Raw genomic sequence first — 57,671 nt, 5'->3', positions numbered from 1 at the left:
CATATTCCCGTACATCTATGTATTAAACGTAGACGTACTTTCCGACTATGTACATAGCGTTAATACCCGCTGGCGACTAATGGATCCAAAACCAGGCAGCGGCAAAACCCACCAGCAGAAACGGCGCAAATGGCAGTTTTTTTGACGGCTCCGCCACCAGATAACCCATGCCCTTCTTAAGCCCATGACTCATAAGCGGGATTAGTTTTGGCGTGCATAAAATCCACAGCCCATTGGCCACCGTAGCCCCTACAAACGACCACAGCAGGTACTCGGCATCCGACGCCAGCGCCAATGCCGCGAGCAGCTTCACATCGCCCGCGCCCAGGCGGCCGAGGGCGTAACCCGGCAAGGTCAGCAGCAGCGCCAGAAGAAACGCCAGAAAACCTTGCCCGGCTGGCGCACCCAGCCAGGTGCTGCCCGTCCACAGCGCATAGATCAACGCCAACAGCGCAGCGCCCAGCGTCAGGCGATTGGCGAGCAATCGCTGCCGAATATCCTGCACCGCACACAGCACCAACCACACCACCACCACTGCGCCATGGATCACGTAAAAAACATCCCTTTTTGCCGATTGATTCTATGCTGATATCAAGTAGTAGCCGTCAGGGTAGACGCGGTGATGAGAACAAGCCTCCCGAAGAAGCAAAAAGGCGCGGCAGCAATCGAGTTCATTGCTGTGTTCGTGATTTTTTTCGCCGTGTTCTACGGCATGGTCAGCTATAGCCTGCCGCTGCTGCTGTTGCAGTCGTTCAACCAGGCCACCGCCGAAGCCGTGCGCCTGAGCGTGGCGCTGGACCCCACCATGACCGGCTATCAGGCCGCCGTGCAAAGCACCGCCAAAGCCGCCGTCATCAACCGCTTGGTGTGGATTCCCTCCACGTACAAATTTAACGCCAACCAAGTCACCACCACCTTCGTCGGCGGCTTGCTGTCTGTGCAAATCAACTACCCCACGGCCAACCTGCAGGCGGTGATGCCCTTTATTGTCCTGCCCGGCATCGGCACCGTGCCGCAGTTGCCGGCGACGCTGCAGGCCACCTCGAGCCTGCAGTTTTGACCTCGGGCGACAAACTCTTCGGGCGCCTGCTCGGCCGCAGCAGCGCGCTGGCCGTCGACACACCGGCACCGGCCTCTGCCGGGTTGCAGGTGCATTTGGACGCGCAAGGCCGTGTGCTCGACATCAGCGGCACGCTGCGCCAACAGTTGGCGCCGTACGCCGACTCGCCGTACCTGCAAGACCTGCTGTGCCCCCATAGCGCGCTGACGGTTGAAGGCGTGCCCGCCGATTGGCAGCGCCACAGCCTCGACCTGGATTTCCAGGGCGTCGCCGGGCAAATCCTGCAGACCCGCGGCACGATTGAAGCCCACGACAGCGGCTGGTTGCTGCATGCCATGGATATCGGCGACTTGCTCAATGGCCGCCACCTGGCCGAGCAGCGTGAACAGAATCAGCAACTGGCCAGCCTGGTCAGTGAGCACCTGCGCGTGTGCAGCCTCAGCCGATTGCCTGAGGTGTTCAACGAACAACTGGCCAGCGTGGCACAGCGCTGGCGCATCCCGTGTGTGGCCCTCGCGCTGCTCGATCAGGAAGACCAGGGCTGGATCATCTACAGCCAGTACGCCAACCATGACGCGCCGATGTTCTGGCACAACGGGCAGCGCCTCGGTACGTGCCTGGACAGCCTCAACGGCACCACGCCGCTGAGCTTGCAGGCGCCTTATGGGCGCGGCGAGCACCCGCGCTTGCACAGCGTGTTCGGCAATGCCGATGGCTTTCTGGTGCCGTATCGCGATGGCCAAGGCGTGGCCGCGTGGCTGCTGTGCGGGGCCTACAGCGGCCAGCCGCAGATGCGCGACCGCGACTGGCTGAACCTCGCCGCCGCCCTCGCCGCGCCACTGCTCAGCCGCCTGCGCGAACAACGCCATCATCAACAACTGGAGCGCCTGGAAGCCTTGCAAGGTCTGCTGGGCACCGGCTGGTTCGAGTTGTTGCCGGCCAGCGGCGAGATCCAACTCGCGCCCCAATTGATGCGCAACCTCGGCCCGGAACAAGCCCCGACCCGCCAGCCCCTGGACGCCTGGCTGGAACTCATCCACCCCGCCGACCGCCAGGAACTGCACAGCCGCCTGCGTGACCTGCAAACCCTTGGCAAGCCCTTGCTCGCCAGCGTGCGCCTCAACCGTGGCAACAGCGCCCAGCCGCCGACCTGGTATCGCGTGCAGGGCCAAGTGCTGGGCCAGGGTGATCAGCGGCGCTGGGTCGGGTTCATGCTCGACATCAGCGACATCAAAAACCAGCAGGTGCAAGCTGACGCCGCCCACGCGCGCCTGGACAACCTGATTGCCAGCTCGCCGGCGGTGATCTACGTGCAACGCTACGTAAACGGTGCGCTGCTGCCGGTGTTTTTCAGTGACAGCCTGCTGCCGTTGTTGGGCCGCACCCTCGCCGAGTGCAGCCTCGACAACCTGGTGCAATGGGTGCACCCCGACGACCGCGACCTGTACTTCCAGCGCACCCGCCAACTGCTGCGCGAAGGCAGTGTGCGCAGTCGTTATCGGGTGCAGGATAAACACGGCGATTACCACTGGCTGCTCGACGAAGCCAAGCTGTTGCGCGATGACTTGGGGGTGCCGGTGGAAGCGATTGGCCTGTGGCTGGACGTCACCGACGCGACCTTGGCCGCGCAACAGGTCAAGGACAGCGAAGAGCGTTACCGCATCCTGGTGGAAGATTCCCCGGCGATGATCTGCCGCTACCGCCCGGACCTGACCCTGACCTTCGGCAACACGCCGCTGGCCAACTACCTGGAATGCCGGCCCGCTCAGTTGCGCGGGCTGAACCTGGGCGACTGGCTGTCGGCCGAACAGCGCGAAGCATTTGTGCAGCGCATTCAGCAACTGACGCCGGAGTTTCCGGTGAGCACCGCGGAGATCAGCCTGCAACTGCCGGGGCGCGAACATGCCTGGTGGGTATGGTCGGACCGTGGTGTGTTTGACGAGCACGGCGCCTTGGTCGAGGTGCAGGCGGTGGGCCGCGACAACACCGAGGTGCGCCGCTCCCAACAGCAACTCACGCAAAGCGCAAAAATGGCCACCCTTGGCGAAATGGCCACGGGCCTGGCCCATGAGATCAACCAGCCGCTGAACGTGATGCGCATGGCCATCGTCAATGTGCTCAAGCGCCTGAGCAATGGCGATGCGCAGATCGATTACCTGACCGAAAAACTCCAGCGCATCGATGCCCAGGTGCAGCGGGCGGCGCGGGTGGTCGACCATATGCGTGTGTTTGGGCGCCGCTCGGAAGTCGAACAGCAACCCTTCGACCCGGCGCAGGCGGTCGAGGGCACCTTGTCGCTGCTCAGCGAAGGCCTGCGCGGCAAAGGCGTGGACGTGCGCCTGACCCAGGCGGACATTCCCGTGCAGGTCAAAGGCTACGTCGACCAGCTTGAACAGGTGCTGATCAACCTGATGGTCAACGCCCGCGACGCCCTGCTGGGCCAACGCGAGAAAAACCCGGAGTTGCGCCCGTGGATCGCCGTGCACACCGAACACGACAGCCGCCATGTGCGCATCTGGGTCGAGGACAACGGCGGCGGCATCGACCCGCGCTTGCTTGAGCGGATTTTCGAACCGTTCTTCACCACCAAGCCGATTGGCGTGGGCACCGGGCTGGGCCTGTCGGTGAGCTACGGCATTGTGGAAAACATGGGCGGGCGCCTGAGCGTCAGCAACGGCGAATACGGCGCGCGCTTTTGTGTGGAACTGCCCAGGGCAACCGAGGCTTAAATCACCAGGTAGGCTTCGCCGGTCTGGCCGCAGGTCAGGTTGGCGCCGACGTTTACGTTCGCCAGGCTGACGCCCAGCATGTTCAGCAGGTTGTTGAGGATCGGGTTGAGCAGCGGGCCGAGCAGGTTATCCACCACCGGCGTGACAATGGCGCTGACGCCGCCGAGCAGCGACACAACGCTCGCCGCCAGCGCTCCCAGCGGATTACTCCCCACCGGCTGGTAAGCGGTAATGCCGACGCCATTGAGCGTGGTCGAAAGGCTGCTCACCACATTGGTCGCCGGGGTAGCGGCCTGATAGGTCGGTGTGAGCCCCACGTTAGGCGGTGTGGCAAACGGCGAGGTGCTGGAGAACACCAGGGTTTGATTGCTCGCTGCAATCGGGCTTTGCACCTTGATCGCCACACCCCCGCCGGCAAACGGCACACGGGTGCCGCAGCTGCCGATACCGAGGATTTCATGGCAGGTCTTGGTGCCGATATCGATCAGCGCCAACGGGGCCACGGTCATGGGTAACGTGCTGGAAAACGCATTGGTGATAGCGCCCACATTCAGCGAGGCCAACGAGGTGGTGGTGTACGCCGTCAGGCTCTTGGTGCCCGCGTTGCCGGTCGGGCAACTGTAGGCGGTGACATAGCTGCTGGCGCCGCCGGCATCCAGCACGATATTGAGCGGCAGGTTGCCCGGCAACGCCAGCAGATCCAATTGCTGGCAGCCGGCCCCCAGCAAGCACAATGCCGAGTTGATGGTGCTCACCAGGTTCAGGCTCAACAGGCTGTTGATCACCGGCGTCAGCGGCCCCACCAGGTTATTCACCGCCGTGGTGAGCCCCGACAAACTGCTCAGCACCGGCAAGCTGACCGTCACCTGGGTGCGCACCTGGGCGGTACGCACGTAAATCGCATTCGGGCCTGTGGGGTTGGCGACGGCAAGCGCCGGATCGCCGATGGCCGACAACTGCGGCGGTTGAATCACTTTCACTTGGGTGGTGATATTCGCCAGCCCCAGCAAGCTGACCGGCAAGGTTGCGGCGGCCGCGCTCTGGCTGTTGGACAGTTGCACCACTCCCTGAATCAGTTGGAACACCTGCAAGTTGGCATTCAGCGCCGCAGACGTGGTGCCCGTCTGCAATTGCAGAATCTTCCCGAGCGTCAGTGGCGCCTGATTGATCGCGGCGATTTTCAGGCTGCCCAGGGCCGTCAAGACATCCGCCGTCGCACCGTTGGCGGTCAGCACCGTGATCGCCGCCTGGATCAACTGCGAGGCAGTGACATTGGTGTTGAGCAGTTGGGTGTAGTTGCCGGCGGACACGCCCAGGTTGATCGCCAACTGGTCGAGGTAACTGAGCAGGCTGATATTGGTGTTGAGCAGGCCATTCCAGCCGGCGAGTGTCAGGTTGACGTTGCCGCCGAGCAAGCCGCTGAACAGCGGGTTCAGCAGGTTGGAGCTGGTGGTGTCGACACTGGCCAACGTGCTGTTGATGGTCAACTGGGCCAAGGTTGGCGTGGGCTTGGCCGCCACCGCCGTAGCGCTCAATACCGTATTGAGGCTGACCGAGTTGCCAGAAAACAGTGACCAGATTCCGCCGGCCACACTGGTCGTTACGGTTTTGCTGGCCACCACCTGGATAGCCGACGACAACGCCGGGTTGGCGCTGAACGTGCGCTGGCCCGAGGCGCCGGTGGTGACGGAGCCACATTGGGTGACAAGCGTATTGCCGTTACCCACCACGAAATGATTGCGCGCCACACTTTGCCCGGCATAAGACGCCGCACTGAGGCCCGCCAGGCAGGTGCCATTGCGGCTGACGGCCTCCAGCGCCGCGGTGTCTGCCACGCCCTGCAACTTGCGTTTCTCCAGGTACAGGCGGCCGCTGTCGACCACCAGCAAGGTAAAGGCCAATACCACCGCCAATACGCCGACGGCCATTAAGCCGATGGCGCCGCGCTGCTTGCACTGAAATCGGGGAGACATCGAGCACTCCTGTGCCGGCGAGTCGCCGAGCGCTTACTCTCCTGGGGTGTAGTTGAGTGTAGACAAGGCCTGAGAGGTGCGCTGATTCAAGGCTGCTGGAGATCAAATGTGGGAGCGGGCTTGCTCGCGAAAGCGGAGTGTCAGTTGATAAATTCATCACTGATACACCGCTTTCGCGAGCAAGTCGAATCGTCGCACCGCCGCTCCCACAGGGGATTGGGGGTGGTCTTCTGATCGTTCCCACGCTCTGCGTGGGAATGCCGCCCCGGACGCTCCGCGTCCTGACGTTTAAGCCTTGCGAGATGTGACGCGGAGCGTCCTCGGATGCGTTCCCACGCGGAGCGTGGGAACGATCATTGAGGGGGTTAGTGCGGTGGGTAGTTGGAGAGGATTTTGGTGACGGTGGTGCGGATAGCGTTGCTGCGATCCTGCGGGTTCGGCGAGCTGGCCATCATCTGTTCGTCACTGCCGCGCCATACCAGTTTGCCGTCCTTGCCGTCCAGCAAGTCGATTTGGATGGTTGCCACCTTGTAGGTGATGTTGCGCGTTTCGTTGTACATCGGCGCGCCCCAGTAGCCATTCCACGGGCCGCCCCACGCGCCGCCGTAGTTGGTGGTGACTTGTTGCTGGCGGTCTTCGACGATCAGGTAGGCCTGTACGTTCAGGTCAGCCTTGGTGCCCGCCGCTGCCGGGCGCAGGCCGCGTTGGTCAAGTTGTTCGCCCACCGCCTGACGGATGCGTTGCTCGGTGAGGTCACTCTTGATCCGTGGATCATCCGGGCGGTATTGCAGGGCCGGGTCTTTCCAGGCCCAGTTGCGGTAGGCGCCGAAGTCGCGGCTGGCGTCAAAGTCGTGGTTGACCTGATTGGTCTGGCAGCCGCCCAGCACTACAACAACAGCAAGTGCAGCAATGCGACGAAGCATGGTTTTTCTCCAAAAGACAAACTGAGCCTGCGATGAGAATAGCGGCTAACTCGGTGGATAAGCGGCCATGGCCTTCTGCATGGCCTCGCGCAAGGCATCCGCCCGTTCGCTGAGGCTGCCCTGGCTGGCGGTTTCGGCGCTGGTGCTCCACACGGGCTGACGGGTGCGGGCGTCGAACAAGCTGATGCGCGCCACCGCGACTGTCACTTCATAGGTGCGAACCACCGGCACCGTGTTGTACATGCCGTAGCCGTTGCCGTAGCGGTTATAGCCGCCGTAACCGTAGCCATAGTCGTCCTGGACCTGGCGCAGGCGTTTTTCCAGACGCACGTCGGCGCTCACCAGCAGGTCGGGCGCACGGTTGTCATGCAAGGGGCGCAAGCCACGCTGGTCGAGGGCACCGCTGACCGCTTCGGCAATCTGCGCCGAATCGGCCCACGCCGTGCCCGCCGGCAGTTGGCCGTTGAGCCAGGCCCAGTTGCGGTAGGCGCCATAGTCGCGCACCGGTGCCGGGTAGGCGCTGGCATCAAAGGTGTTGGCCGCCTGCGCCGGCGCCGGTGGCATGGGCGCCGAGGTGGCCACGTAAGGATTGGGGCTGGAGCAGGCGCTCAAGCCCACCGATAACAGGATCAAACAGAGACGACGCATTTCGACCTCCGCAGACTGGGCCGCTTAAACCGGACGGCAGATCCAGTGCAAATAACGCCCAAGTCCGGCAAAGCTTGGGTGACGACGGTGAGCGAGTTCCATCTCCAACAAGTCCTGTAAATCGGCGCGGGCCTGGAATTCCACCGGCATATAGTCGTGGAACACCCGCACGCCACTTTGGCTTTCGACCTGCCAAAGCCCCTCTAGTTGCGCCGCCAACTCACGTGGGTCGAGCGGCTGTTGCGGGGTCAGGCTCTGCTTCTCGCCGGCCATGTCGTTCTTGCGCATTTTGCGGAAGTGGCCTTTGAGCAGGTTGCGATAAATCAGCGCATCGCGGTTGTAGAACGCCAGCGACAGCCAGCCACCCGGCACCGTGAGCTGTTGCAGCACCGGCAGGATCGCATGGGGTTCGGCCAGCCATTCCAGCACGGCGTGGCAGAGCACCAGGTCGTACGGTTCGGTGAGTTGGCCGAGCAGGTCTTGCCAGGGCGCATGAATAAAGGTTGCAGTCTGCCCGGCGTCGGCAAAGCGCTGGCGCGCGCCTTCGAGCATCGGCTCGGCGGGTTCGGCCAGGGTGACTTGGTGGCCGCGCTCGGCCAGCCACAGCGACATATGCCCAAGGCCCGCGCCGATATCCAGCACCCGCAGCGGGCGGTCGGGCAGCGCTTCGATCAGGTCGGCCTGGAGCACCGCCAGGCGAATCGCGCCTTTGGCGCCGCCGTATATTTTCTCGGCGAAGCGCGTGGCCAGTTGGTCGAAATGACGGTCACTCATGGGCAAACCGCCGTTCGCTGTCGGCCAATTTGGCGCGCACCACCTCGTTCATGTCCAGGCCCAACTCACTGCACAGCAACAGCAGGTACAGCACGATATCGCCGACTTCCTGCCCGGCATGGGCGAGTTTTTCGGCGGGCAGCTGGCGCGATTGGTCTTCGGTCAGCCATTGGAAAATTTCCACCAGCTCGGACATTTCCACACTGGCGGCCATGGCCAGGTTTTTCGGGCTGTGGAACTGCTTCCAGTCGTTGTTATCGCGGATGCGGTGCAGGCGTTCGGTGAGGTGTTCGAGGTTCATGCGGGGGCTCCTGAAGGTGTATAGCTTCGGGGGGATCAGGGATGAAGGCAAGTGAATCCCGGCGGTGGGCTTGAGGGCGCCATCGCAGGCAAGCCAGCTCCCACATTTTAAATGTGTTCACAATTCAATTTGTGGGAGCTGGCTTGCCTGCGATGGGGCTCTAGTCGACGACGCTGAACTCGAGGCGGGCGGTTTGGCCGGCTTCGTCGAGGACGCTGAGCTGGTAGCGGCCGAGCTGTTCGAAGCTGGCGTTGATGCTGTCCTGGTTGGCACTGTCGCCCAGCGGCGCGCCGTTGAGGAACCACCAGCGTCGGCCGCTGCCGCCCAGGGCGGAGATTTTCAGGCGCAGCGCTTGCTGGCTGGCGGCGGGCAGGCGCAACTGGTCGCCTTCGCGAACACCGACAATCGACAACGGCGACGCCGCCGCCAACGCCGGAGGCGGGCAATCGGGGTCGGCAGCCGGGATACGCGCTTCACGGCGTTCGACCCTGGGCAGCCACGGCTCCAGCGGCGCCGGCCACAAGGCGATGTCTTTGGCCACAGCACCTGGGCAATGGGCATCGACCCGCAAGCCCTTGGCATTGACCCACACCGTTTCCTTCAAGCCCACACTTAATGGCTGGTCCAGCGCCTGCAAGGTTGGCGGCGTGGTGTTGTCCAGCGTCCAGGCAAAGCGCTGGCGACGGCAATTGGGGTCGCTGCGGCTCATGGGCTGGCCCAGCGGCCAACAGATGGCCGCGACGCCGACATTGGCCGGCACCGGTCTGACAGGCGCGCTGATCCCGCGCTGGCTGTCGCGGTTGGTCAGCACGTCATGCACCTGCAACATCAACGGCGCCGCCGACGCCAGGCCGAACTGGCCCGGCACCGGCGTGCCATCCGGTCGGCCGATCCACACGCCGATCAAGTAGCGCGGCCCCACACCAATCGCCCAGGCATCGCGAAAGCCGTAGCTGGTGCCGGTCTTCCAGGCCAGCACCGGGCGCTGCACCAGCTCGGCGCGCGGGTCGCGGTCAGGTCGCGCCTGGCCGCTGAGGATACGCCGCACAATCCAGGCGGACCCTGGCGACAGTAAAGGCCGTTCTTTAAGCGTATCGTCCGGCTGTAAGCGGATAGCCGCACTCTTGCCGTCGCGGGCGAAGGCGCTGTAGCCGCTGACCAAGTCTTCCAGTCGGCTGCCTGCACCGCCCAGAATCAACGCCAGGTTTGGTTCGGCCAGCGCAGGCAGCGCCAAGGGCACGCCGCCGATGCGCATTTCGGCGGCAAACCGCTTCGGCCCGTAGGCCTCCAGCAGTTGCACCGCCGGCAGATTCAGCGAACTGGACAGCGCCGTACTCGCCGGCACCGCGCCGCTGAAGCCCATGGAGAAGTTGCCCGGGCGGTAATCGCCATAGCGCCGCGGCACGTCCTGCAGCAGTGATTCGGAGTGAATCAGCCCATCGTCCAGGGCCATGCCGTACAGAAATGGTTTTAAGGTAGAACCGGGCGAGCGCAGCGCACTGATCATGTCCACGTGGCCGAAGCGTTTGGCGTCATTGATGTCCACCGAACCGAGGTAGGCGCGCACGGCCATGCTTTCTTCTTCCACTACCAGAATGGCAGCGGAGGTGTGTTCCGGCAGCCGCGCGCGCCAGCCCAGCAGCAGGTCTTCGAGACGGCGTTGCAGCGTGGCGTCGAGAGTGGTGCGGATCAGCGGCGGGCTGTCGGGGCGGTTCAGGCGGCGGGCAAGCAAGGGCGCCAGGCTCGGCTCCAGGCGCGGGGCGAGCAGCAGCGGCTCTTCCAGGGCTTCATCGACCGCCGATTGCGGCCACACCTGGAACTCGGCGAGACGCCGCAGCACTTTGTCGCGGGCTTGCTGGGCGCGTTGCGGATGACGGTCCGGGCGCAGGCGGCTCGGCGCCTGGGGTAATACGGCGAGCAAGGCCGCTTCGGCGTGGGTCAGTTGTGCCGGGGACTTGCCCAAATACGCCCAACTGGCCGCCGCTACGCCTTGCAACGTACCGCCAAACGGCGCGCGGTTCAGGTACAGGTTGAGAATCTCGTCCTTGGACAAATGCCATTCCAACTGCGCAGTGCGCCACAGCTGGCGCAGCTTGCCGTGGAAGGTGCGTGAGTGCGGGTCGAGCAGCCGCGCCACTTGCATCGACAAGGTGCTGCCGCCCGACACCACCCGCGCGCCGGTCAAGTTCTGCCAGGTCGCCCGCGCCAGCGCCAACGGGTTCACGCCGGGGTGTTCATAAAACCAGCGGTCTTCGTAGGTGAGCAGCGCATCCAGGTAATACGGCGACACCTCACTGGTTTGCACCGGATAACGCCACACACCGTTGGCATCAGCAAACCGCCACAACGGCGTGCCATCCTCAGCCAGCACCACCCGCGCCAAGTCATCCTTGGGCAACGGCAACGGCCAAATCCGATCCGCCAGCCACAACAGGGCAATGGCTGCCAACACACATCCAAATGCCCAGCCCAGTAAATGTGGGAGCGGGCTTGCTCGCGAAAGCGATTTGTCAGTCAACTCACTCACCACTGCCCCACCACAACCACAACTAATCGCAAATTCAACCGCGCAAACCTCTATGCTTCATGGAACTAGCCGCGACCCATCGCGAACAAAGGCTCAGTGCTGGCAATTTCGTCCACTTATTCATCGAGACACACCTATGCAAGTAGACTTTTTCGGATGGTTGGGTAACACCGTTGGCTTGATCATCCACTACATCGTCGAGTTCTTCAGTGGGCTGTTCAACATGCTGTCCAATGCGGGCGGCAACTTCGTCGAAGGCATGTCCCGCTCACTGGGCATGGACACCTCGATCATCAGCATCATCACGCTGATCATCGGTCTGCTGTTCCTGTACTCGGCCGTACGCGCCTTCATGCGTGCCTCGATCATCATTGGCGTGATCTGGCTGATGCTCGGCCTGTGGCTGCTGAGTTGGGTTGTGCACTAAACCCAAACACTTCCCCGATCCCCTGTGGGAGCTGGCTTGCCAGCTCCCACATTTGAACCCAGTGCCTTCAGCCAGACCTCAGCGGCCCTTGATCACCAGATCCGCCGGCGTCTCCCCCACCGCCTGCCAGTTCGGCCGATACATCGACTCCACCTGCGGCGGTGGCACGCGGTACGTCCCCGGCGTCACTGCCCGCGCCAGGTACAACAGGTGCGTGGTGCCATAGCCGTCCAGGTTCATCGCCGCCACATAGCGGTCATCGCGGAACTCCTGATGCTTGAGCGACGCGTTCTGCATCGACTCGCGCCACTCCTTGACCTGGCTGCTGGCGTTTTCCAGGCTGGCCGCGCTTTGCGCCAGGTTCTGGTTTTCCAGCTCCAGGCCCGCCGGCAACAAGTCAACCACCAAGGCATCCGGCACCCGCTGCTTGGCACTCACCGCCAGGTGCACCAGCACCAAATCACCACTGTTTACGTTACGCAGGTTCAACGGCTGGCCGTTCATACCCAGGTACTCGCGACGGATACTCAGGTTGTCGCCACCCGGTGCCGGTGGCACTTGCGGGTAACCCGAAATCGTCAGTTGCTGGTACACCGGCGCCTCGCCCTGATTGCTCAAAGCCAGGTCACTGGACAGCAGTTTGCCGTCCAGTTCCAACGTCGACTGTTGATTGTTCAGCTCATGCACACCGCCGCTGCCGGTCAGCGACACCTGCCAGTTCGGCTCCGGCTGCGAGAACCCAAGGCGCCCGGCCAGGAACAGCGAATTACGCTCCTGGGTCGAGAGGTACGGGCTGGCGGCCAACTGGTCCGACAGCGTGAACAAACGCTCCTCGCGCTTGCCCTTGGCCAAGTCGTTCTCTTCGAGCAGCGCCAGGATCATCGCTTGATCGCGCAGCGGGCTGCCGTAGTCGGCCAGCCACTCATTGGCGTTGCGTTGCGCCGCCAAACCGGCGAGCAAGGCTTGATCGGCACGCGGCTGGTCGCCCATTTTTTGCAGGGCGATAGACAACTGCACCAACGGCAAGCCGGAGCGCGCATCGCTGCGGCGTTCGAAGATACTGCGCAACGCGCCCAATGGCGCCTGCTGACTGCGCGCCAGCACCATGCCGGCGTAGGCCTGGACGGCAAAGCGGGTGTGGTCGGCGTTGTCGCTGTAACTCACTTCAATCAGGTTGCGCTCCTGCACATAGCGCAGCAGGCGCTCGCTGGCCTTCTTCAGCGCTTCAGGCGGCACGGCAAAGCCCTGGTCGCGGGCGCGCAACAGGAAGTCGGTGACGTAGGCGGTCAGCCAATATTCTTCTTCGCCATCGGCGCCCCACAAACCGAAGCTGCCGTTGTAGCGCTGCATGCCCAGCAGCCGCTCGATGCCCAGTTCGATCTTGCGCTTGCGCTCGCTGTCCGCCTCGCCCTTGACGCCCAGGCGCTTGAGCAACGCAGCGTCGGCATACAGCGACGGATACAAACCGCTGGCAGTCTGCTCCAGGCATCCATAAGGGTAGGCCTTGAGCGCGCTGATCTGCGCACCGAGGTTCAGCGGCGGCCGGCTCGACAGGCTCAGCAGCGCTTCACGCCCCGAGGCCTCGAACTGGTCCAACGTGCCGGCCGGGAGGCTCCAAGGCTGATCCTTGAGCACTGCGCGGTAATGCTTGAGCAATGCCGGGTAGGCCGGGCGTACACCCAGGGTCCACTCGCGGCTGAACGGCGGCAGGTTTTCACCCGGCAGGTCCAGGCCATTCACCGTGACGTTGACCTTGCCCTGCCCCAAGCCGCCCCAGGCTTTCACCGGGATACGCAAAGTGGTGCGCTGGCCTTGCTTGAGTTCCACCGTCTGCGCAGCGCTGTTGACCAACTCCAACTGCCCTTCGGCCCTCAGTTGCACGTCGAGCTTCTGCGCTTTGCCCGACAGGTTGGACAGGTCCAGCGCCAACGTCGTCTGGTCACCACCGGCCAGGAAGCGCGGCGCCGACAGCTCGGCAATCAGCGGCGCGGCAATCACCGTCTTGCCTTCGGCCATGCCATAACGGTCATCGCTCCAGGCTTGGGCCATCAGGCGCAGCTCGCCGTTAAAGTCGGGGATATTGACGCTGACTTCACCCTCGCCCTGCTCGTTCAAGGTCACCGGCGCGCTTTGCAGCGCGACGATGGTCACGCTGGTGTCCGGGCGCTTGCCGCCCTTGGCCAGCGCCGCATCACCACCAAAGGCCAGGCTGGCCAAACGGCCCTGGCCGGCTTCGATCAACTGGCCGTAGATATCGAACTGGTCCACGCCATAGGCCTTGCGACCAAACAGGCTGGAGTACGGGTCCGGCGTCGGGTATTCGGTGATATTGAGGATGCCCACGTCCACAGCCGCCAGCAGCACATGCACCTGCTTCGGCACGCTGCCATCGGCGTTCTTGGCGGCGATCTTCACCGTCAGCGCTTGTTTGGGGCGCATTTTTTCCGGTGCGGTGAGGGTCAGGCCCAGTTTGCGCTGGGTGCGATCCAGCGGCAGGTGCAGCAGGCCCACGGCACGTTTGGGGGTGATATTGGCTTTGCGCTCACCTGGGCGAATCACCAGCGCGCTGACATAAAGGTCATGGCGCGACCATTTCGGGTCGAGTTTCACGGCGAAGCTTTTGCCCTCGGCCGGCACATCGATTTCCTGCCACCACAGCGGCCCTTCGCTGGACTCCACCAGCAAGTAGCCCTTGCCGGCCGCCGGTGGCGTGACGGTCACAGTGGCGGTATCGCCATCGCCGTACGCGGGTTTATCCAGTGCCAACTTGACTTGGTCCGGGCGCACGGCGCCGCCTTCAGTGTTGTCCTGGGCCTGGTAGCCGGCCCAGAAACGCAGGCTGCTGACCAACCCGGTTTGCGGGTCTTCGACTTCGACGCGGTAGGGGCCCCACTCCACCTGGAAGCTGACCTTGGCGGTGTCGCCGGCCTTGATATTCAGGGTCTGCTCGTCGAGGTTGAGGAATTTCTCGTTGAAGTGATAACTCCAGCCGTCACTTTCCGAGTAGTTCCAGTAGTAGTCGCGGCGCTCGCGCACCAGGCGCACCTTGAGGTTTTGCGCAGCGAGTTTCTGCCCATCCTGATTGGCCACCAGTACTTCGAACTCTGCCGGGCCGTCGCCATTGGTTTCCTTGCCGTCGAACAAGCCACGCAAGCCCGGTAATTGCTCGGCCGGCCAGATCGGTTGCACCAGGCGCCGCGTGATCGGCCGCCCACCCGACTCTTGCAGGCTGGCTTGCACAATCAGTTGCAGCGGCGACTTGGCCTCGGCCCATTTGCTTTCCAGGGTCAGTTCTTCCTGGCCCTTGGCGTCGAGTACGCTTTCGTCCAGCTCGAAATCCTGGCTCAGTTCTTCTTCAGTGACGGAGCCGAACTGATAACCCGGCAGCGACTTGACCGCTTCGCGCAGGGGGCGCACGTAAACCTGCCCGCTGACGCGATTGCCCGACGCCGGTGCGCCGTAAAGGTAGCGGCCATTGACGTGAATCACCGGGTTATCCGCCGGGCTCAAGGCCGTGTCGCTGCCCTTGAGTTCCAGCGCCAGGCGCTCGGGCAGGAAGTCTTCGACGAGGAATTCATACAGCTGCGGCTTGCCGTCGCCGAGGTCGAACACCAGTTGCCAGCGCCCGGTCGGCGCCTCACCGGCCAACTGCAGTTGATATTGATAGAGGCCTGACGCATCGGCATCCCACACGAACTTGCGGCTGACCTGCTCATCCGGGCGGCGCACTTCGACGCTCACCGGTTGCGGCTTGACCGCATTGCCATCCTTGTCGCGTAGCAGCGCATTGAGCAGCACGGTTTCGCCGGGGCGATACAGGTCACGCGGGCCGAATACGAAGAATTGCAGCGGGTGTGCCGGTTGGCCGCCGATGTCGAACTCGGCCAAATCCAGCGCGGCACTGTCCAGGCGCAGCATGCTGGTTTGTTCGCCCTGCTTGGCCAGTAGCACCTGGGCTTTTTTCGGCAGCGGCAATTCAGCGTGGCCGCCCTTCTCGGTTTTGCCCTGGCCGAGCACGCGGCCTTCGGCATCCAACACTTCGAGGTCAACGCCGTCCAGCGCCTTGCCGCCTTCCAGTGCCTGGGTAAACACATCCAGGCGATTGGCATAGCGGTGCACCGACAGGCCGATATCACTCAAGGTGAACAGCGTGGCCGGTTGCGAATAGTTGTAGGTGCCCGAGGCGCGCATCACCGCCAGGTACACGCCCGGCTGTTGCAGCTGCTTGAGGCCGGCAATTGGCAACAACAGGGTTTCGCGGGTATTGCGCGCCGGGTTCAGGTCGAAGCGGCCGCCGTAGACCAGGTCGGCCATCGGCAGCAGCTCGCGGGACTCATAACTTTGCAGGCTGGTATTGCGCCCCCACTGCGCCAGGAATGACGGCAGGGATTCGGGCTTGATGCGGAAGAATTCGACGTCGATCTTGTCGACATTCAGCGCGATCACCGGCAAGCCTTCAGCCAGACGAGTCGGCAGCAAGGTGCCACGGCTGGCGAAGCCGACCGTGGCTTGCAGGTCGCGGGTTTCCAGGCGCGCGCTGTACTCGACGGCGAGCGTGTTGTCGTTGACCGCTCTGACCCCGGCATCCACGGTCAGCACCAGTTTGCGCTGCGGCTCCAAGTGACGCAGGCGCAACTCCATCAAGTTATCGGACAGCTCCCACGCGCCGTCGACCTTGCCGGACTTGCTGTCGACCAGATGCAGTTTGTCGGCGAACTTTTGGTCGGGATCCAAGGGAATGGAAAAACTCACCGACAAGGTGCTGGCCCCGTCCAGCTGGACTTCGGACACATCCACCACGCTCAACTCACGCCCGGCGTAACGCTGCTTGAGCGCTGCCACGTCCACCGCTGCCTTGACGGGTTTCGGCGCGGCCGACACCGTTGGAGCAGATGGGGCAGCCGGTTTATCGGAGGAATCGCAGGCGCTCAGCAGGGCCAACGCGCAGGCCAGGAACAATCCTTTGTTAAGCATGGGGCACTCGTAGTGAGAGGGGGCCGAGGGGTGAACTATATATCAGCCTGGGTGGGGCCGATGTGGTGCTGGTCACATTGACCGACGGAGGGTGGTTTGGTTCTCGGTCCTCTTGTAACCAAGCCAAATCCCACTGCCACTGAAGATCAAAATGTGGGTGCTGTTGTGTTGTTGAGGGCCAGTTACAATGCCGCTCCCCCAAAGGAGCCTCCATGACCTCCCTGCTCACCGACTGGCGCCACCGCTCCACCCACCGCCGCGTCTGGGCGCTGGCCGCGCCGATGATTTTGTCCAACATCTCGGTGCCGCTGGTGGCCCTGGTCGACAGCATGGTCATCGGCCACCTGCCCCACGCTCACCAGTTGGGCGCCGTGGCCGTCGGCGCCAGCCTGTATACCTTCCTCGCGTGGGCCATGGGCTTTCTGCGCATGGGCTCCACCGGCTTTGCCGCCCAGGCCGCCGGGCGCAATGATGGCGCGGCACTGCGGCAAATCCTGCTGCAAGGCTTGCTGCTGGCACTGGGCTTGGCGATGTTGCTGGGCACCGTGGGCATTCCGCTGAGCCATCTGGCCCTGGAGTGGATGCAGCCCTCAGCCGAACTGAATCAACTGACCCGCGAGTTTTTCCACACGCGCCTGTTCGGCCTGCCCGCCGCGCTGGCCAGCTATGCCTTGGTCGGCTGGTTCCTCGGCACGCAAAACGCCCGCGCGCCGCTGGCGATTCTATTGACCACCAACCTGGTCAACATCGCCTTGAACCTGTGGTTCGTCCTCGGCCTGGAGTGGGGCGTGGTCGGCTCCGCGCGGGCGTCGGTCATCGCTGAATGGACCGGCGCCCTGCTCGGCCTGGCCCTGACGCAAAAAGCCCTGCGCGCTTACCCCGGCCATATCGCCTGGGCCGCCCTGAAAGTGTGGGAAAGTTGGCGCCCGTTGCTAGCGGTGAACCGCGATATCTTTATTCGCAGCCTGGCGTTGCAGTCGGTGTTTTTCATGATCACGGTACAAGGCGCGCGCCTCGGCGATGCTACGGTCGCGGCCAACGCGCTGCTGCTCAACGGCCTGCTGCTGACCGCCCACGCCCTGGACGGTTTGGCCCACGCCGTGGAAGCGCTGTGCGGGCATGCCATCGGCGCCCATGATCGCCAGGCGTTGCGCCGCTCATTGGTGGTCGCCTGCGGCTGGTCATTGATCGCCAGCGTCGGGTTCGCGTTGCTGTTCACGTTCACCGGCCACCTGTTTATCGCCATGCAAACCGACATCCCCAGCGTGCGCGAAACCGCCGACATCTACCTGCCTTATCTGGCCGTGCTGCCGTTGATTGCGGTGTGGAGTTACTTGCTGGACGGCCTGTTCATCGGCGCCACCCGCGCGCGGGAGATGCGCAACGGCATGCTGCTCACCGTGGTGATTCTGCTGCCCTTCGCCTGGGCGCTGCAGCCGTACGGCAATCACGGGCTGTGGATAACCTTTCTGCTGTTCATGGCCCTGCGCAGCCTTACTTTGTGGGCGATTGCCTGGCGCTTGAATCGGCAGGATCAGTGGCTTGGATAAACGCCGTGACGCGGTCCAGCACTGGGGCCAGCCAGCGTAAAGGCTTGGCAATCGATGCCACTAAGGTCGCGTGGCTGGTCCGGGTGAAGTAAAACGCCTCCACCGGCACGCCTGCTTCGCGCAGTTTCTTCGCCAGCCCGCCGGTATTGCGCGTTGGGTTGACCAGCGTGTCGCTCACCGAGGCGATCAACAGGCTCGGTGGTGCGTCACGGCTGACGTGATTGATCGGCTGAGAATCCGGCGGTGAATCGGGGAAGAAAAACACGGGCCGTACGTCGCGGTTATCAATCGGCAGGAAGTCATACGGCCCGGCCAGGCCGATCCAGCCTTTGAGCATCGATGGCGACATATTCACTTCGCCAAGCCAGCGCGCATCCAGCGCCAACATCGACGCGTTGTAGGCACCGGAGCTGTGGCCCATCAGGTACAGCTGCTTGGGGTCGGCGCCGTAGTCGGCGATGTGCTGATAAGTCCAGGCGACGGCCTGGGCGTTGTCCTGCAGAAACAGTGGGTAACGCACTTGTGGGTAGAGCCGGTAATCCGCAATCACCACCACGATGCCGCGTGAGGCCAGGGCTTCGCCGACAAAACCGTAATCGTCCTTGGCGCCGCTGTTCCAGCTGCCGCCGTAGAAGAACACCACAACTGGGGCATTGGGCGCTGCCTTGATTGGACGGTAGACATCGAGTGTTTGGCGCGGGTCGGCACCGTAGGCAATTGAGGATGTTTTGGTGAAGGTGCTGGAGGGCGTCAGTGCGTTGAGCACTTTGATCGGGGAGCAGGCTGCTAGAAGCGCGGCGAATGCCAGGGTCAAGGCTTGCAGGAGTTTGCTCGACATCGTTCAGGCCTCACACAGAAGGTACTACCAAACGAAGATCCAAATGTGGGAGCGGGCTTGCTCGCGAAGGCGGTGGGTCAGTTAACACATGTGTGACTGATGTACCGCTTTCGCGAGCAAGCCCGCTCCCACATTAGATTGCTATCAGCTTAGATCACGACGACAGGTACGAAGAACGCGTCAAACCAAGACGCAACGCGTCGAGGAACTGCGTGCGCTCACTGGCACTGATCTTCGCACTCGCACACTTGTCACGGTAGTGCGTCATCAACTCCTCCGGCGACAAGTGCACATAGCGCAACATGTCTTCGATGGTGTCGTGGGTCTCGATCCCGGCGCTGTACACCGAACCGTCTTCGCGCTGGTAGATGTTCACCGAGTCGGTGTCACCGAACAGGTTGTGCATATCACCGAGAATTTCCTGGTAAGCGCCGACCAGGAAGATACCCAGCAAGTAGTCTTCACCTTCGTTCAAGGCGTGCACCGGCAGGCTGGTCTCGATGCTCTGCTCGTCGACGTATTGCTTGATCTTGCCGTCGGAGTCGCAGGTCAAATCCTGCAGCACGGCGCGGCGCAGCGGCTCTTCGTCGAGACGGTGCAGCGGCAGGATTGGCAGGACCTGGCCGATCGCCCAGGTGTCCGGCAGGCTCTGGAACACCGAGAAGTTGCAGATGTACTTGTCGGCCAGCTTGTCGTTGAGCTCGTCCAGCACTTGGCGGTGCGAGCGTTGACGCGCTTTCAACGAGTCGTGCAGGCGACGGCATACGGCGAAGTAGCACTGCTCGGCGAGGGCCTTTTCGGCCAGGGTGATCTTGCCGTCGGCGTACTGGGTGGCCACGTCGCTCATGTAGTGCGTAGCGCGCCAGTAGGTTTCAGTGACCATTTCAATGTCGGTCGGGCCCAGCAGGTCCACCAGCCACTGCACGGTTTCCGGCAGGCTTTCCTTGTTTTCGATCAGCGGGATTTCGTCGTTGTGCTTCTCGACGTCGGTGACTTGCACCACCAGCATGGCGTGGTGGGCGGTCAGGGAGCGGCCGCTTTCGGAGAAGATATGCGGGTGCGGCAGGCTCTGCGCGTCGCAGAATTCCTTGAGCATGCCCACCACCACGCCAGCGTAGTCGTCCATGTCGTAGTTGATCGAGCTGGCGTTGCGCGAGTGCGTGCCGTCGTAGTCCACACCCAGGCCGCCGCCAACGTCGATGTGGTCGACTGGCAGGCCGAGGTTGCGCAGCTCGCCGTAGTAACGAATGGCTTCCTTGAACCCGTGCTGATAGTCGGCCAGGTTGGCAATCTGCGAACCCATGTGGAAGTGCAGCAGGCGGATGCCCTGGTCCAGGCCGGCCGCGCGAAAGCGCTCGACCACCGACAGCAGTTGCGCCGCCGACAAACCGAACTTGGACTTCTCACCACCGGTGTCCGCCCATTTGCTCGACGCCAGGGACGACAAACGTACACGCAGGCCGACCTGAGGCTTGACCTTGAGGTTGGCCGCCTCTTCGATCACCAGCGCCACTTCGGATTCTTTCTCGATCACGATGAACACGTTGTGGCCGAGCTTCTGGCCCATCAGCGCGAGGCGGATGAACTCACGGTCTTTGTAACCGTTGCAGACAATGGTGCCGCCTTTCGGGGCTAGGGCCAGCACGGCCAGCAGCTCAGGCTTGGAGCCGGCTTCCAGGCCGATGGACACGTCCTGGGTAGCAATAATGTTTTCGATCACCGCTTCCTGCTGGTTCACCTTGATCGGGTACAGCGCGGTGTATTTGCTCTGGTATTCCAGGCGTTCGATGTTCGCATCGAAAGCACCGGTCAGCTGGCGCACGCGGTCTTGCAGGATATCGGGGAAGCGCACCAGCAACGGCAGGGACAGGCCGCTTTTGCGCAGCTCGTCGACTTGCTCGTACAGGTCGACAGGCGTGCTGTTCGGGCCGTTCGGACGGACTTCAACGCGACCGGCTTCATTGATCGCGAAATACCCGGCCCCCCAATGGCGAATCCCGTAAACACTGCGGCTGTCCGCAACTGTCCATTGGCTGCCATCGTCTTTGCGTGTGCGTCGTACGGACATCGAAGTCCCCTATAAATGAAGGCGAAGGCGCCGCCCCGGGTTTGAGGCTGGCGCAGTCTAAAGAATGAAAATGACGATTTGCCTGTAAGGGAGGTAGACCTCACTCGCAGGACAGAGTTTAGACACAGGTTGGGAAGAGGCTTTCAGCCGCCGGACTTCTTGGCCTTGTACCCGAGCTTGATCAGCTCGGCCAACAGCAATTCGACGTGATCGCCCTGAATCTCGATGACCCCGTCTTTCAACGCGCCACCGGTGCCACAGCGCTTTTTCAGCGTGGTAGCCAGTTCCTTCAGGGCCTCTTCGGCCAGCGGTACGCCGGTGATGGTGGTCACCGTCTTTCCGCCACGGCCTTTGCTCTCGCGTCGCACGCGGGCAATGCCGTCACCTTCAGGGATCAGGGTCTGTTTGCAGGTGCACGAATCCACGGGCTGACGACAGTCCGGGCAGTGTCGACCTGCGTCGGTGGAAAATACCAGGCCACCAAGGGCGGCGAAGGATGCGGCTTTTTTGGCCACCGGCAATCCTCTTGGGAGGACAAAGACTGATCGGCGCTCGCAACGAGCATCACCGACCGCGAAGCCCCACTCAGGCAGGGGCAGCGCTACCGAACCGCAAAGGTGGTTCGGGTGAAAAGTCGCGCAGTGTAACGGCAAAAAGCCGACTTGCTAAGAGCCAAATAGCGCCAATTTATGCAACTTTAGCGACGCAAGGCCAGATAGCGCCGCAAGCCTTCTTGAGCATCCGGGCAGTAAGGCTTTTGTTCAGCTTCCTGCAGGACAGTTTCAATGGGTAAAAAGCGCGCTTCCATGACCTCTTCGGGCTGCAGGCGCAAAGGCCCATCCCAGACCGCCGAGTAGGACGTGCACCACAGCCGGCTGTCCTCCTCTTCAAAGTAGAAATGGTCATGCTCGACCAATTCTACGCCGGCAACACCAAGCTCTTCTTCCAACTCACGGGCGGCCGAAGCGGCGTAGCTCTCACCCTGCGCGACCATGCCACCCGCCGCCGTGTCCCAGAAACCGGGATACAAGGCTTTGCTCAGGGTGCGCCGATGCACACACAGCTCACCGGCCGAATTGAACAGGAAGATAAAGGTGCATCGGCCGATCAGGCCGCGCTGGCGAAGGTCGGACCTGACGAGGTGGCCGAGCAGGTTGTCCTGCTCGTCGACCCAGCAGATCAGTTCAGCATCGGAGGCCGCGCGGTGTGCGGCCTCCTTTTGAGTAGCGTCCATCAATCACCCCTGGTTGAGGAGCTGACGCAAATCTATAACTGCAGCGTTTGCCCGGGAAATATAGTTGGCCATGACCAACGAGTGGTTGGCGAGAATGCCAAAGCCACTGCCGTTAAGAATCATAGGGCTCCAAACCGGTTCCTGCGAGGCCTCCAGCTCACGAATGATCTGGCGCACGCTGACGGTGGCGTTTTTCTTGGCCAGCACGTCGGCAAAGTCGACTTCGATGGCGCGCAGCAGGTGGGACAGCGCCCACGCCTGGCCACGGGCTTCGTAGAACACGTTGTCGATCTGCATCCATGGGGTTTCCACCACTTCTTCATCGACCTGCGGCACTTCACCCGGTGCCAGGGCTTCGGTTTTCAGTGCGGTGTTCAACTTGACCCGGCCCACGCTGGCCGACAGGCGTTGCGACAACGAGCCCAAACGGGTGGCGACGTCGCCCAGCCAGTTGTTCAGGTTATCGGCACGCGCATAAAACAGCGCACCGCGCTGGTTAGGGTCCGACAAGCGCGCTTCGTAGCGGCTCAGGGAATTGATGCCTTCCTGGTATTCCGACTCGCTGGACGGCAGCACCCAGCTCTTGTTGTCGAAGTTGAAACGCGGCTCGGCCTTGGCCAAGTCAGCGTCTTCAGCCGACTGCGACTGGGAGCGGGCGAAATCTTTACGCAGGGCGCGGGTCAGGTCGCGCACCTGCACCAGCACGCCATATTCCCAGCTCGGCATGTTGTCCATCCACAGGCCTGGCGGGAAACGGTCATTGGAGATGTAGCCACCGGGCTTGTTCAGCAAGGTGCCGACCACGGTCTTGAGGGTTTCGACGGTGGTGTAGCCCACCACCATCTGCTTGCCTTCCTTCTCGGCGGCAAGCTGGGCATTTTGCTGGACCGGGAACAGCGCCGGCTCTTCGCTCCAGTACCAGCCCAGCGCGCCGGTGACCAACAGGTACAACCCCAGCACGCTGAGCACGGCTCGGCTCATCACCAGGTTGCGAAAGTAGCTACGGTTGGCCGACTTGGGCTCAGGGGCGGGGCCTTTGGCACTGCCTGCGCGGTTTTTCCAGTCCAGCATGGCGATATCCTTTCAATCACTTGAGTTCATGCACGTCATTTGTCCGGGTGCGTTCAAACACTCCGACCACAACCCTACCCCATCGTGCCCATCGGTGCGGGGCTTTTAACAGAAGTGGCGCGCCAGAGATGTTCGACTATAAATGATGCACGCTTTTTACGCAGTGCGACCACAAGGTCAAAAACTGAATACGGCAGACGTGTACTTAATTGACGTATGACACTCATGTAGAAGAAAAGAGGTGCTAGCATAGAGCCATCAGTCGACCTCAGCATGCACCCTAACTAGTAGTCAGGATATGACCGAGCCAGAAGACCCCAGCCGTGAGCGTCTCAAGCACCATTTTGCCCAGCGGGTAATTCATCAGGCACGTCAAATTCTTGAGATCTGGCAACGCCTGCAACGCAGCGAATGGTCGAACACCGATTTGTCCGAACTCAGCGAAGCCAACCTGCGCCTGCTGCGCTTTGCCGAGCGTTTCGAACAGCCGGAGCACGGCCAGCTGGCGCGGCACATTGGCGAATCGCTCAAGGCAGTCGACGAAAATCGCGGGCGCCTGAGCAGCCAGGTCATCACCGAACTCAACCGCCTGATGCAGCGCCTGTCCCGCACCGGCCTGCGCCAGGGCGATCAGCTGGAACAAACCTTCCTGCCGCCGATGCGCAAGCCGATCTACGTGATGCTGGCGGACCACGACCGCGCCGAGCGCCTGGCCAAGCAGCTGGAATTCTTTGGCATGAGCGCACAGCCGCTGGACAGCGTGGCGGCATTTCGCGCCTCGCTGGCCGAGCGCCTGCCGTCAGCGATTGTGATGGACGTGGATTTCTGCGGCCAAGGTTTAGGCCTCAAACTCGCAGCCGAGGCCCAGGAAGGCCTGGAGCAAAAGCTGCCGCTGTTATTTTTCAGCCTGCATGAAACCGACACCCCGACGCGCCTGGCCGCCGTGCGTGCCGGCGGCCAGGAATTCCTCACCGGCACCCTCGAAGCCTCGAGCCTGCTGGAAAAGATCGAAGTGCTGACCTGCGTCGCGCAGTACGAACCCTACAAAGTACTGATCATCGACGACTCGCGCGCCCAAGCCCTGCACACCGAGCGCCTGCTCAACAGCGCCGGCATTGTCACGCGCACCTTGATCGAGCCGATCCAGGCGATGGCCGAGCTGGCGGATTTCCAGCCGGACCTGATCATCCTCGACATGTACATGCCCGCCTGCACCGGCACTGAACTGGCCAAGGTGATTCGCCACAATGACCGTTACGTCAGCGTGCCGATCATTTACCTGTCGGCCGAAGACGATCTGGATAAGCAGCTCGACGCCATGAGCGAAGGCGGTGACGACTTCCTCACCAAACCGATCAAGCCGCGCCACCTGATCACCACCGTGCGCAACCGCGCCGCCCGCGCGCGCAACCTCAAGGCGCGGATGGTGCGCGACAGCCTGACCGGGTTGTACAACCACACCCATATCCTGCAATTGCTCGAAGACTGCAGCTTCCGCGCGCGCCGCGAGAACAAGCCGCTGAGCTTCGCCATGCTGGATATCGACCACTTCAAGCGGGTCAATGACAGCCACGGCCACCCGATGGGCGACCGCGTGATCAAGAGCCTGGCGCTGTTTCTCAAGCAGCGTTTGCGCAAGACCGACTACATCGGCCGCTACGGCGGTGAAGAATTCGCCATCGTGATGCCCGACACCGATCTGGAATCGGCCTGCAAAGTGCTGGACGAAATCCGCGGGCGCTTTGCCGAAATCCATTACCCGGCCCAACCGCAGGATTTGTGGTGCACTTTCAGCGCCGGGCTGGTGGAGCTGTGCGACGGCTCCGACAGCCTGATGATGGCCGCCCAGGCGGATGAGGCGCTGTACCGCGCCAAGGACGCCGGGCGTAACCGTGTGCACGCTGCGCGTACGTCAAAGCAAAGTGCCACCTTTTCACCGGAATTCACTGATTCCGTCATAACTTTGTAACGCAAACGCAATAACTTCAGGCACTTATCTTTTGCTGTCGGTTGAAACCACGCATGCGCCTGAAGCTGCTGACCAATCTGAACACCCTTCTTCTGGTGGCCGTGTGCCTGGCCCTTGGGGCCACGTTGTGGTGGTCGCAACGGGCACTGGAACGCCCGTATTTGCTGATGGAACGCTACCTCGGCCTGTCGCAGACCTTTCAGAACCAGGCCGCCCGCAACATCGACGACTACCTCGTCAGCGGCGACGCCTTGCGCTTGAGCAGTGCCAGCCAGAGCCTGGAAGCACTGTTGCAGCAGGTTGATGAACTGCCGGCGGACCTCGCGCAAAACCTGCGCCCCAGCCTCGTCGACCTGGACACCTTCAGCAAAACCGACCTGCTCGCCGCCGGCAAACTGGCGGGCGACCCACAAGCGCTGTTGCTGCAAGCCGAACGTGAACTGGGTGCGAACCTGGAGCAATTGAGCCAGTACGCCATGGGCGTCAACTCGCCGGAGGCCTCACGCTACTTGCCGCCACTGCTGGCCGCCGCCCAACACTTGGGCAAACTGTCCCTGGCCCGCGACAAGCTGGTCAGCAGCGGGCGCGCGGAATTGGCCGATGAGGTGGAGCGCGAAGTCGCCAGCATCCGTGCCCAGGCCGACCTGCTGGCACAGCTGCCGTTGCTGGGCGTAAAGGCCAGTACCGAGTCCAGCACCGACGACTTTTCCGCCATGATGGGCCTGGAAAACAGCGAAAAAGCTGAAGTGCAGGACACCGGCGTCGACCTCAAGCGTGAACTCAACAGCCTGCTGACCCGCTACCCCGCCGAACTCAAGCGCACCCGCGACCAAATCCAGACACGCACCGCGCTGGCCGACAGCACCCACGTGAAAATCGCCGCCGTGCAGCACGCCATCGCCGGCCTGGAGCCGGTGGTGCGCGCGCAGCACGGCAAGATCCAGGGCGAAGTGCGCCTGATGCAGGGCGTGATGATCGGCCTGATCCTGTTGATTGCGCTGCTCATCGACACCCTGCAACGGCGCCTGGCGCGCGTATTGACCAACTTGGCCCCGGCCTTGTCGACCTGGGCCGAAGGCGACTTCAGCCAGCCGATTGCGCTGGGCAAGACCAACCGCGAACTGCACGATATCGAAGCCTCGCTTAACCGCTTGCGCGCTTACCTGGTCGACTTGGTCGGCACCATTCGCGGCAACGCCGAAGAAGTCGCCGGCAGCAGCCGCGCCCTCGCAGAGCTAAGCAGTGGCCTGCACGACGGGGCCGAGCGCCAGGCCGGCGATACGGCGCAGATCCGTGATTCGCTGGGTGAATTGGAAGCGACCATCCAGCAAGTGGCCGGTGATGCCAGCCAGGCCGCCGGTGCCAGCCGCAGTGCAGGCCAGGCCGTGGAACAGGGCCAGCGGGTGATCGGCCTGAGCCTGACCGGGCTGCATGCCTTGGTGGGTGAAGTGCAGCAAAACGCCCAGATGATCGAAAAACTCGCCGAGGAATCCGCCACCATCGGCGGCGTGCTGACGGTGATTCGCGCGATTGCCGACCAGACCAACCTGCTCGCGCTGAACGCCGCCATCGAAGCCGCACGTGCCGGTGAAGCCGGGCGCGGGTTTGCGGTGGTCGCCGATGAGGTGCGTTCGCTGGCCCAACGCACCGCCGGCGCCACCGCCGAAATCCAGAGCCTGATCGCCGGCCTGCAAACCGCCGCCCACCAATCGGTGCAAGGCATGCGCGCGCAGGTCGAGCACGCCGAAGCTACCGCCCAGCAAGCCCAGGCGGCCGACGGTGCCCTGGACGAAATCGTCGGCGCTATTCAGACGATTTCCGACACGGCGGTGCGCATCGCCGATGTGACCGCGCAGCAGAGTGGCGCCGTCAGTGAGATTCGCGATAACAGCGAGCGGATTCACCAGTTGGGTGAGGATAATTTGCTGCGTATTGGCCAGGGGCGTCGCCAGGGAGAGCATCTGCTGGTGCTGGGTGGGCAGCTTAATACGGCGGTGCAGGCGTTCCGGGTTTAATCCGCTCTAATGCCATGCACAAATCAAAATGTGGGAGCGGCGGTGCGACGATTCGACTTGCTCGCGAATGCGGTGGCTCAGTCAATTCATTTCTCACTGATCCACCGCTTTCGCGAGCGAGCCCGCTCCCACATTGGATCTCCTGCGATTTCAGGACCGTGCTACCAATGACCGGAATCCGAGCCCCAGTCACAAATTTTGCGCAATCCTCGCTAATCGTGCTGCCTACTGCATAGAACTGGACAGTCACAAAGGCTTTGCGGCATAGTCGCCGGGTTCTGCCGTACCCACATCAATAACAAGGAACAGCCGATGGCGACCTTACTGGTTCTTCACGGACCCAACCTGAACCTGCTCGGCACCCGTGAACCGGGCGTCTACGGGGCAGTCACCCTCGATCAGATCAACCTCGATCTGGAACGACGGGCACGTGAAGCCGGCCACCATTTGCTCTACCTGCAAAGTAATGCCGAGTACGAATTGATTGATCGCATCCATGCCGCGCGCAGCGAAGGCGTGGACTTTATTCTGATCAATCCCGCCGCTTTTACGCACACGAGTGTTGCATTACGTGACGCGCTGCTGGCGGTGAGCATCCCATTTATCGAAGTGCATTTGTCGAACGTGCACAAACGCGAACCTTTCCGCCATCACTCTTACTTCTCCGACGTAGCGGTAGGAGTGATCTGCGGCCTTGGCGCCAGCGGTTACCGACTGGCCCTGGAGGCCGCCCTGGAACAGCTTGAACAACCGGCCAAGCGCCCCTGACCGACCCTTGGGAGTTGATGATTCATGGATATCCGTAAAGTTAAGAAACTGATCGAACTGCTGGAAGAATCCGGTATCGACGAGCTGGAAATCAAGGAAGGCGAAGAGTCCGTACGGATCAGCCGTCACAGCAAAACCCCAGCCCAACAGTTCTACGCACCGCAAATGCAAGCACCGGCTCCAGCCGCTGCTGCTCCGGCCGCCGCACCTGCTGCTGCCGCAGCGCCTGCAGCACCGGCTGCGCCTGCACTGAACGGCTTCGTGGTCAAGTCGCCAATGGTCGGTACGTTCTACCGCACCCCGGCACCGACCTCGCCAGCCTTCGTTGAAGTCGGCAAGACTGTGAAAGTGGGCGACACCATCTGCATCGTTGAAGCGATGAAGATGATGAACCACATCACCGCTGAAAAAGCCGGCGTCATCGAATCCATCCTGGTAGAAAACGGTCAGCCGGTTGAGTACGACCAGCCGCTGTTCACCATCGTTTGAACCGCGGAGCACCTTCGATGTTGAAACCTGCGAAGAAACTGCAAAAAGTCCTGATCGCCAACCGCGGCGAGATCGCGCTGCGGATCCTGCGCGCCTGTAAGGAAGAGGGCATCAAGACCGTCGCTGTTTACTCGACGGCCGATACCGAACTGATGCACGTGAAACTGGCGGACGAGAGCATCTGCATCGGCCCGCCACTGGCGACCAACTCGTACCTGAAAGTCTCCAACATCATCGCGGCCGCTGAAGTGACCGGCGCCGATGGCATTCACCCAGGCTACGGCTTCCTTGCGGAAAACGCCGATTTCGCCGAACAGGTGGAAAAATCCGGGTTCGCCTTCATCGGCCCGAAAGCCGAAACCATTCGCCTGATGGGCGACAAGGTATCGGCCAAGGACGCGATGATCGCAGCCGGCGTGCCAACCGTTCCAGGTTCCGACGGCCCGCTGCCTGAAGACGAGGAAACCGCTCTGCGCATTGGTCGCGAAGTCGGCTACCCGGTGATCATCAAGGCCGCCGGTGGCGGTGGTGGTCGCGGCATGCGTGTGGTGCACAAGGAAGAAGAGCTGATCGAAGCCGCCAAGCAGACTCGCTCCGAAGCGGCTGCCTGGTTCGGCAACCCGATGGTCTACCTGGAAAAGTACCTGACCAACCCACGTCACGTGGAAGTGCAGGTGCTGTCCGACGGCCAGGGCCACGCCATCCACCTGGGCGACCGCGATTGCTCGCTGCAACGTCGTCACCAGAAGGTACTGGAAGAAGCACCGGCACCGGGCCTGGATGAAACCGCGCGCCAGGAAGTGCTGGCTCGCTGCGTCAAGGCGTGCATCGACATCAACTACCGTGGCGCCGGTACGTTCGAGTTCCTCTACGAGAACGGCCGTTTCTACTTCATCGAGATGAACACTCGTGTGCAAGTAGAGCACCCGGTATCCGAGATGGTCACCGGTATCGACATCGTCAAGGAGATGCTCAGCATCGCCGCCGGCAATGTGCTGTCCTTCACCCAGGACGACGTGAAGATCCACGGCCACTCCCTGGAGTGCCGGATCAACGCCGAAGACCCCAAAACCTTTATCCCAAGCCCTGGCCTGGTCAAGCATTTCCACGCGCCCGGCGGCAACGGCGTACGTGTGGATTCGCACCTGTACAGCGGCTACAAGGTTCCGTCCAACTACGACTCGCTGATCGGCAAGCTGATCACCTGGGGCGCCACCCGCGACGAGGCCATGGCCCGTATGCGTAACGCCCTGGACGAAATCGTGGTTGACGGCATCAAGACCAACATCCCGCTGCACCGGGATCTGGTTCGCGATGAAGGCTTCTGCGAAGGTGGTGTGAACATTCACTACCTGGAACACAAGCTGGCCAACCAGTAAGTGCTCCACCCAACAAAGCCGCCTTCGGGCGGCTTTGTTGTTTCTGGAATACCGTTTTTTTCTGGATAGACACAATACCCCTGTGGGAGCGGGCTTGCTCGCGAAGGCGGTGGGTCAGCTGGAACATAAGGCGACTGACCCGACGCCTTCGCGAGCAAGCCCGCTCCCACATTTGGACCGAGTACGGTCAGTGGTGTCGTCTTCTTCCCCACGCTCGCGTAAACTTGCGCCCTTTCGCAGCCCCTCCCCGCTGCACACTCATTTTTTTCAAAGGTGCCCGCCATGCCTTGGCTGCAAGTCCGTCTCGCCATCAGCCCAGAACAAGCCGAAACCTACGAAGACGCTTTCCTTGAAGTGGGCGCTGTCTCGGTGACATTCATGGACGCCGAAGACCAACCGATCTTCGAACCGGAACTCAACACCACCCCGCTGTGGTCCCACACCCACCTGCTGGCCCTGTTCGAAGACGGCACCGATGCCACCGCCGTGCTGGCTCATATGGAATTGCTCACCGGCAGCCCGCTGCCCGAGCACCACAGCGAAGTAATCGAAGACCAGGACTGGGAACGCAGCTGGATGGACAACTTCCAGCCAATGCGTTTCGGCCAGCGCCTGTGGATCGTGCCAAGCTGGCACGCCGCACCTGAGCCGGATGCCGTCAACCTGCTGCTCGACCCGGGCCTGGCGTTCGGCACCGGCACCCACCCCACCACCGCGCTGTGCCTGGAATGGCTGGACGGCCAGGACCTGACCGACTGCAACGTGCTGGACTTCGGCTGCGGCTCGGGGATCCTGGCGATTGCCGCCCTGCTGCTGGGCGCCAAGGAAGCCGTCGGCACCGACATCGACGTGCAAGCGCTGGAAGCCTCCCGCGATAACGCCGGGCGCAACAACATTCCTGAAGGCAAATTCCCACTGTACCTGCCGGAGCAATTGCCCCAGGTGCAGGCTGATGTGCTGGTTGCCAATATCCTCGCCGGGCCGCTGGTTTCTTTGGCGCCGCAACTGTCGAGCCTGGTCAAGTCGGGCGGCCGCCTGGCGCTGTCGGGCATCCTCGCCGAGCAAGGTGAAGACGTGGCGGCGGCCTACGCCAAGGATTTCGAGCTGGACCCGATCGCCAACCGCGATGGCTGGGTACGCATCAGTGGTCGTCGGCGCTAGAATGAGCGCTTGCCTGAATCGGATGGCCGCATGACCGACAGTTTCGTCACCCAGTGCCCACATTGCCAAGCGCGCTTTCGCGTCAGCCACGCTCAATTGAACGTGGCCCGTGGCGTTGTGCGCTGCGGCTCATGCCTGCAGGTGTTCAACGCGGTGCGCCAACTGCTGGAGCAGCGCGCCAACGCATCGGCGCCAGCTGCGCAAAAGCCGGCCAGCGCTGAAGAAGCAATTGACCCCATTGTTGAGGCACCACGCGCCATCAGCCAGAAACAGTGGACCGCCGAAGAGCTGGACCTGGACAACCTGGACCTGGACGAAGAGCTGGCCAAACTTGAGCGCCGCGAGATTCAGCACACTCAGCCGATGAGCGCGGAGCGCCGCCAGGCGAACGCTGACCGTCGGCAACCTGAGGACGCCCTTAGTGCCAGTCGCGTCAGCGTCAAGGCCGAGGAAGAAAAATGGGCCGCCAGCCTGTTCAGCGAACCGCCTGAGGAACGCGCCCAAGCAGCGCAAGACGAACCTGAACCGCCCAAGGCGCCTGCGACCAAGCAGCGCACCGAGCCGTCCATGTCGTTTCACACCGGCGATATCGACGAAGAGCCACCACTGCGCTCAGCCCCTGACGATGACGACGACGATCTCGACCCGCCGCTCACGCCCGTGACCGAGCCCCTGGACGAGCCGGAACCGCAAGTCCCCCCTAAACCCCGTCGCAAGCGCCCGCGCCCCGAAGCCAGCATTCACGATGACGTGCTCCAGGACCTGGAAGACGACCCGCTGCATCTTTACGCGCAAAAACGCCCGCCAAGCTGGGGCCGCCGCCTTATCTGGATAATCCTGGTCTTATTGGCCGCTGCCGGCCTCGCAGGCCAGTACATCGCCTACCAATTCGACGACCTGGCCCGCCAGGACGCCTATCGACCGTGGTTCCAGCAGCTGTGTCCAACCCTGGGCTGCACCGTGCCATCACGGGTCGATATCGCCCATATCAAGAGCAGCAACCTGGTGGTACGCAGCAACCCGGAGTTCGCCGGGGCGCTGGTGGTGGACGCGATCATTTATAACCGTGCAACGTTCACCCAGCCATTTCCGCTGCTGGAGCTGCGCTTTGCCGACTTGAACGGCAGCCTGATTGCCAGTCGTCGCTTCAAACCGGCCGAATACCTCAGCGGCGAGCTGGCCGGGGTGAGCGAAATGCCTTCGCAGACACCGATCCATATCTCCCTGGACATCCTCGACCCAGGTAGCAAAGCCGTGAATTACAGCCTGAGCTTTCACTCGCCCGAGTGAAACAACACGTGCGTCGAGGTTTGACGGCAGATTATTGACTTGACGCTGCGCAACCAAACCGGCGGCGATAAAGAAATAACTGTTCAGATTTTATCCAATTCAGCCTTTATCCAGTCATCGAGAGCGGGTATCATGCCAACCCTTTTTCGAACTCTAATGATCCGGCCCCACAACAGGGAAGTCCTATGTCGGCGGTACGCATCGGCCCATACACATTGCAAAACGGCTTGATCCTCGCCCCGATGGCGGGCGTCACCGACCAGCCCTTTCGTCAGCTGTGCAAGCGTTTGGGCGCGGGTCTAGTAGTCTCTGAAATGGTCACCAGCGACATGAGCTTGTGGAACACCCGCAAATCGCGGATGCGCATGATCCACGAAGGTGATCCCGAGCCCCGCTCGGTACAGATCGCCGGTGGTGATGCACAGATGCTGGCGGATGCGGCCCGGGCCAACGTGGAGTTGGGCGCACAGATCATCGACATCAACATGGGCTGCCCGGCCAAGAAGGTCTGCAACAAGGCCGCCGGTTCCGCGCTGTTGAAAGATGAGCAATTGGTAGCCGAGATCCTGCAGGCCGTTGTCGCCGCAGTCGATGTGCCGGTCACCCTGAAGATTCGTACCGGCTGGGACCGGGACAACAAGAACGGCCTGACGGTGGCGAAGATCGCTGAACAGGCAGGAATTACAGCGCTGGCGGTGCATGGCCGCACCCGCGCCGACCTTTACACCGGTGAAGCCGAGTACGACACCATTGCCGCGATCAAGCAGGCGGTGTCGATGCCGGTCTTTGCCAATGGCGACATCGACTCAGCCGAGAAAGCCCGGCGCGTGCTGCACGCAACCGGCGCCGATGGCTTGTTGATTGGCCGGGCCGCCCAGGGGCGACCGTGGATTTTTCGTGAGATCGAGCATTTTCTGCGTACCGGCGAAGTCTTGCCGGCACCGGAGTTGATCGAGGTGGAACGTATTCTGCTAGAGCATCTGGCCGCCCTGCACGCCTTCTATGGGGACGTGATGGGAGTACGCATTGCTCGCAAGCATGTCGGCTGGTATCTCGCAACCTTGCCGGGCGCCAGGGAGTTTCGCGCCCACTTCAATCGTTTGGATGATACGGAAGCACAGTGCGCCAACGTTCGTGAGTTTTTCAGCGAGCGTTACAAGAGCCTGGGGACAGGGGACGGAGAGGGGGTGGCCGCATGACGATGATGACCGAGACTTTAGTGAGTGGAACAACACCCGTGAGCGACAACGTCAATTTGAAACAGCACCTCAACACGCCGAGCGAAGAAGGCCAGACCCTTCGCGGGAGTGTCGAGAAGGCGCTGCACAATTATTTCGCCCACCTTGAGGGCGCTTCCGTCACGGACGTGTACAACCTGGTGCTCTCCGAAGTCGAGGCGCCCTTGCTCGAAAGCGTGATGAACTACGTCAAGGGCAACCAGACCAAAGCCAGTGAGCTGCTGGGCCTCAACCGTGGCACCTTGCGCAAAAAGCTCAAGCAGTACGATTTGCTGTAAGCATTCAATCAAACCAGAAAGGCGCCCGCGTAAAAACGGTCGCCTTTTTTGCTGACTCCTTTGCTTTTGATGGAAATTGAAATGACCGACCAGACCACCCGCCTGCCGATCCGCCGCGCCTTGATCAGTGTCTCCGACAAGACCGGGATCCTCGAATTTGCCCGGGAGCTGGAAGCCCTGGGCGTGGAAATCCTCTCCACAGGCGGGACCTTCAAACTGCTGCAGGACAACGGCGTGGCCGCAGTAGAAGTCGCGGACTACACCGGTTTCGCAGAAATGATGGACGGTCGGGTCAAGACCCTGCACCCGAAAATCCACGGCGGTATCCTCGGCCGTCGCGGTATCGACGACGCCATCATGAGCGAGCACGGCATCAAGCCGATCGACCTGGTGGCCGTTAACCTCTACCCGTTCGAAGCCACCATCAACAAGCCAGGCTGCGACCTGCCGACCGCCATCGAAAACATCGATATCGGCGGCCCGACCATGGTTCGCTCGGCAGCCAAAAACCACAAAGACGTGGCCATCGTGGTGAACGCCAGCGACTACGCCAACGTGCTTGAAAGCCTGAAAGCCGGTGGCCTGACCTACGCCCAGCGCTTCGACCTGATGCTCAAGGCGTTCGAACACACTGCCGCCTATGACGGCATGATCGCCAACTACATGGGCACCGTGAACCAGGCCGCTGAAACCCTCTCGACCTCCGATCGCAGCCAGTTCCCGCGCACCTTCAACAGCCAGTTCATCAAGGCCCAGGAAATGCGCTACGGCGAGAACCCGCACCAGAGCGCGGCGTTCTACGTGGAAGCCAAACCGGCCGAAGTCGGCATCGCTACCGCGACCCAACTGCAAGGCAAAGAGCTGTCCTACAACAACGTGGCCGACACCGACGCCGCGCTGGAATGTGTGAAGAGCTTCGTCAAGCCAGCCTGCGTGATCGTCAAGCACGCCAACCCGTGCGGCGTGGCCGTGAGCCCGGACGCAGAAGGCGGCATCCGCCAGGCGTACGAACTGGCCTACGCCACCGACACCGAATCCGCATTCGGCGGCATCATCGCCTTCAACCGTGAACTGGACGCCGAGACCGCCAAGGCGATCGTTGAGCGTCAGTTTGTTGAAGTGATCATCGCCCCAAGCGTGAGTGAAGAAGCCCGCGCCATCGTGGCTGCCAAAGCCAACGTGCGCCTGCTGGCATGCGGCGAGTGGTCGGCTGAACGCGCAGCTGCCTGGGACTACAAGCGCGTCAACGGCGGCTTGCTGGTACAGAGCCGCGACATCGGCATGATCGGCAGCGAAGACCTCAAAGTCGTGACCAAGCGCGCGCCGACCGAGCAGGAAATCAACGACCTGATCTTCGCCTGGAAAGTCGCCAAGTACGTTAAATCCAACGCTATCGTCTACGCCAAGAACCGCCAGACCATCGGTGTCGGCGCCGGCCAGATGAGCCGCGTGAACTCGGCCCGTATCGCCGCGATCAAGGCGGAACACGCCGGGTTGCAGGTCGCCGGTTCGGTGATGGCGTCCGACGCGTTCTTCCCGTTCCGTGACGGCCTGGACAATGCCGCGAAAGCCGGTGTGACCGCCGTGATCCAACCGGGCGGTTCGATGCGTGATGCTGAAGTCATCGCGGCAGCCGACGAAGCCGGCATTGCCATGGTCTTCACCGGCATGCGCCACTTCCGCCACTGATTGATCGTTCCCACGCTACGCGTGGGAACGCAGCCCGGGACGCTCCGCGTCCCTGGGACGCAGAGCGTCCGTAGAGGCATTCCCACGCAGAGCGTGGGAACGATCATCCACACGAGGTTTTGAAATGAATGTTTTGATCATTGGCAGCGGTGGCCGTGAACACGCCCTGGCCTGGAAAGTAGCCCAGGACCCACGCGTCCAGAAAGTATTCGTGGCTCCCGGCAACGCCGGCACCGCCATTGAAGCCAAGTGCGAAAACGTCGCCATCGACGTGCTGGCCCTGGAACAGCTGGCCGACTTCGCCGAGAAGAATGTGTCCCTGACCATCGTCGGTCCGGAAGTACCATTGGTGGCCGGCGTCGTGGACCTGTTCCGCAGCCGTGGCCTGGACTGCTTCGGCCCGACCGCCGGCGCTGCCCAGCTGGAAGGCTCCAAGGCGTTCACCAAGGATTTCCTGGCACGCCACAAGATTCCGACCGCCGACTACCAGAACTTCACCGAGATCGAGCCGGCCCTGGCTTACCTGCGTGAAAAAGGTGCACCGATCGTGATCAAGGCCGATGGCCTGGCCGCCGGTAAAGGCGTGATCGTTGCGATGACCCTGCAGGAAGCCGAAGACGCCGTGCGCGACATGCTCGCCGGCAACGCATTTGGTGACGCCGGTTCGCGCGTGGTCATCGAGGAATTCCTCGACGGCGAAGAAGCCAGCTTCATCGTGATGGTCGACGGCAAGAACGTCCTGCCGATGGCCACCAGCCAAGACCACAAACGCGTCGGCGACGGCGATAGCGGCCCGAACACCGGCGGCATGGGTGCTTACTCCCCTGCCCCGGTGGTCACCGCTGAAGTACACAAGCGCGTCATGGACCTGGTGATCTGGCCGACCGTGCGCGGCATGGCCGACGAAGGCAATGTGTACACCGGCTTCCTCTACGCAGGCCTGATGATCGACAAAGCCGGTAACCCGAAAGTCATCGAGTTCAACTGCCGCTTTGGCGATCCGGAAACCCAACCGGTGATGCTGCGCCTGCAATCGAGCCTGGTGCTGCTGGTGGAAGCTGCCCTGGCCCAAGCGCTGGACAAGGTTGAAGCGCAGTGGGATCCGCGTCCGAGTGTCGGCATTGTGCTGGCGGCCGGCGGCTACCCTGCCGACTACGCCAAGGGCGATGTCATTGAAGGCCTGGACGCAGCTGCTACGCTGGAAGGCAAGGTGTTCCATGCGGGCACCGCGCTCAAGGATGGCAAAGTTGTAACCGCAGGTGGCCGTGTATTGTGCGCCACAGCAATGGGTGCCAGTGTCGACGCTGCGCAACAACAGGCGTACAAACTGGCCGCGAAGATCGACTGGAAAGGCTGCTTCTACCGCACAGACATCGGCTACCGCGCCATTGCCCGTGAACGTGGCGAGAACCAGTAAATAGCTACCCACCCGTAGCTATCCATTCGGTTAGGCAAGGGCCTCTGGCCCTTGCCGTACACATGTCACCCCGCGCATAGTTAACCCGTGCATCAACCTACGAAGGGATTTCGCCGTGCGCTGGCTCAGGATCGCCATAGGCTTCACAGTCAGTCTACTGACCCTGCTCTGCTTGTTCCCGGCCCAGGCCGCCGCGCAAGGCAGTGGTTGGGCAGTATTGCTTGATGAACAGGCCGACCTGCAACTGAGCGACATCCGTTCCGCCCGCTACACCAATCAATTCAGCCCCATCGAACTGGACCGGATCACTGCTGCTGACCCGAGCGGTGCGTTGTGGGTTCGCTTCAAACTGCAACCCGGCAAGCACGAGCAAGTGCTGCGGGTATTCGCCCCGGACCTGTCCCACCTGAGCCTCTATGTACTGGACGGCGACACCCTGGTGGAACAACAAAGCACCGGCACCCGCCAGCCCCAGGCAGAACGCCCATTGCCCAGCAGCGACTTCATGCTGCCGATGCCCCAGAGCCAGAAGCCGCTCGAGGTTTACCTGCGCCTGGTCTCGGAGCACGAGCTGCGCCCCTATATCACCTTGGAACCGGCCGTACTGGCCGCCGCCGACCAGACCCAGACGCTGATCTACGGCCTGCTGTTCGGCGTGCTGTTGATGCTGATCCTGCACAACCTCACACGCTTTGCTTATCACCGTTCGCGCAGCAGCCTGTGGCTGGCTGCCTGCGAAGTACTGTTGATGCTCAGCCTGGCGTTGTTGCTCAACCTGGTGGGGCCATGGCTGCCGAACTGGCACGCTATCCAAACCCCGGGCGCTTACCTCGCCCTGCTGCTGACCGCGCCGTGCGGGCTGATGTTTGCCTACCGTTTCTTCATGCCGTTGGGCCCGCACCCGCTGAACAAGCTGTTGATGGCCGATATCCTGGTGATCGTGCTGTGCGGCCTGCTGCTGTTGTTCGTCAACACCTTGCCGCTGAATATCATCACCTACGCCCTGGTTGCCCTGGCCGGCTTGAGCATGTTGTTCGTCTCGGCGTATCACTGGCAAAAAGGCTACCGGCCGGCGCGCTTGTTCATGGCGGCGATGGTGGTGTTCAACATCGGCACGCTGATCATCCTGCCAGCCCTGCTCGGCCTGACGCTGGTGGCGCCACAAGGTTTGATTGTGACGTTGCTCGGTTTTATCTGCCTCAGCGGCTTGCTGATGAGCATGGCCCTGGGCGAACGCCAGCGTGCGATTGTCGAGGCGCGCTTCAGCCTCAGCCGCGACCTGGCAGCCAGTAACGCCGAAATCGCCGCCAAGGCCGAGTTCCTGGCCAAGATCAGCCACGAGATCCGCACGCCCATGAACGGCGTGCTGGGCATGACCGAGCTGCTGCTTGGCACACCGCTGTCAGTGAAGCAGCGGGACTACGTGCAGACCATCCACAGTGCCGGTAATGAACTGCTGACGCTGATCAACGAGATCCTCGATATCTCCAAGCTCGAGTCCGGGCAGATCGAACTGGACGACGTGCAGTTCGACCTCAATGCGCTGATCGAAGACTGCCTGAGTATCTTCCGCGCCAAGGCCGAGCAGCAGAACGTCGAGCTGATCAGCTTCATCCAGCCCCAGGTGCCGCGCGTCATCAGTGGCGACCCGACGCGTCTGCGCCAGGCACTGCTGAGCCTGCTGGAAAACGCCCTGCAAAAAACCGACGAAGGTGAAGTGCTGATCGTCGTCGCCCTGGACGAGCGCAGCACCAAGCCACGCTTGCGCATCGCCGTGCAAGACAGCGGCCTGCCAATGGAAGCCGCTGAGCGCGATGCGTTGCTGCACAGCGAATTGCACAGCAAGAACTTCCTCTCGGCCACCCGCTTGAGCGGCCACCTGGGCCTGGTGATCGCCCGCCAACTGATCCTGTTGATGAACGGCGAGTTCGGCATCAAGAGTGGCAGCCACCAGGGCAGCACCCTGTGGCTGACCCTGCCGCTGGACCCGGAACGCCTGGAACACCCGACCTCCGACCTCGACGGCCCACTCAAAGGCGCACGGGTGTTGGTGGTGGACGACAACGACACCTGCCGCAAGGTTCTCGTGCAGCAATGCACGGCGTGGGGCCTGAATGTCAGCGCCGTGCCGTCCGGTAAAGAAGCCTTGGCGTTGCTGCGCACCAAAGCGCACCTGCGCGACTACTTCGACGTGGTGCTGCTGGACCAGAACATGCCTGGCATGACCGGCATGCAACTGGCGGCAAAGATCAAGGAAGACCCGAGCCTGAACCACGACATCCTGTTGATCATGCTCACCGGCATCAGCAACGCGCCGAGCAAGATCATCGCGCGCAACTGCGGGATCAAGCGCATCCTCGCCAAGCCGGTGGCCGGCTATACGCTGAAGACCACCCTGGCCGACGAACTGACCCAGCGCAGCAAAGGCGTGGTCCAGCCGCGCCCGGCCCTCAGCGTACCGGCAGCCGTGACCGTGCCCGCCGATTTCCGCATCCTGGTGGCCGAAGACAACAGCATCTCCACCAAAGTCATTCGCGGCATGCTCGGCAAGCTCAACCTCAACCCGGATACCGCCAGCAATGGCGAAGAAGCGCTCGAGGCCATGAAGGCCCAGCGTTACGACCTGGTGTTGATGGACTGTGAAATGCCGATCCTCGATGGCTTCTCCGCCACTCAGCAACTGCGCGCATGGGAAGTCAGCCACCAGCGCATTCGCACACCGGTGGTTGCGCTGACTGCGCATATCCTCTCGGAACATAAAGAGCGTGCGCGCCAAGCCGGGATGGACGGGCATATGGCCAAGCCGGTGGAGTTGTCGCAGTTGCGCGAACTGGTGGAGTTCTGGGTAGCGCAGCGCCAGCAACGGCCGGAACACGCCCCGTCCTGACCTGAAATACAATCAACATGTGGGAGCTGGCTCCCACATGGCCCCACACATTTGATCTGCGCCGCCTGTTAGACTCCCCCCATCTTTCCACCCGCGAGCCGCCCTCATGCTCCACGTGTTATTCAGCGTTTACCTGAAGATGCTCGTGCTCTACAGCCCATTCTTCGTGCTGTCCTGCTTTATCAGCCTGACCCGTGGCTATTCCAGCAAAGAGCGTCGGCGCCTGGCCTGGAAAGTGGCCCTGGCGACGCTGGTGTCGAGCGTATTGCTCTACTTGTTCGGCCGGGTGATTTTCAGTGTCTTCGGCATCACCGTGGACGCCTTCCGCATCGGCGCCGGCAGCGTGCTGTTTATCTCTGCCCTGGGCATGGCCCAAGGCAAATCCGCCGTACAGACCGACAACGTGCAGCAGGACGTGACCATCGTGCCGCTGACCATTCCGCTCACGGTTGGCCCCGGCACCATTGGTGCGCTGCTGGTAATGGGCGTCAGCCAACCGCACTGGGATGACAAGATCACCGCCATTCTCAGCATCGCCCTGGCCAGCCTGACGGTGGGCGTGGTGTTGTACCTGTCCAACCGTATCGAACGCATTCTGGGTGACCAGGGCTTGCAGATTGTCAGCCGGTTGATGGGGTTGTTCGTATGCGCCCTCGCCGCACAAATCATCTTTACGGGCGTGCGCGGCTACCTGGTGCCTTAAATTCGGTATTTGGCGATCGCCAATTGCACTTTATCGCCCGCGCTTTCACGCATCAGTTGAATCGTGTTTTCGTTGACCACCGAGGTATTCAGCACCAGGCAGGTCTGCCCGCTGAAGGCCTCGAACGAGGCGCTGTCCCACTCCAGAAACGGCAGCCCCAGCTGTTTGCTCACGCCGTGGGAGCTGTAAGTCACCAGCACCATCGTCACTTCACCCTCGGCTTCGGCACAGGACGCCAGGCCGAAATCCCCGCCCTGGTGCACCGTGCTGTTGCGCATGAATAGCTCGAATGAAGCCGGTTGTCGCTTCAGCGCTTCAAGTGCATCAGCCGCCAACTTGGGCAGTACCGCGAGCAATGGCCCGCCCAGTGCTGTCGAGGCCAACATCGCGGCAATCATATTCAGTGCCGCCAGCTGCACGGTCAGGCCCTTGCCGGTGTGTGAGACCCGTTCGAAACGGCTGCGCACCGGCAACCAGCCAAGGCTGACCATCACCTTGATAAATTCGTCGTACCAGGCCTCTGTGCCACGCTGTACCTTCAACACATCGCTGACATAACTACTCGCAAGCAGGTAGCTCTTGCGCACGTACTCGCGGTTGAGGGCGGACATACCCTCGATAAACGAGATCACCCCGTTGTTTACCACGGCCGCATTGCACTCATCGTCAGTCTCCACCGGCCCGGCAGGCTGTGTTGCAGGCGCCCCTGGCAACTTGTAGGCGGCAATCAACTTGCGCCTTTTCGCGCTGATGATCCTTTTGTGATGTCGCTCCATTTTTCAGTTCTCCACAAGCACCCCACATGGGGTTTGCCTCCACACTAGACGAGTGCCTGGCGGGCTATCCAGACGACAAACATCGCTTGGCTCGCCCTCCGAAAAAGGCTGACCCAGCAATTACAAGGCGTACCTCGCGGCCTTGCGTATTTCGTCGATGAAAAAAGAAAAAGCTCCGAGCAGCGCCAGGCTTTCACCCAGCATTACTCGGAGCTTTCTTACGTGCGGCAGGCTGTTTTCAGGAGGCGGGCTTGTTGCCATACCAACGTGGCGTGTACACCCACTCACCGCCACCGGCGCGCGGGAATACACAGGTGGTGGATGAGCCGATCAGCACCATGGTGCGCATGTCGACCTGCTCGGGTGTCAATTGCCCAAGCGTGGTGACGCGCAGGGTCTGGCCTGGACGACCGATATCGCGCCCCAGCACCACCGGCGTTTCAGGCGTGCGGTGCAGCGCGACGATTTCCAGGGCGCGCCCCAGTTGCCATGGCCGCGAACGCGAGATCGGGTTGTAGAACGCCAGCGCCAGGTCGGCCTGGGACGCCAGGTCCAGGCGCTTTTCGATAATCGACCACGGCTTGAGGTTGTCCGACAGCGACATCACGCAGAAGTCATGGCCCAGCGGCGCACCCGCCTGGGCGGCGGTGGCCAGTGAAGCCGAAACGCCCGGCAGAATTTCCAGGTCGACCTGATGCCAGGCCGGGTCATTCGACTCATGCAAAGCCTCGATCACGGCAGCAGCCATGGCGAAGACGCCCGGGTCCCCGGACGACACCACCACCACGGAACGGCCCTGCGCGGCGAGCTCAAACGCATGCCGCGCGCGCTGCATCTCTTCGCGGTTATCCGTGCAATGTTGCACTTGATCGTCGCGGAACGGCCCGGCCATGCGCACATAGGTTTCATAGCCCAGCACATCAGTGCAACGCGCGAGTTCAGCCTTCACGGCCGGCACCATCAATTCGGCGGCACCAGGGCCCAGGCCGATCACCGCCAGGCGGCCACGCGGGCGCCCGACGTGCGCCAGGTCCAGCGGTTGCTCGGCAACACTGATAACGATGTCCGCCTCTTGCGTGACGCCAGAGAAACGCAACGGCACGCCCAATTCCAATGCAGCTTCATGCAGCAAAGTGTCGGCCATCTGCGTATCGCTGGCCAACAGGCAGGCCAGGGATTGCAGCGCAATGCCCGCGTCGTGCAATGCCGCCCGCACACGTTCAGCCAAATGCGCGCCGGGCTTGCAGGTGACGCACACGGTCTTGGGGTAAATCAGCAATTCATTGGCCACGGGCGCACGCTCGGCGCTGCCCACATGAATCGCCAGGCGTGCCTGCTGATCCTGCGGCAAATTGGCCTGGTCCAGCCAGGGCGCTGCGCCTTCGATACGCACACTTTCGCCGGCCAGCAGGTCCGAGACAAAACGCTTGCCCAGTTCCAGGTCCGCCAATTGGTAACCCGCAGGCGGGTTGAGCAGGCAGGTGCCGAAACGCAGCTCGCCGCTGGTGGTAATCGCAGCAGACACGTCCAGTGCAGCGGCGATGTCCCGCGCCATCACGTTCACACCGCCAAGGCCACCGAGCAACGGCACCACAGCGCTGCCGTCTTCCGCCACGGCCAGCACGGCGGGTTCTTCACCTTTTTCCAGCAGCAGCGGCGCCAGGGTGCGGATCACAATGCCGGCTGCACACAACGCAATCAGCGGCGTGCCGTGTTGATACAACTGACGCAGGGTCGCGCCGAACTCGGTGTAGGTCTGGTCGGCGCCTTCAACGCGCCCGGCCAGGCCATGGATCAGCGCGCCGGGGTAAACCTGCGCAATCTTGCGCGCCGTGGCCAGGCTGCCCTGGCCCAGAATGACAATCGCCGGGCGCATCAACCTTGCCACCTTTCACCCGGCACGATGATCAGCGAGAAATACGGCGAAGACGCCGGGTCAACCTGATCCAGCGGCACGATTTTCTGGTTGGCCATGGTCGCGCGCTCCACATACAGCGCGCGCTCGGCCAGGCCGAGTTCTTCCAGCACCTGGCGCACCTTGGGGAAGTTGCGACCGAGCTTCATGATTACCGCCGCATCGGCGTCCGCCAGGCGACGCTTGAGGTCGTCATGGGGCAGCACGCCCGACAACACCGACAGGCTCTGATTGCGATACACCAACGGCGCGCCGAGCACCGAGGCGCCGCCGAGCATCGAGCACACGCCAGGAATGACCTGGGCTTCATAGCGCTCGGCCAGGCGGTCGTGCAGGTACATGTAGGAGCCGTAGAAGAACGGGTCGCCTTCGCAGATCACCGCCACATCGCGCCCGGCGTCCAGGTGCGCCGCCACATCCAGGCTGGCCGTGTCGTAAAAGTCGCTGATGACTTGCTCGTAGGACAGCGGCGCCGGCAGCACTTCGGTGGTCACCGGGTAGACCAGCGGCATCAAGGTCTGTTGCGCCACCAAGTGGTCTTCGATGATGCCGAAGGCGTTGCCTTTCTTGCCCTTGGCCACGAAGTACGCCACCACCGGCGACTCACGCAGCAGGCGCAGAGCCTTGAGGGTGATCAGTTCCGGGTCGCCGGGGCCGACGCCCAGGCCAATCAAACGTCCACGTGCCGGCATTACTCGACCTCCGTGGCCAAGGCGTTGACCGCAGCGGCGGCCATCGCACTGCCGCCGAGGCGGCCTTGCATGATCACGAACGGCACGCCACGGCTGTCAGCCGCGAGCATGGCCTTGGATTCGGCGGCGCCGACAAAGCCGACCGGGAAGCCGAGAATCAGCGCCGGTTTCGGTGCGCCGGCGTCGAGCATCTCCAGCAGGTAGAACAACGCGGTCGGCGCGTTGCCGATCACCACCACGCTGCCTTCCAGGTGCGGACGCCACAGCTCCAGCGCAGCGGCGGAGCGGGTGTTGCCCAACTCACGCGCCAGCTCCGGCACGCTGTCATCACGCAAGGTGCAGATCACTTCATTGTTGGCCGGCAAGCGCGCGCGGGTCACCCCTTCGGAGACCATCCGCGCATCGCAAAGAATCGGCGCACCAGCGGCCAGCGCATCGCGCCCGGCCTTGCCGGCGCCTTCGGAGAACTGCAGGCCGTCAATCGCCTCGACCATGCCGCAGGCATGAATTACCCGCACCGCGAGTTTTTCCAAATCAGCCGGGATGCGCTCTAACTTGGCTTCCGCGCGAATAATGGCGAAGGAGTTGCGATAGATCTCCTGACCGTCGCGGATGTAATCAATCATCGGTGTTGCTCCGTGAGCGTGCGCGTAACAGGGCGCCCGCCGCTTCAATGGAAAGAGTGCGTGCGTGCAGCCGGCCGAAACCGGGCTCGGCTGCCTCGCGAAAATAGACGTCGTAGTGGCCGGGGCTCACCGCCAGCAAGGTGACCGGTGCGGTGTGCGCGGCGGCGCAGGAACGCGGACAGCCGGACAAGTGCACCTCAGTGCCAGGTTGCAGCGCAGCCAATTGCAGGGCGTCGGCCTTGGTATCGGCCAGGCCTTTGCCGCAGCCGCTGGAACCGGTGCAGGCGATCAGGCGCGCCAGGGGTTGGTCGACCGAGCAGAGAAAGCCCAACCGCTGCAAACCTTCAGTCACGGCGGCAGGGTTTTTAACGTTGGGCAGCAGTACGCCCTGCCAGGGCGTGAAGCGCAACGTGCCATCGCCGAATGCGCTGGCCAACTGCGCGACGCCTTTGAGCATGGTTGAATCCAGACGCCCCAACGGCGCAACGGCGCCCACGTAGAACAAATCTTTTTGACGCTGTGGATAAGTGCCCAGGTGCAACCCGGCCCCGCTGACCGGGCGCTTGAAGCCATCCACCGGCAGCAGCGGCAGGCTCAGACGGCTCAATAAGTTATCCACAGCCAGATGACGCATGCGGGTTTGCGTCGGGGTCGCCAGGTCGAGAAACAGCTCCAGCACCGCGACGACCAAGGCATGACCTTGCTCCAGAGGCACCGCTGCGAAGGGCGCATCCAACCCCGGGCAACCGGCCAGGCCGAAGGCCAACAACGTTTCGCCATCCCGTTCAAACGCCGACAGCCACACGTCATGGTGATGCTCAAGCATCGCCAGGGCCTCACAGCCATCCAGTTGCACAGCGAATTTGGCTGACAGCTCATGGAAACGCGGATGGTTTTGCAGCGTCGCCAGGATCTGCTCGGCCAGCGGGCGCGTGTCGAACAGCATCTGCGGGTCGATGCCGGCGCTGGGGCTGAGCATCAAGTTGCGCACATCATCGCCGGCGGCGTTGTTCGGGCCAAGGTCGGCAGCCAGCAGCAGGGCGATCAAGGCGTCCTGCTCGGCGCCGATCCCGCGAATCTGCAGGTTGGCGCGGTTGGTGGCCTCGATCACCCCGCCCGCATAGGCCTGGGCCGCGTCCGCCACCGCAATCGCCTGGGCCGCAGTGATCGAGCCACCGGCCAATTTGATCCGACAAATGCCGCCATCCAACGCCTGGACAATACGCAGCAACCCCGGACAAGCCGAGGGGCGCAAGGTATTCACAGCGGGCGTTGGGTTCACGGGGCTACCGGTTGACGGGTAAAGGCGCGGTATTATGCCTGCTTTGTCCGGCGGCATGAAAAGCCTGCCCGTCGGATGTCGTTCAAGGAATTCATATGTCGCCCTGGCTGACGGTTGTAGGCATCGGTGAAGACGGCTTCAAGGGGCTGGGCAGAAACGCCCGGCATGCCCTGCTGCGCGCCACTCGGATTATAGGTGGCCAACGCCAGTTGGACTTGTTGCCGGTGTGTATTCGTGGCGAACGCCAACTGTGGCCGAGCCCGTTTTCCCTGGAACCCGTGCTGGCGCGGCGCGGCGAGCCGGTATGCGTGCTGGCCAGCGGCGACCCGATGTTCTATGGCGTGGGCGCCAGCCTGGTGCGGCAGGTGGCGGCTGAAGAGTTGCTGATTTTGCCGGCGCCGTCGTCTGTTTCCCTGGCAGCGGCGCGGTTGGGTTGGCCGTTGCAGGAAGTGGTGACGTTATCCGTAGTGGCTCGGCCATTGGCGGCGCTGAACGCGCATCTGGCCAGCGGCGTGCGCGTGCTGGTGTTGAGCAATGATGGGCGCAGCCCTGCAGCGATTGCGTCGCTACTGGTTGAGTCCGGGTTTGGCCCAAGCCGGTTGAGCGTGTTTGAACATTTGGGCGGCGCGGATGAGCAGCGTATCGATGGGCTGGCCCAGTCATGGGAACACGCCTCGGTCGCCGACTTGAACGTGGTCGCCATCGACTGCCTCGCCGACGCCAATACACCGCGCCTGTCGCGCCTCGCCGGTCTGCCCGATTCAGCCTTCAAACATGACGGCCAACTGACCAAGCGCGACGTGCGCGCCATGACCCTCGCCCGCCTCGCGCCCATGCCCGGCGAATTGCTCTGGGACGTGGGCGCAGGCAGCGGCTCCATCGGCATCGAATGGATGCGCGCCCACCCGAGCTGCCGCGCGCTGGCGATTGAAGCCGATGCCGGCCGCCAGGGCTTGATCGAACACAACCGCGACGCCCTTGGCGTGCCCGGTTTGCAATTGATTCGTGGAAAGGCACCGGACGTACTGCACGGCCTGGAAGCACCGGACGCCATCTTCATCGGCGGCGGCGTCACCCGCGATGGCGTACTCGACACCTGCTGGCAGCAGCTGCGCCCCGGTGGCCGCCTGGTGGCGAATGCCGTGACCCTGCAAAGCGAAATGACCTTGATGGCCTGGCGCGCCCAGCACGGCGGTGAGCTGACGCGCATTCATGTGGCCCAGGCCCAGCCGTTGGGCGAGTTCGACACCTGGCGCCAGGCGCTGCCGATCACGCTGCTGGACGTGGTCAAGCCGTTATGAAACGCATCCTGCTGCTGGGCGGCGTAACGGAAGCGCTGGCCATCGCCCGCACACTGGGGCCGGAACATCTCTACAGTTTGGCCGGTGTGGGCCGTGTGCCTACCGACCTCACCTGCCAAGTGCGTGTCGGTGGTTATGGCGGGGCTGAAGGCCTCGCCCAGTTTGTTCGCGATGAAAATATCCGCTTGATCCTCGACGCCACACATCCCTATGCGGCTCAGATCAGCCGGAATGCCGCCCTGGCTGCGCAGTCGTGCGACATTCCTTGCTGGGCCTTGCGGCGACCAGCGTGGCAACCGCAAGCCGGGGATGACTGGCGTGAGGTCAGTGATTGGGCCGAGTTGATTGAAGCGTTGAAACCCTTCAAGCGCCCGTTGTTCACACTGGGGCGCGAGCCCTTGCAGCACCTCGATGAAATCCCCGCCGATCAGTTCTGGACGCTCCGCGCGCTGGATGTGTACCCGGGAAATGCGCGCTGCGAAGTCATAGGTGCGCGTGGGCCGTTTCTGATCGAGGACGAGCGCGCGCTGTTTGAGCGGCGTGGGATTGATGTGCTGATCAGCAAGAACAGCGGCAGTGCGGCCACCGAGCCGAAGTTGGAAGTGGCGCGGGAGCAGGGAATTCCGGTGCTTGTCTTGAAGCGGCCGGTGTTGGCTGAGGTAGACCGAGAATTCACTACCGTGGCGGCGGTGCTACAGGCCGTCAACACGTTCTAAACACCACCTTTCCAATGTGGGAGCGGGCTTGCCTGCGATGCAGGCGACTCGGTCTTCCAGCCAGGCCAAGGTGATGCCATCGCAGGCAAGCCAGCTCCCACAGGGTTAAGATTGGCAATCTGTGGTTCCCGACTATCATGAAGGCAACTACTGCGACACCAAACCACACCGCCGCTTTTTACTTATCCCCAGCGATCAGGCTAAATACCCACCTGATCGCTTAACCCTACGGATTGTCCGCCATGGCCCGTCAACGCTTTGCAATTGTGTGGATCGCCTGCTTTGCAGTGCTGTTCAACGCCTTTGCCATGCCGATGGCCAGTGCGATGCAGCAGTCCCAAGACCCTGTTCAGCAATTGCTGTGGGGCAGTTTCTGTTCGTCCAATGGCGCCAGCCTGAAGACGATTGCCCTGGGCAAGCTGGAGATTCCGGCGCCGCAACAGGACGATCACTCCACCATGCAGCATTGCTGGTGTTGCTCGGGCTCACCGCCGTTGGTGGCGTTGCCGGGGCATGTGCCGCAGTTGTATGTGACGCGGTTTGCGGCGGTGCAGAGCCTGCCGCCGCCTTCACTGCAAGCCCCTACGCCGCGCCAGCAATGGCCGAGCCTTAACCCGCGCGCCTCTCCAACGGTCTGATTTCTTCGCAAGTGAACTGCGTTTAGAACCGTTCTGGAGAACTGCCATGCTCAAATCTTCCCTGCTTCTGGCTGCGTTGCTGCTGCCGGTGTTCAGTGCTGCCAATGCCGAAGACTACAAGGCCGGCGACCTGCGGGTCAGCGATCCCTGGTCCCAGGAGTTGCCGCCGAATGCGCCGACTGTCGCGGCGTACTTTGTGATTCATAACACCGGTGAAACGCCGGACCGCCTGCTCAGCGTCGCGACGCCGGTGGCGGACAAGGCCGAGTTGCATGAGCATGTGATGCAAGGCGACTTGATGAAGATGCAGCAAGTAGACACCGTCGCCGTGCCCGCCAAGGGTGATTTGACCTTCGCGCCGATGGCCTATCACGTGATGCTGCTGGGCCTCAAGGACCGCAGCCTGTTGGCCGATGGCAAGCAATTCCCGCTGACCCTGACCTTCGAAAAAGCCGGCAAGGTTGAAGTGGAAGTCTCGGTCCAGAAAACGCCGCCAATGGCCGGCCACGAGCATAAACACGCGCAATAGGCCAACGTAAATGGGCGCCCCTCGCGCCAGGTTATCCGCACACCGCCGCCAGCCCATGAGCCTGATGCGCGGCAGTTGGATCAGCCTGTTCGCCATGTTGATGATCTTTATCGGTCCGCTGATTTCCCAAGCGATGCCGATGGATCATCACGCCGGTATGTCGATGCAAATGTCGATGCAAATGCCCGCGGGCATGGACATGCCCGGCGGCCATGGCGAACACAAGCAGGCACCTGACGAACACCACGCCCTCTGGGAAAAGTGCGGCTATTGCAGCCTGCTCTTCAGTTGCCCGGCCCTGCCCGGCAGCGTCTCCTGCGTCAGCCTCGGCACCCCGCCGCCGGCCAACGCCATTACCCCCGCCACCCGCCTGGGCCATGCCCGGCAAAGCATCTTCCCCGGCGCGCGCAGCCGCGCACCGCCCATCACTGCGTAAGCACTTCACCTCCTTACTTCACACCGGCCGACTTTAGACAGACAGCCGCAGGCTGCTGGCCGTGTTGTTTACGCTTGATTGATGGAATTTGTCATGTCCAGGTTTTCTGCTGACACCCGTTTGGGACGTACCCCCGTTTTCGCTGTTTTATGTGGCGCGCTGTTGGTGCCACAGGCACACGCGGATGAACACGAGTTGAGCCCCACGGTGATCACCGCGATTGCCCCCAGCTCGCCGCTGACCGTGATCACCAACCCGAAAGACCCGCGCCAACCGGTGCCCGCCAGCGATGGCGGCGACTACCTCAAGACCATCCCCGGCTTCGCCCTGGTACGCAACGGCGGCACCAACGGTGACCCGGTGCTGCGCGGCATGTTCGGCTCGCGCCTGAATATCCTCACCAACGGCGGCATGATGCTCGGCGCCTGCCCAGGCCGCATGGACGCGCCGACCTCCTATATTTCGCCGGAAACCTACGACAAACTCACGGTGATCAAAGGCCCGCAAACCGTGCTGTGGGGGCCAGGCGCATCGGCCGGCACCATCCTGTTCGACCGCGAACCCGAGCAGTTCGGCGAGTTGGGCACACGGGTCAATGCCAGCGTGCTGGCCGGTTCCGACGGGCGCTTCGACAAGGTCATCGATGCCGCCGCCGGTGGGCCGCTGGGCTACGTGCGCGTGATCGGCAACCAGGCGCATGCCGATGACTACAAGGACGGCAACAACCACACGGTCGCCTCGCGCTACGACAAATGGAACGGCGACGTCGCCGTCGGTTTCACCCCCGACGCCGACACTCTGCTGGAACTCACTGCCGGGCGTGGCGATGGTGAGGCGCGCTACGCCGGGCGTGGCATGGACGGTTCGCAGTTCCTGCGCGAAAGCCTCGGGCTGCGTTTTGAAAAATCCAACATCGGCGAAGTGCTGGATAAGGTCGAGGCCCAGGTCTACTACAACTACGCCGACCACGTGATGGACAACTACAGCCTGCGCACGCCGTCGGGCACCGGCATGATGGCCGGGCCCATGGCCTCCAATGTCGACCGCCGCACCCTCGGCGCGCGGATCAAGGCGACCTGGCGCTGGGCCGATGTGCAACTGATCAGCGGCCTGGATGCGCAGACCAACGAGCACCGCCAGCGCAGCAGCATGGGCATCGACACCTACAAGGACCTGCCGCGCAACAAGGACGCCAACTTCCACAACTATGGCGTGTTCAGTGAACTCACCTGGTACGCCGCCGACCGTGATCGCCTGATCACCGGCGCACGCCTTGACCGCGCCTCGGCCAAGGATTTTCGCCAGACCACCGGTTCGGGAATGATGTCGCGCCCCAACCCGACTGCCGACGACACCCGCGCCGAGACGCTGCCCTCAGGCTTTGTGCGCTATGAACACGACCTGGCCGACACGCCCACCACCGTCTACGCCGGGCTGGGCCACGCCGAACGCTTCCCGGATTACTGGGAGCTGTTTTCCCCAAACACTGGCGCAGTCGGATCTGTGAATGCCTTCGATGGCGTTAAGCCGGAGAAAACCACCCAGCTCGACTTCGGCGCGCAATACAAAACTGCCGACCTCGAAGCCTGGGCCTCGGGTTACATCGGCCGGGTCCAGGACTTCATTCTGTTCGACTACAAGCCCGGCATGATGGGCACTACCTCCCAGGCACGTAACGTCGACGCGCGCATCATGGGCGGCGAAGTGGGCACGGCCTACAAGCTGACGCGCAACTGGAAAGCCGACGCCAGCCTCGCCTACGCCTGGGGCAAGAACACCAGCGACGGCAAGGCACTGCCGCAGATGCCGCCGCTGGACGCACGCTTCGGCCTGACCTACAGCGAAGACGATTGGAGCGCCGGCGCCTTGTGGCGTGTGGTTGCGGCGCAAAACCGCATCGACCGGAACAAGGGCAACGTGGTCGGCAAGGACTTCGACAAGAGTGGCGGCTTTGGCGTGTTCTCGCTGAACGCGGCGTACCGCATCAATAAAAACTTCAAGGTCAGCACTGGCGTCGACAACCTGTTCGGCAAGGCTTACGCCGAACACTTGAACCTGGCCGGTAACGCCGGTTTCGGCTACCCGGCCAATGACCCGCAAGCCATCAAGGAGCCGGGGCGCACGCTCTGGACCAAGGTGGACATGAGCTTCTAAAAGCATCGCGAGCAAGCCCGCTCCCACACTTGGAATGCATTTCAAATGTGGGAGCGGGCTTGCTCGCGAAGGCGGCATAACTGACAAAAAATTTTAAAGCCTTTGCGGAGCATCCTGATGACCACTCAAAAGATTTCCTTCTACAACCTGGCCTGGCGCTGGCACTTCTACGCCGGGCTCTTCGTCGCGCCGTTCATGGTGCTACTGGCCCTGACCGGCATCATCTACCTGTTCAAACCCCAGCTCGACCCGCTGATGTATGGCGACCTGCTCAAGGTGCAAGCCGCCGAGCACGCACTGAGTGCCGACGAACAATTGCAACGCGCCCAGGCGGCGTATCCCCAAGGCAAGATCAGCAAGTACCTGCCGCCCGCCGACGCCACCAGCAGCGCGCAATTGGTGATGCACAACGAAGGGCGTGAAGTGACGGTGTTTGTCGATCCGTATCGCGGCACCGTACTCGGCGAACAGGATGCCAAATACAACCTGCAAGCCATCGCCCGCGCACTCCACGGCGAGCTGATGATCGGCACCGTCGGCGATCGCCTGGTGGAACTCGCGGCAGGCTGGGGCGTGATGCTGGTGGTGTCCGGTGTGTACCTGTGGTGGCCGCGCGGCAAGTCGTCGGCCGGGGTGTTATGGCCGAGGTTCAACACCCGTGGCCGAGTGTTCTGGCGCGACATGCACGCGGTCGCCGGGTTCTGGGGCGCGGCGTTTTTGCTGGTGATGCTGCTCAGCGGCATGACCTGGACCGGCTTTTGGGGCAAGCAATATGCCGAGCTGTGGAATCGCTTTCCGGCGGCGATGTGGAACAACGTGCCGCAGTCTGATCAGCAGGCGCGCGTGCTCAATACCGCCAGCCAACAGACCGTGCCCTGGGCCATGGAAAACACGCCGATGCCGATGTCCGGCGACCACGCCGAGCACATGAACCACGGCGCCATGCACTCCGGCCCGGCGGCGCCCACGCTTCGCCTGCAACAAGTGGTCGACCTGGCCAACGCGCGCAAGGTCGAGCCCGGCTACAGCATCACCTTCCCCACCACCGCCGAGGGCGTGTTCACCATTGCGGTATTCGCCAACGACCCGCGCAATGACGCCACCCTGCATGTGGACCAATACACCGGCAAGGTGCTCGCGGATGTGCGCTGGGCGCACTACAACACCGTCGCACGGGCTACCGAAACCGGGGTGATGCTGCATGAAGGCAAGATGTTCGGCTGGGTAAACCAGCTGATCGTGCTGCTGATCTGCCTGATGATTTTGCTCAGCGCCGTCAGCGGCGTGGTGATCTGGTGGAAGCGCCGGCCTGCGGGTGGGCTGGGTGTGCCGCCGTTGCGTCATGACCTGCCGAAGTGGAAAACCGCGATGGTGATCATGCTGGGGCTGGCGATCATTTTTCCGTTGGTGGGGGCTTCGTTGATCGTGGTGTGGGCATTGGATCGCCTGGTGTTGGCGCGTTTTTTTGGCCAACGTGAATCTGCCTCAGGTTCGGCATGAAGCCGGCGAGATGCCCATAACAGAGCCCTTCTGTAGCCTTGCGCGACTTTTGTCTCGCAGCCGATAAGTGTTAACTTATAACACTTTCTGCGTTATCGTTGCTCGCCGCGCCCTGCGGCGAGCACCTTCCAAGAAGCGATTGATCGACCGATGAACAAGTACCTAGCGTCCGGCCTGTGCCTGCTCGCCCTGCACAACAGCGCCCAGGCCCTGACTCTGCCCGCCAGCCCCGTGACCGCGCCCGCCGTGGATGACGAACGCGTCGACCTGAACACCCCGACCACTGCCGGCTCGCGCCTGAACCTCACGGCCCTGCAAACCCCCGGCAGTGTCGAGAGCCAGACCGGCGAGAACATCCGCGAACGCGGCGACGCCAGTGTGCAGGACGCCATCTCCCGCGCCACCGGCATCAGCCGCACCGGCACGCCCGGCGACGGCGGCACCTCGTTGCAGGCGCGCGGGTTTACCGGGCAGAGTTCGGTGCTGCAGCTGTATGACGGCCAGCGCATGTTCGACGGCGCGGGCACGTCCACCTTCCCGGTGGACACCTGGTCGGTCGAGCGTGTCGACGTGCTGCGCGGCCCGGCCTCGGTGATGTACGGCCAGGGCGCCACCGGCGCGGTGATCAACACCCTTGCGAAGAAGCCGTTTGAAGGCGAGATCGAAAACCACATTCGCCTCGGCTACGGTTCCTATGATCGCCAGCAGCAAGCCCTGGACAGCGGCGGCTCGCTGACTGATACGCTGAGCTACCGCCTGAACGTCAACCGCCTGCGCAGCAACGGTTTCATCGCCCGTGGCGACTCCGCCAGCGACTTCGTCAGCGGTGCCCTGCGTTGGCAGCCGGCCGAGAACCTGAGCTTCACCCTGGCACACGACTACGGCGACCAGAGCCCACAGAACTACTACGGCACGCCGCTGATCAACGGCCATTTGCACAAAAGCCTGCGTGACAAGAACTACAACGTCAGCGACGACAAACAGCACTACAACGACCAGTGGACGCGCCTGACCAGCGAGTGGCAGCTCAACGACAACGTCACCGCCACCAACGAGCTGTCGTACCTGAAAAACCAGCGCCGCTGGCAGAACGCCGAGAGCTACAACTTTGTCGACGGCGGCCTCGTACGCCAAAGCTACCTGGGCATCAAGCACGACCAGGAACAGGTCGGCGATCGCCAGACCTTTACCTTCAAACACACGCTGTTCGGTCTCGACAGCCAGACGGTGACGGGCGTCGAGTACAACCGTATTCGCTTCCGCCTGGCCAGCAACGCGCCGTTCACCGATGCAACGGAGCAAGGCCAGCCGGTGGATATCAACCACCCAGTGCCGCAGCCGTTTGAAAGCGCCAGCCCGTTTATTGCGCAGTCGGTCACCACCACCAAACAGCTCGCCGCGTTTGCCGAAAACCGCCTGCAACTGACCGACAAACTCTCGCTGATCACCGGCGCGCGCCGTGACTATCTGCACATCGACAGCAACGACCTGACCACTGCCAACCAGGATTCCGACAGAACCCTCACCGGCAACAACTGGAAAGCCGGCCTGGTCTACGCGATCACCCCGGACACCTCGGTCTACGGCCAATACGCGACCAGCACCGACGGCGTCGGCAGCCTGATCAGCTTGAGCCCAAGCCAGCAGCAGTTTGGCTTATCCACCGCCAAGCAGGCCGAAGTCGGCATCAAGCAGGCGTTCTGGGACTCGCGCGGCGAATGGACATTGGCGGCCTATCACATCGTCAAAAAGAAGCTGCTGACAGACATCCCCGGCACCACGCTGCAACAACAAGTCGGGCAGCAATCTTCGACCGGCCTGGAAGCCAGCCTCGACCTGCAACTGGCCAACGCCTGGCAATTGCAGGCGAACGCCGCCATTGTGCGGGCGAAGTACGATGACTTTTCCGAAGCGGTGAATGACCAGGCCGTGTCCCGCGCCGGCAACCGCCCGGTGGACGTGCCCAACCGCACCGCCAACCTGTGGTTGAGCAAGGCCGTGACCGACAATGTGCGCGCCGGCGCCGGCGTGCGTTACGTCAGCGCGCGGTATGCCGACACCGCCAACACCAGCGAAGTACCGAGCTACACCGTGGCCGATGCGACCGTGTCGTGGAAGGCCATGCGCAACACCACGCTGGGGCTGGAACTGAATAACCTGTTCAACCGCACTTACGCTGTCAGCCAGTACAACAACGGCCAACAGTGGATTTTGGGGGAGCCGCGCTCGTTCTTCGTGACGGCGGATTACACCTTTTAACAGCCGCACCATGGGCCAAAGTGGGAGCGGGCTTGCTCGCGAATGCGGTGTGTCAGTCGACACATTTCTCACTGAACTACCGCTTTCGCGAGCAAGCCCGCTCCCACATTTTTGATCTGCGCTGACCTTGAGAATAACGATGCCCTCTCTCACCCTCACCCAGCTTGGCTGGACCCCACCGGGTCACGACCACTGCAATCACCGGTTCCAGCTGCGTGAGGCCAGCCTGCAGGTCGCTGCGGGGGAGTTTGTCGGGCTGATCGGGCCTAATGGCAGTGGCAAGACCAGCCTGTTGCGCTGCGCCTATCGCTTCACTAAACCGGAGCACGGCGACGTGCTGCTCGACCACCAGAACGTGTGGAAGCAAAGCGCCAAGTGGTGCGCGCAACGCATCGCCGTGGTGTTGCAGGAGTTTCCCGATGCCTTCGGTTTGCGCGTGGATGAAGTGGTCGCCATGGGCCGTACGCCGCACAAGGGTTTGTTCGATGGCGACACGCTGCACGACCAGCAACTGATCCAGGAGGCATTGGCGTCGGTGGGCATGCAGGGCTTCGAAGACCATGCCTTTGCCACCCTCTCCGGCGGCGAAAAGCAGCGGGTGATTCTCGCCCGCGCCTTGGCCCAGCAACCGCACTTGCTGATCCTCGACGAGCCGACCAATCACCTCGACCCACGCTATCAGCTGGAGCTGCTGCGGCTGGTCAAACGCTTGAACATCGGCACCCTGGCGAGCATCCACGACCTGAACCTGGCCGCCGCTTTTTGCGATCGCCTGTACGTGATCAACCACGGGCGCATCGTCGCCAGCGGCACACCGCACCAGGTACTGACTACCGAATTACTGCGCGACGTGTTTGGCGTCGAAGCCCTGATCGACACTCACCCATTGTCCGGCTACCCCCGAATCACCTGGATAACCCAACCATGATCCTGCGCGCCCTGCTGTCTCTCGCCCTGTCGTTCGGCACCGCTCAAGCCTTCGCCGACGCGACCCATTACCCGGTGACCATCAAAAGTTGCAACCGCGACGTGACCTTCCAGGAAGCGCCGCAACACGCGGTCAGCCACGACATCAACATGACCCAGATGATGCTCGCCCTGGGGCTCAAGTCGCACATGGCCGGCTACAGCGGTGTGACCGGCTGGAAGTCGGTCACCCCGGAGATGGCCCACCTGCTCGACGGCCTGCCGGAACTGGCCAGCAAGTACCCGTCAGTGGAAACCTTGCTCAACGCCAGCGTGGATTTTTTCTTCGCCGGCTGGGACTACGGCATGCGCGTGGGCGGCGACCTGACGCCGCAAACCCTGCAACCCTTGGGCATCAACGTGTACGAGCTGACCGAGTCGTGTGCGTTTGTGATGAAGCGCCCGGCCGCAACCCTGGAAGACACCTATAACGACCTGCGCAACCTGGGCAAGATCTTCGACGTGCAGGACCGCGCCAATGCCTTGATCGCGCAGATGCAGGCGCAAGTCGCCGAGGTGCAAAAGGACCTGCCCGACGACAAGCCGCGCGTGTTTCTCTACGACAGCGGTGAAGACCGCGCCATGACCTCCGGCCGCCTGGGCATGCCGCAGGCGCTGATCGACGCGGCCGGTGGGCGCAATATCCTCGATGACATCGACGCCAGCTGGACCCGTGTCAACTGGGAGACCGTGGTGGAGCGCAACCCGCAGGTGATCGTGATCGTCGACTACAGCGAAGTCACCGCCGAGCAAAAACAGCAGTTCCTGCTCAACAACCCGGCGCTGCAATCGGTGGACGCCATCAAGAACCAGCGGTTTATCGTGATCCCGTATGTGCAGGCCACGCCGGGCATCGACAACGTGCTGGCGGTGGAAACCCTGGCCAAGGGATTTCACGGCGAATGATTACCCGGCGCTACGCCTTGTTGCTGGCCGCGCTTGGCGCGTTGTTGCTGGTCTCTTGCGTGATCTCGCTGGGGTTCGGCTCGGCGCGGGTGCCGGTGGACGTGGTATGGCGGATTTTGCTGAACAAGGCGTTCGGCATCGGTGCGGTGAACTGGAGCACCGGCCAGGAACATATCGTGTGGCTGATCCGCGTGCCACGCATGTTGCTCGGCGCGCTGGTGGGCGCCGGGCTGGCGTTGATCGGCGCAGTGTTGCAGGCAGTAACGCGCAACCCGCTGGCCGACCCGCACCTGCTCGGAGTTACCTCCGGCGCCACGCTTGGCGCGGTGATCGTGGTGCTGCATGTGGGTGAAATCATCGGCCTGCTGACCCTGCCCATCGCTGCGTTTATCGGCGCGCTGCTGAGCATGCTGGTGGTGCTGGCCGTGGCCAGTCGCAACGGTCGCCTGGAAAGTGATCGCCTGCTGCTGTGCGGCGTGGCGGTGTCGTTCGTGATGATGGCGGTGGCCAATTTGCTGCTGTTCATGGGCGACCACCGCGCCGCGTCGGCGGTGATGTTCTGGATGCTCGGCGGTCTGGGCCTCGCCCGCTGGGA

General features: G+C 62.5%; 46 protein-coding genes (1 of these 46 only partly in view). 28 read left to right on the top strand and 18 right to left on the bottom strand.

Annotated elements, in window-relative coordinates; translation table 11 throughout:
• Nucleotides 1-76: 76 nt before the first annotated feature.
• Complete coding sequence (locus tag HX783_RS15555) at nucleotides 77-550, bottom strand: prepilin peptidase (RefSeq protein ID WP_177017433.1); 474 nt, start codon at nucleotides 548-550, stop codon at nucleotides 77-79.
• A 72-nt stretch (nucleotides 551-622) separates the two neighbouring features.
• Here HX783_RS15555 and HX783_RS15550 point away from each other — a divergent pair, with 72 nt between their 5' ends.
• Together HX783_RS15550 and HX783_RS15545 are read left to right on the top strand one after the other, a co-directional pair.
• Nucleotides 623-1,060: a TadE/TadG family type IV pilus assembly protein gene (locus HX783_RS15550; protein ID WP_159953970.1), complete on the top strand. Its 438-nt coding sequence runs from the start codon at nucleotides 623-625 to the stop codon at nucleotides 1,058-1,060.
• Nucleotides 1,057-3,789 carry a PAS domain-containing sensor histidine kinase gene (locus HX783_RS15545; protein WP_177017432.1) on the top strand — a complete coding sequence of 911 codons (2,733 nt, stop codon included), beginning with the start codon at nucleotides 1,057-1,059 and terminating at the stop codon, nucleotides 3,787-3,789. Before HX783_RS15550 ends, HX783_RS15545 begins: the two co-directional genes overlap by 4 nt.
• Here HX783_RS15545 and HX783_RS15540 read toward each other — a convergent pair.
• The 6 genes from HX783_RS15540 to pbpC form a co-directional block, all read right to left on the bottom strand.
• A complete protein-coding gene (locus tag HX783_RS15540; RefSeq protein WP_177017431.1) occupies nucleotides 3,786-5,762 on the bottom strand; it encodes a pilus assembly protein TadG-related protein in 1,977 nt (658 codons plus the stop codon). The two genes, HX783_RS15545 and HX783_RS15540, sit on opposite strands and share 4 nt — an antisense overlap.
• A 365-nt stretch (nucleotides 5,763-6,127) precedes the next feature.
• Nucleotides 6,128-6,685 (bottom strand): DUF4136 domain-containing protein, encoded by a 558-nt coding sequence (locus tag HX783_RS15535; protein ID WP_177017430.1) that lies wholly within the window; start codon nucleotides 6,683-6,685, stop codon nucleotides 6,128-6,130.
• 45 nt (nucleotides 6,686-6,730) lie between these two features.
• Nucleotides 6,731-7,333, bottom strand: a complete 603-nt coding sequence (locus HX783_RS15530) for a DUF4136 domain-containing protein (protein ID WP_177017429.1) — start codon at nucleotides 7,331-7,333, stop codon at nucleotides 6,731-6,733.
• A 24-nt stretch (nucleotides 7,334-7,357) separates the two neighbouring features.
• Entirely contained in the window at nucleotides 7,358-8,107 is a 750-nt protein-coding gene (locus HX783_RS15525; RefSeq protein ID WP_177017428.1) for a methyltransferase, read from the bottom strand.
• Complete coding sequence (locus HX783_RS15520) at nucleotides 8,100-8,408, bottom strand: MazG-like family protein (RefSeq protein WP_177017427.1); 309 nt, start codon at nucleotides 8,406-8,408, stop codon at nucleotides 8,100-8,102. Before HX783_RS15520 ends, HX783_RS15525 begins: the two co-directional genes overlap by 8 nt.
• Nucleotides 8,409-8,568: 160 nt before the next feature.
• The gene (gene pbpC, locus HX783_RS15515) at nucleotides 8,569-10,881 is read right to left on the bottom strand and encodes a peptidoglycan glycosyltransferase PbpC (protein ID WP_218175276.1); all 2,313 of its coding nucleotides are present in this window, start codon (nucleotides 10,879-10,881) and stop codon (nucleotides 8,569-8,571) included.
• A gap of 190 nt (nucleotides 10,882-11,071) precedes the next feature.
• On the opposite strand from pbpC, the gene HX783_RS15510 reads away from it, so the two are divergent.
• The gene (locus HX783_RS15510) at nucleotides 11,072-11,362 is read left to right on the top strand and encodes a hypothetical protein (protein WP_159953965.1); all 291 of its coding nucleotides are present in this window, start codon (nucleotides 11,072-11,074) and stop codon (nucleotides 11,360-11,362) included.
• A gap of 78 nt (nucleotides 11,363-11,440) precedes the next feature.
• Here the strand turns inward: HX783_RS15510 and HX783_RS15505 are convergent, their stop codons facing one another.
• On the bottom strand, nucleotides 11,441-16,336 hold the full coding sequence (locus HX783_RS15505; RefSeq protein WP_177017425.1) for an alpha-2-macroglobulin: 4,896 nt from the start codon (nucleotides 16,334-16,336) through the stop codon (nucleotides 11,441-11,443).
• Nucleotides 16,337-16,548: 212 nt separating this feature from the next.
• Here HX783_RS15505 and HX783_RS15500 point away from each other — a divergent pair, with 212 nt between their 5' ends.
• Entirely contained in the window at nucleotides 16,549-17,886 is a 1,338-nt protein-coding gene (locus tag HX783_RS15500) for an MATE family efflux transporter (RefSeq protein ID WP_177017424.1), read from the top strand.
• Here HX783_RS15500 and HX783_RS15495 read toward each other — a convergent pair.
• The 5 genes from HX783_RS15495 to HX783_RS15475 form a co-directional block, all read right to left on the bottom strand.
• On the bottom strand, nucleotides 17,831-18,724 hold the full coding sequence (locus HX783_RS15495; RefSeq protein WP_177017423.1) for an alpha/beta hydrolase: 894 nt from the start codon (nucleotides 18,722-18,724) through the stop codon (nucleotides 17,831-17,833). The two genes, HX783_RS15500 and HX783_RS15495, sit on opposite strands and share 56 nt — an antisense overlap.
• A gap of 154 nt (nucleotides 18,725-18,878) precedes the next feature.
• On the bottom strand, nucleotides 18,879-20,792 hold the full coding sequence (gene speA, locus HX783_RS15490) for an arginine decarboxylase (protein WP_177017422.1): 1,914 nt from the start codon (nucleotides 20,790-20,792) through the stop codon (nucleotides 18,879-18,881).
• A gap of 143 nt (nucleotides 20,793-20,935) precedes the next feature.
• Nucleotides 20,936-21,307, bottom strand: coding sequence for a translation initiation factor Sui1 (locus tag HX783_RS15485; RefSeq protein WP_012722004.1), 372 nt, complete (start codon nucleotides 21,305-21,307; stop codon nucleotides 20,936-20,938).
• Nucleotides 21,308-21,489: 182 nt separating this feature from the next.
• Entirely contained in the window at nucleotides 21,490-22,026 is a 537-nt protein-coding gene (locus HX783_RS15480; RefSeq protein WP_177017421.1) for an NUDIX hydrolase, read from the bottom strand.
• A gap of 3 nt (nucleotides 22,027-22,029) precedes the next feature.
• Nucleotides 22,030-23,097, bottom strand: coding sequence for a DUF2333 family protein (locus HX783_RS15475; RefSeq protein ID WP_159953959.1), 1,068 nt, complete (start codon nucleotides 23,095-23,097; stop codon nucleotides 22,030-22,032).
• 298 nt (nucleotides 23,098-23,395) lie between these two features.
• Here HX783_RS15475 and HX783_RS15470 point away from each other — a divergent pair, with 298 nt between their 5' ends.
• The 13 genes from HX783_RS15470 to HX783_RS15410 all read left to right on the top strand — a co-directional run bounded on the left by HX783_RS15470 (nucleotide 23,396) and on the right by HX783_RS15410 (nucleotide 40,380).
• Nucleotides 23,396-25,066 carry a PleD family two-component system response regulator gene (locus HX783_RS15470; protein WP_177017420.1) on the top strand — a complete coding sequence of 557 codons (1,671 nt, stop codon included), beginning with the start codon at nucleotides 23,396-23,398 and terminating at the stop codon, nucleotides 25,064-25,066.
• Between the two features lie 1,466 nt (nucleotides 25,067-26,532).
• Nucleotides 26,533-27,081 carry a methyl-accepting chemotaxis protein gene (locus tag HX783_RS30310; protein WP_371317689.1) on the top strand — a complete coding sequence of 183 codons (549 nt, stop codon included), beginning with the start codon at nucleotides 26,533-26,535 and terminating at the stop codon, nucleotides 27,079-27,081.
• Nucleotides 27,082-27,393: 312 nt separating this feature from the next.
• The gene (gene aroQ / locus HX783_RS15460; RefSeq protein WP_065940938.1) at nucleotides 27,394-27,849 is read left to right on the top strand and encodes a type II 3-dehydroquinate dehydratase; all 456 of its coding nucleotides are present in this window, start codon (nucleotides 27,394-27,396) and stop codon (nucleotides 27,847-27,849) included.
• Nucleotides 27,850-27,873: 24 nt separating this feature from the next.
• Complete coding sequence (accB, locus tag HX783_RS15455) at nucleotides 27,874-28,338, top strand: acetyl-CoA carboxylase biotin carboxyl carrier protein (RefSeq protein ID WP_003188191.1); 465 nt, start codon at nucleotides 27,874-27,876, stop codon at nucleotides 28,336-28,338.
• A gap of 17 nt (nucleotides 28,339-28,355) precedes the next feature.
• Nucleotides 28,356-29,717, top strand: coding sequence for an acetyl-CoA carboxylase biotin carboxylase subunit (gene accC / locus HX783_RS15450; RefSeq protein ID WP_131696710.1), 1,362 nt, complete (start codon nucleotides 28,356-28,358; stop codon nucleotides 29,715-29,717).
• Nucleotides 29,718-29,999: 282 nt separating this feature from the next.
• Nucleotides 30,000-30,878 (top strand): 50S ribosomal protein L11 methyltransferase, encoded by an 879-nt coding sequence (gene prmA / locus HX783_RS15445; protein WP_177017418.1) that lies wholly within the window; start codon nucleotides 30,000-30,002, stop codon nucleotides 30,876-30,878.
• Nucleotides 30,879-30,908: 30 nt separating this feature from the next.
• Nucleotides 30,909-32,168 (top strand): DUF3426 domain-containing protein, encoded by a 1,260-nt coding sequence (locus HX783_RS15440; RefSeq protein WP_177017417.1) that lies wholly within the window; start codon nucleotides 30,909-30,911, stop codon nucleotides 32,166-32,168.
• A 185-nt stretch (nucleotides 32,169-32,353) separates the two neighbouring features.
• Complete coding sequence (gene dusB, locus HX783_RS15435; RefSeq protein WP_016976994.1) at nucleotides 32,354-33,367, top strand: tRNA dihydrouridine synthase DusB; 1,014 nt, start codon at nucleotides 32,354-32,356, stop codon at nucleotides 33,365-33,367.
• Nucleotides 33,364-33,684 (top strand): DNA-binding transcriptional regulator Fis, encoded by a 321-nt coding sequence (gene fis, locus HX783_RS15430; RefSeq protein WP_002555375.1) that lies wholly within the window; start codon nucleotides 33,364-33,366, stop codon nucleotides 33,682-33,684. Before dusB ends, fis begins: the two co-directional genes overlap by 4 nt.
• Nucleotides 33,685-33,765: 81 nt before the next feature.
• The gene (gene purH, locus HX783_RS15425; RefSeq protein ID WP_177017416.1) at nucleotides 33,766-35,373 is read left to right on the top strand and encodes a bifunctional phosphoribosylaminoimidazolecarboxamide formyltransferase/IMP cyclohydrolase; all 1,608 of its coding nucleotides are present in this window, start codon (nucleotides 33,766-33,768) and stop codon (nucleotides 35,371-35,373) included.
• Between the two features lie 124 nt (nucleotides 35,374-35,497).
• On the top strand, nucleotides 35,498-36,790 hold the full coding sequence (purD, locus tag HX783_RS15420) for a phosphoribosylamine--glycine ligase (RefSeq protein ID WP_159953951.1): 1,293 nt from the start codon (nucleotides 35,498-35,500) through the stop codon (nucleotides 36,788-36,790).
• Nucleotides 36,791-36,905: 115 nt separating this feature from the next.
• Complete coding sequence (locus HX783_RS15415; RefSeq protein ID WP_177017415.1) at nucleotides 36,906-39,677, top strand: hybrid sensor histidine kinase/response regulator; 2,772 nt, start codon at nucleotides 36,906-36,908, stop codon at nucleotides 39,675-39,677.
• Nucleotides 39,678-39,783: 106 nt separating this feature from the next.
• Nucleotides 39,784-40,380, top strand: coding sequence for a MarC family protein (locus HX783_RS15410; protein WP_003217330.1), 597 nt, complete (start codon nucleotides 39,784-39,786; stop codon nucleotides 40,378-40,380).
• Here the strand turns inward: HX783_RS15410 and HX783_RS15405 are convergent.
• The 5 genes from HX783_RS15405 to cobG all read right to left on the bottom strand — a co-directional run bounded on the left by HX783_RS15405 (nucleotide 40,377) and on the right by cobG (nucleotide 45,728).
• A complete protein-coding gene (locus HX783_RS15405) occupies nucleotides 40,377-41,156 on the bottom strand; it encodes a hypothetical protein (protein WP_177017414.1) in 780 nt (259 codons plus the stop codon). The two genes, HX783_RS15410 and HX783_RS15405, sit on opposite strands and share 4 nt — an antisense overlap.
• Before the next feature lie 238 nt (nucleotides 41,157-41,394).
• A complete protein-coding gene (gene cobJ, locus HX783_RS15400; protein ID WP_177017413.1) occupies nucleotides 41,395-43,032 on the bottom strand; it encodes a precorrin-3B C(17)-methyltransferase in 1,638 nt (545 codons plus the stop codon).
• Complete coding sequence (locus HX783_RS15395; RefSeq protein WP_159953947.1) at nucleotides 43,032-43,763, bottom strand: precorrin-2 C(20)-methyltransferase; 732 nt, start codon at nucleotides 43,761-43,763, stop codon at nucleotides 43,032-43,034. The genes cobJ and HX783_RS15395 overlap by 1 nt, the downstream gene beginning before the upstream one ends.
• Nucleotides 43,763-44,389, bottom strand: coding sequence for a precorrin-8X methylmutase (locus HX783_RS15390; protein ID WP_159953946.1), 627 nt, complete (start codon nucleotides 44,387-44,389; stop codon nucleotides 43,763-43,765). Before HX783_RS15390 ends, HX783_RS15395 begins: the two co-directional genes overlap by 1 nt.
• Nucleotides 44,382-45,728, bottom strand: a complete 1,347-nt coding sequence (gene cobG, locus HX783_RS15385) for a precorrin-3B synthase (protein WP_177017412.1) — start codon at nucleotides 45,726-45,728, stop codon at nucleotides 44,382-44,384. Before cobG ends, HX783_RS15390 begins: the two co-directional genes overlap by 8 nt.
• Before the next feature lie 38 nt (nucleotides 45,729-45,766).
• Between cobG and cbiE the strand changes: the two genes are divergently transcribed.
• The 11 genes from cbiE to HX783_RS15330 all read left to right on the top strand — a co-directional run.
• A complete protein-coding gene (gene cbiE, locus HX783_RS15380; protein WP_177017411.1) occupies nucleotides 45,767-46,972 on the top strand; it encodes a precorrin-6y C5,15-methyltransferase (decarboxylating) subunit CbiE in 1,206 nt (401 codons plus the stop codon).
• The gene (locus HX783_RS15375; RefSeq protein ID WP_177017410.1) at nucleotides 46,969-47,688 is read left to right on the top strand and encodes a cobalt-precorrin-6A reductase; all 720 of its coding nucleotides are present in this window, start codon (nucleotides 46,969-46,971) and stop codon (nucleotides 47,686-47,688) included. Before cbiE ends, HX783_RS15375 begins: the two co-directional genes overlap by 4 nt.
• 242 nt (nucleotides 47,689-47,930) lie before the next feature.
• The gene (locus HX783_RS15370) at nucleotides 47,931-48,326 is read left to right on the top strand and encodes a DUF2946 domain-containing protein (RefSeq protein WP_177017409.1); all 396 of its coding nucleotides are present in this window, start codon (nucleotides 47,931-47,933) and stop codon (nucleotides 48,324-48,326) included.
• Nucleotides 48,327-48,372: 46 nt separating this feature from the next.
• Complete coding sequence (locus HX783_RS15365; RefSeq protein WP_177017408.1) at nucleotides 48,373-48,855, top strand: copper chaperone PCu(A)C; 483 nt, start codon at nucleotides 48,373-48,375, stop codon at nucleotides 48,853-48,855.
• A 10-nt stretch (nucleotides 48,856-48,865) separates the two neighbouring features.
• Nucleotides 48,866-49,291 carry a DUF2946 domain-containing protein gene (locus HX783_RS15360; RefSeq protein WP_159953940.1) on the top strand — a complete coding sequence of 142 codons (426 nt, stop codon included), beginning with the start codon at nucleotides 48,866-48,868 and terminating at the stop codon, nucleotides 49,289-49,291.
• 93 nt (nucleotides 49,292-49,384) lie between these two features.
• On the top strand, nucleotides 49,385-51,445 hold the full coding sequence (locus tag HX783_RS15355) for a TonB-dependent copper receptor (RefSeq protein ID WP_177017407.1): 2,061 nt from the start codon (nucleotides 49,385-49,387) through the stop codon (nucleotides 51,443-51,445).
• Nucleotides 51,446-51,562: 117 nt separating this feature from the next.
• Entirely contained in the window at nucleotides 51,563-52,945 is a 1,383-nt protein-coding gene (locus HX783_RS15350; RefSeq protein ID WP_177017406.1) for a PepSY domain-containing protein, read from the top strand.
• 150 nt (nucleotides 52,946-53,095) lie between these two features.
• Nucleotides 53,096-55,204, top strand: coding sequence for a TonB-dependent siderophore receptor (locus tag HX783_RS15345; RefSeq protein ID WP_177017405.1), 2,109 nt, complete (start codon nucleotides 53,096-53,098; stop codon nucleotides 55,202-55,204).
• Nucleotides 55,205-55,343: 139 nt separating this feature from the next.
• Nucleotides 55,344-56,132, top strand: a complete 789-nt coding sequence (locus HX783_RS15340) for an ABC transporter ATP-binding protein (protein ID WP_177017404.1) — start codon at nucleotides 55,344-55,346, stop codon at nucleotides 56,130-56,132.
• Nucleotides 56,129-57,076, top strand: coding sequence for an ABC transporter substrate-binding protein (locus HX783_RS15335; protein WP_177017403.1), 948 nt, complete (start codon nucleotides 56,129-56,131; stop codon nucleotides 57,074-57,076). The genes HX783_RS15340 and HX783_RS15335 overlap by 4 nt, the downstream gene beginning before the upstream one ends.
• A protein-coding gene (locus tag HX783_RS15330) for an iron ABC transporter permease (RefSeq protein ID WP_177017402.1) crosses the window boundary here: on the top strand, nucleotides 57,073-57,671 show its 5' portion. 412 nt of this gene lie beyond the right edge of the window; only the first 599 of its 1,011 coding nucleotides appear in the window; the start codon lies at nucleotides 57,073-57,075; its stop codon lies off the right edge, out of view. Before HX783_RS15335 ends, HX783_RS15330 begins: the two co-directional genes overlap by 4 nt.

Source organism: Pseudomonas sp. D2002, from assembly GCF_013385735.1.
In the GTDB taxonomy this organism is placed as follows: Bacteria; Pseudomonadota; Gammaproteobacteria; order Pseudomonadales; family Pseudomonadaceae; genus Aquipseudomonas.
Note: the sequence above shows the minus strand (reverse complement) of the source record. Positions and strands in the feature narration are given on the sequence as shown.

Coding starts and splice junctions, on each gene's coding strand:
- HX783_RS15525 (WP_177017428.1), bottom strand. CDS start 8,107: ATGAGTGACCGTCATTTCGACCAACTGGCCACGCGCTTCGCCGAGAAA.
- HX783_RS15335 (WP_177017403.1), top strand. CDS start 56,129: ATGATCCTGCGCGCCCTGCTGTCTCTCGCCCTGTCGTTCGGCACCGCT.
- HX783_RS15395 (WP_159953947.1), bottom strand. CDS start 43,763: ATGCCGGCACGTGGACGTTTGATTGGCCTGGGCGTCGGCCCCGGCGAC.
- dusB (WP_016976994.1), top strand. CDS start 32,354: ATGTCGGCGGTACGCATCGGCCCATACACATTGCAAAACGGCTTGATC.
- cbiE (WP_177017411.1), top strand. CDS start 45,767: ATGTCGCCCTGGCTGACGGTTGTAGGCATCGGTGAAGACGGCTTCAAG.
- HX783_RS15370 (WP_177017409.1), top strand. CDS start 47,931: ATGGCCCGTCAACGCTTTGCAATTGTGTGGATCGCCTGCTTTGCAGTG.
- HX783_RS15345 (WP_177017405.1), top strand. CDS start 53,096: ATGAACAAGTACCTAGCGTCCGGCCTGTGCCTGCTCGCCCTGCACAAC.
- aroQ (WP_065940938.1), top strand. CDS start 27,394: ATGGCGACCTTACTGGTTCTTCACGGACCCAACCTGAACCTGCTCGGC.
- HX783_RS30310 (WP_371317689.1), top strand. CDS start 26,533: ATGATCGAAAAACTCGCCGAGGAATCCGCCACCATCGGCGGCGTGCTG.
- purH (WP_177017416.1), top strand. CDS start 33,766: ATGACCGACCAGACCACCCGCCTGCCGATCCGCCGCGCCTTGATCAGT.
- HX783_RS15350 (WP_177017406.1), top strand. CDS start 51,563: ATGACCACTCAAAAGATTTCCTTCTACAACCTGGCCTGGCGCTGGCAC.
- accC (WP_131696710.1), top strand. CDS start 28,356: ATGTTGAAACCTGCGAAGAAACTGCAAAAAGTCCTGATCGCCAACCGC.
- HX783_RS15550 (WP_159953970.1), top strand. CDS start 623: ATGAGAACAAGCCTCCCGAAGAAGCAAAAAGGCGCGGCAGCAATCGAG.
- HX783_RS15405 (WP_177017414.1), bottom strand. CDS start 41,156: ATGGAGCGACATCACAAAAGGATCATCAGCGCGAAAAGGCGCAAGTTG.
- fis (WP_002555375.1), top strand. CDS start 33,364: ATGACGATGATGACCGAGACTTTAGTGAGTGGAACAACACCCGTGAGC.
- HX783_RS15540 (WP_177017431.1), bottom strand. CDS start 5,762: ATGTCTCCCCGATTTCAGTGCAAGCAGCGCGGCGCCATCGGCTTAATG.
- cobG (WP_177017412.1), bottom strand. CDS start 45,728: ATGCCGCCGGACAAAGCAGGCATAATACCGCGCCTTTACCCGTCAACC.
- HX783_RS15470 (WP_177017420.1), top strand. CDS start 23,396: ATGACCGAGCCAGAAGACCCCAGCCGTGAGCGTCTCAAGCACCATTTT.
- HX783_RS15355 (WP_177017407.1), top strand. CDS start 49,385: ATGTCCAGGTTTTCTGCTGACACCCGTTTGGGACGTACCCCCGTTTTC.
- HX783_RS15410 (WP_003217330.1), top strand. CDS start 39,784: ATGCTCCACGTGTTATTCAGCGTTTACCTGAAGATGCTCGTGCTCTAC.
- HX783_RS15530 (WP_177017429.1), bottom strand. CDS start 7,333: ATGCGTCGTCTCTGTTTGATCCTGTTATCGGTGGGCTTGAGCGCCTGC.
- HX783_RS15340 (WP_177017404.1), top strand. CDS start 55,344: ATGCCCTCTCTCACCCTCACCCAGCTTGGCTGGACCCCACCGGGTCAC.
- HX783_RS15440 (WP_177017417.1), top strand. CDS start 30,909: ATGACCGACAGTTTCGTCACCCAGTGCCCACATTGCCAAGCGCGCTTT.
- cobJ (WP_177017413.1), bottom strand. CDS start 43,032: ATGCGCCCGGCGATTGTCATTCTGGGCCAGGGCAGCCTGGCCACGGCG.
- speA (WP_177017422.1), bottom strand. CDS start 20,792: ATGTCCGTACGACGCACACGCAAAGACGATGGCAGCCAATGGACAGTT.
- purD (WP_159953951.1), top strand. CDS start 35,498: ATGAATGTTTTGATCATTGGCAGCGGTGGCCGTGAACACGCCCTGGCC.
- HX783_RS15390 (WP_159953946.1), bottom strand. CDS start 44,389: ATGATTGATTACATCCGCGACGGTCAGGAGATCTATCGCAACTCCTTC.
- HX783_RS15505 (WP_177017425.1), bottom strand. CDS start 16,336: ATGCTTAACAAAGGATTGTTCCTGGCCTGCGCGTTGGCCCTGCTGAGC.
- HX783_RS15495 (WP_177017423.1), bottom strand. CDS start 18,724: ATGTCGAGCAAACTCCTGCAAGCCTTGACCCTGGCATTCGCCGCGCTT.
- HX783_RS15500 (WP_177017424.1), top strand. CDS start 16,549: ATGACCTCCCTGCTCACCGACTGGCGCCACCGCTCCACCCACCGCCGC.
- HX783_RS15520 (WP_177017427.1), bottom strand. CDS start 8,408: ATGAACCTCGAACACCTCACCGAACGCCTGCACCGCATCCGCGATAAC.
- HX783_RS15475 (WP_159953959.1), bottom strand. CDS start 23,097: ATGCTGGACTGGAAAAACCGCGCAGGCAGTGCCAAAGGCCCCGCCCCT.
- HX783_RS15365 (WP_177017408.1), top strand. CDS start 48,373: ATGCTCAAATCTTCCCTGCTTCTGGCTGCGTTGCTGCTGCCGGTGTTC.
- HX783_RS15375 (WP_177017410.1), top strand. CDS start 46,969: ATGAAACGCATCCTGCTGCTGGGCGGCGTAACGGAAGCGCTGGCCATC.
- accB (WP_003188191.1), top strand. CDS start 27,874: ATGGATATCCGTAAAGTTAAGAAACTGATCGAACTGCTGGAAGAATCC.
- HX783_RS15510 (WP_159953965.1), top strand. CDS start 11,072: ATGCAAGTAGACTTTTTCGGATGGTTGGGTAACACCGTTGGCTTGATC.
- prmA (WP_177017418.1), top strand. CDS start 30,000: ATGCCTTGGCTGCAAGTCCGTCTCGCCATCAGCCCAGAACAAGCCGAA.
- HX783_RS15480 (WP_177017421.1), bottom strand. CDS start 22,026: ATGGACGCTACTCAAAAGGAGGCCGCACACCGCGCGGCCTCCGATGCT.
- HX783_RS15535 (WP_177017430.1), bottom strand. CDS start 6,685: ATGCTTCGTCGCATTGCTGCACTTGCTGTTGTTGTAGTGCTGGGCGGC.
- HX783_RS15360 (WP_159953940.1), top strand. CDS start 48,866: ATGGGCGCCCCTCGCGCCAGGTTATCCGCACACCGCCGCCAGCCCATG.